At 73.3% G+C, this 56,555-nt stretch carries 57 protein-coding genes and 1 pseudogene (1 of these 58 running past the window's edge); 16 read left to right on the forward strand and 42 right to left on the reverse strand.

Annotated features, from left to right (window positions below; genetic code table 11):
- Positions 1–103: 103 nt before the first annotated feature.
- Positions 104–1,699: a phytoene desaturase family protein gene (locus tag GA0070215_RS15490; RefSeq protein WP_091046682.1), complete on the forward strand. Its 1,596-nt coding sequence runs from the start codon at positions 104–106 to the stop codon at positions 1,697–1,699.
- A 56-nt stretch (positions 1,700–1,755) separates the two neighbouring features.
- Here the strand turns inward: GA0070215_RS15490 and GA0070215_RS15495 are convergent, their stop codons facing one another.
- Both GA0070215_RS15495 and GA0070215_RS15500 read right to left on the reverse strand, forming a co-directional pair.
- Complete coding sequence (locus GA0070215_RS15495) at positions 1,756–2,394, reverse strand: TMEM175 family protein (RefSeq protein WP_167361523.1); 639 nt, start codon at positions 2,392–2,394, stop codon at positions 1,756–1,758.
- A 108-nt stretch (positions 2,395–2,502) separates the two neighbouring features.
- The gene (locus tag GA0070215_RS15500) at positions 2,503–4,083 is read right to left on the reverse strand and encodes a Rieske 2Fe-2S domain-containing protein (protein ID WP_091046689.1); all 1,581 of its coding nucleotides are present in this window, start codon (positions 4,081–4,083) and stop codon (positions 2,503–2,505) included.
- A 249-nt stretch (positions 4,084–4,332) separates the two neighbouring features.
- Here GA0070215_RS15500 and GA0070215_RS15505 point away from each other — a divergent pair, with 249 nt between their 5' ends.
- Positions 4,333–4,557 carry a hypothetical protein gene (locus tag GA0070215_RS15505; RefSeq protein ID WP_081635946.1) on the forward strand — a complete coding sequence of 75 codons (225 nt, stop codon included), beginning with the start codon at positions 4,333–4,335 and terminating at the stop codon, positions 4,555–4,557.
- A 77-nt stretch (positions 4,558–4,634) separates the two neighbouring features.
- Here GA0070215_RS15505 and GA0070215_RS15510 read toward each other — a convergent pair whose 3' ends face one another.
- The 8 genes from GA0070215_RS15510 to GA0070215_RS15545 form a co-directional block, all read right to left on the reverse strand.
- A complete protein-coding gene (locus tag GA0070215_RS15510) occupies positions 4,635–5,858 on the reverse strand; it encodes a DivIVA domain-containing protein (RefSeq protein ID WP_091046692.1) in 1,224 nt (407 codons plus the stop codon).
- Between the two features lie 22 nt (positions 5,859–5,880).
- Positions 5,881–7,026, reverse strand: a complete 1,146-nt coding sequence (gene rlmN, locus GA0070215_RS15515) for a dual-specificity RNA methyltransferase RlmN (RefSeq protein ID WP_091046695.1) — start codon at positions 7,024–7,026, stop codon at positions 5,881–5,883.
- Positions 7,027–7,130: 104 nt separating this feature from the next.
- Positions 7,131–8,468 (reverse strand): phosphatidate cytidylyltransferase, encoded by a 1,338-nt coding sequence (locus GA0070215_RS15520; protein WP_091046699.1) that lies wholly within the window; start codon positions 8,466–8,468, stop codon positions 7,131–7,133.
- A 254-nt stretch (positions 8,469–8,722) separates the two neighbouring features.
- Positions 8,723–9,280 carry a ribosome recycling factor gene (frr, locus tag GA0070215_RS15525; protein WP_013284608.1) on the reverse strand — a complete coding sequence of 186 codons (558 nt, stop codon included), beginning with the start codon at positions 9,278–9,280 and terminating at the stop codon, positions 8,723–8,725.
- Positions 9,281–9,366: 86 nt separating this feature from the next.
- Complete coding sequence (gene pyrH, locus GA0070215_RS15530; protein WP_036345766.1) at positions 9,367–10,134, reverse strand: UMP kinase; 768 nt, start codon at positions 10,132–10,134, stop codon at positions 9,367–9,369.
- A 157-nt stretch (positions 10,135–10,291) separates the two neighbouring features.
- The gene (tsf, locus tag GA0070215_RS15535) at positions 10,292–11,119 is read right to left on the reverse strand and encodes a translation elongation factor Ts (protein ID WP_018786349.1); all 828 of its coding nucleotides are present in this window, start codon (positions 11,117–11,119) and stop codon (positions 10,292–10,294) included.
- Between the two features lie 126 nt (positions 11,120–11,245).
- Positions 11,246–12,112 (reverse strand): 30S ribosomal protein S2, encoded by an 867-nt coding sequence (rpsB, locus tag GA0070215_RS15540; protein WP_018786348.1) that lies wholly within the window; start codon positions 12,110–12,112, stop codon positions 11,246–11,248.
- A 323-nt stretch (positions 12,113–12,435) separates the two neighbouring features.
- Positions 12,436–13,479 (reverse strand): hypothetical protein, encoded by a 1,044-nt coding sequence (locus tag GA0070215_RS15545; RefSeq protein WP_091046702.1) that lies wholly within the window; start codon positions 13,477–13,479, stop codon positions 12,436–12,438.
- A gap of 315 nt (positions 13,480–13,794) precedes the next feature.
- Here GA0070215_RS15545 and GA0070215_RS15550 point away from each other — a divergent pair, with 315 nt between their 5' ends.
- From GA0070215_RS15550 to GA0070215_RS15565, 4 genes are all read left to right on the forward strand, one after another.
- A complete protein-coding gene (locus GA0070215_RS15550; protein ID WP_141708203.1) occupies positions 13,795–14,250 on the forward strand; it encodes a hypothetical protein in 456 nt (151 codons plus the stop codon).
- Positions 14,251–14,369: 119 nt separating this feature from the next.
- A complete protein-coding gene (locus tag GA0070215_RS15555) occupies positions 14,370–14,729 on the forward strand; it encodes a YraN family protein (protein WP_091046985.1) in 360 nt (119 codons plus the stop codon).
- A 1-nt stretch (position 14,730) separates the two neighbouring features.
- Positions 14,731–16,251: a YifB family Mg chelatase-like AAA ATPase gene (locus tag GA0070215_RS15560; protein ID WP_091046709.1), complete on the forward strand. Its 1,521-nt coding sequence runs from the start codon at positions 14,731–14,733 to the stop codon at positions 16,249–16,251.
- On the forward strand, positions 16,248–17,426 hold the full coding sequence (locus tag GA0070215_RS15565) for a DNA-processing protein DprA (protein ID WP_091046713.1): 1,179 nt from the start codon (positions 16,248–16,250) through the stop codon (positions 17,424–17,426). The genes GA0070215_RS15560 and GA0070215_RS15565 overlap by 4 nt, the downstream gene beginning before the upstream one ends.
- Positions 17,427–17,433: 7 nt before the next feature.
- On the opposite strand, the gene GA0070215_RS15570 is transcribed toward GA0070215_RS15565, so the two are convergent.
- The gene (locus GA0070215_RS15570) at positions 17,434–17,775 is read right to left on the reverse strand and encodes a hypothetical protein (RefSeq protein WP_091046716.1); all 342 of its coding nucleotides are present in this window, start codon (positions 17,773–17,775) and stop codon (positions 17,434–17,436) included.
- 470 nt (positions 17,776–18,245) lie between these two features.
- On the opposite strand from GA0070215_RS15570, the gene GA0070215_RS15575 reads away from it, so the two are divergent.
- Both GA0070215_RS15575 and GA0070215_RS15580 read left to right on the forward strand, forming a co-directional pair.
- Positions 18,246–19,172: a tyrosine recombinase XerC gene (locus GA0070215_RS15575; protein WP_208600356.1), complete on the forward strand. Its 927-nt coding sequence runs from the start codon at positions 18,246–18,248 to the stop codon at positions 19,170–19,172.
- A gap of 88 nt (positions 19,173–19,260) precedes the next feature.
- On the forward strand, positions 19,261–20,442 hold the full coding sequence (locus GA0070215_RS15580) for an aminotransferase class V-fold PLP-dependent enzyme (protein WP_091046723.1): 1,182 nt from the start codon (positions 19,261–19,263) through the stop codon (positions 20,440–20,442).
- A gap of 35 nt (positions 20,443–20,477) precedes the next feature.
- On the opposite strand, the pseudogene GA0070215_RS15585 reads toward GA0070215_RS15580, so the two are convergent.
- Positions 20,478–21,068, reverse strand: a pseudogene (locus GA0070215_RS15585) (murein hydrolase activator EnvC family protein); the annotation flags it as partial.
- Positions 21,069–21,277: 209 nt separating this feature from the next.
- Here GA0070215_RS15585 and GA0070215_RS15590 point away from each other — a divergent pair.
- Both GA0070215_RS15590 and GA0070215_RS15595 read left to right on the forward strand, forming a co-directional pair.
- Positions 21,278–21,937: a methyltransferase domain-containing protein gene (locus GA0070215_RS15590; protein ID WP_091046730.1), complete on the forward strand. Its 660-nt coding sequence runs from the start codon at positions 21,278–21,280 to the stop codon at positions 21,935–21,937.
- Positions 21,934–23,040, forward strand: a complete 1,107-nt coding sequence (locus GA0070215_RS15595; RefSeq protein ID WP_091046733.1) for a sulfite oxidase — start codon at positions 21,934–21,936, stop codon at positions 23,038–23,040. The genes GA0070215_RS15590 and GA0070215_RS15595 overlap by 4 nt, the downstream gene beginning before the upstream one ends.
- Positions 23,041–23,052: 12 nt before the next feature.
- Here the strand turns inward: GA0070215_RS15595 and GA0070215_RS15600 are convergent, their stop codons facing one another.
- The 12 genes from GA0070215_RS15600 to proS form a co-directional block, all read right to left on the reverse strand.
- Positions 23,053–23,376 (reverse strand): DUF2469 domain-containing protein, encoded by a 324-nt coding sequence (locus GA0070215_RS15600; RefSeq protein ID WP_011905215.1) that lies wholly within the window; start codon positions 23,374–23,376, stop codon positions 23,053–23,055.
- Positions 23,373–24,254 carry a ribonuclease HII gene (locus GA0070215_RS15605; protein ID WP_091046737.1) on the reverse strand — a complete coding sequence of 294 codons (882 nt, stop codon included), beginning with the start codon at positions 24,252–24,254 and terminating at the stop codon, positions 23,373–23,375. Before GA0070215_RS15605 ends, GA0070215_RS15600 begins: the two co-directional genes overlap by 4 nt.
- Complete coding sequence (locus GA0070215_RS15610) at positions 24,248–24,715, reverse strand: NUDIX hydrolase (protein ID WP_026268110.1); 468 nt, start codon at positions 24,713–24,715, stop codon at positions 24,248–24,250. The genes GA0070215_RS15605 and GA0070215_RS15610 overlap by 7 nt, the downstream gene beginning before the upstream one ends.
- Before the next feature lie 90 nt (positions 24,716–24,805).
- The gene (lepB, locus tag GA0070215_RS15615; protein ID WP_091046739.1) at positions 24,806–25,438 is read right to left on the reverse strand and encodes a signal peptidase I; all 633 of its coding nucleotides are present in this window, start codon (positions 25,436–25,438) and stop codon (positions 24,806–24,808) included.
- Positions 25,435–26,313 (reverse strand): signal peptidase I, encoded by an 879-nt coding sequence (lepB, locus tag GA0070215_RS15620; protein WP_091046743.1) that lies wholly within the window; start codon positions 26,311–26,313, stop codon positions 25,435–25,437. The genes lepB (GA0070215_RS15615) and lepB (GA0070215_RS15620) overlap by 4 nt, the downstream gene beginning before the upstream one ends.
- 168 nt (positions 26,314–26,481) lie before the next feature.
- Positions 26,482–26,841 carry a 50S ribosomal protein L19 gene (rplS, locus tag GA0070215_RS15625; RefSeq protein WP_018786333.1) on the reverse strand — a complete coding sequence of 120 codons (360 nt, stop codon included), beginning with the start codon at positions 26,839–26,841 and terminating at the stop codon, positions 26,482–26,484.
- 143 nt (positions 26,842–26,984) lie between these two features.
- On the reverse strand, positions 26,985–27,773 hold the full coding sequence (trmD, locus tag GA0070215_RS15630) for a tRNA (guanosine(37)-N1)-methyltransferase TrmD (protein WP_091046747.1): 789 nt from the start codon (positions 27,771–27,773) through the stop codon (positions 26,985–26,987).
- Between the two features lie 14 nt (positions 27,774–27,787).
- Positions 27,788–28,327, reverse strand: a complete 540-nt coding sequence (gene rimM / locus GA0070215_RS15635) for a ribosome maturation factor RimM (protein WP_018786331.1) — start codon at positions 28,325–28,327, stop codon at positions 27,788–27,790.
- A complete protein-coding gene (locus GA0070215_RS15640) occupies positions 28,327–28,587 on the reverse strand; it encodes an RNA-binding protein (RefSeq protein ID WP_026268109.1) in 261 nt (86 codons plus the stop codon). The genes rimM and GA0070215_RS15640 overlap by 1 nt, the downstream gene beginning before the upstream one ends.
- Positions 28,562–29,020: a 30S ribosomal protein S16 gene (rpsP, locus tag GA0070215_RS15645; RefSeq protein WP_018786330.1), complete on the reverse strand. Its 459-nt coding sequence runs from the start codon at positions 29,018–29,020 to the stop codon at positions 28,562–28,564. The genes GA0070215_RS15640 and rpsP overlap by 26 nt, the downstream gene beginning before the upstream one ends.
- A 241-nt stretch (positions 29,021–29,261) precedes the next feature.
- Positions 29,262–29,909, reverse strand: coding sequence for a ribonuclease FAU-1 family protein (locus GA0070215_RS15650; RefSeq protein ID WP_091046989.1), 648 nt, complete (start codon positions 29,907–29,909; stop codon positions 29,262–29,264).
- Between the two features lie 75 nt (positions 29,910–29,984).
- Positions 29,985–31,391, reverse strand: a complete 1,407-nt coding sequence (gene proS / locus GA0070215_RS15655; RefSeq protein WP_091046750.1) for a proline--tRNA ligase — start codon at positions 31,389–31,391, stop codon at positions 29,985–29,987.
- Positions 31,392–31,460: 69 nt separating this feature from the next.
- On the opposite strand from proS, the gene GA0070215_RS15660 reads away from it, so the two are divergent.
- Both GA0070215_RS15660 and GA0070215_RS15665 read left to right on the forward strand, forming a co-directional pair.
- A complete protein-coding gene (locus tag GA0070215_RS15660; protein ID WP_018786327.1) occupies positions 31,461–31,991 on the forward strand; it encodes a hypothetical protein in 531 nt (176 codons plus the stop codon).
- 25 nt (positions 31,992–32,016) lie between these two features.
- Positions 32,017–32,610 carry a TetR/AcrR family transcriptional regulator gene (locus GA0070215_RS15665; RefSeq protein WP_091046754.1) on the forward strand — a complete coding sequence of 198 codons (594 nt, stop codon included), beginning with the start codon at positions 32,017–32,019 and terminating at the stop codon, positions 32,608–32,610.
- 40 nt (positions 32,611–32,650) lie between these two features.
- Here the strand turns inward: GA0070215_RS15665 and GA0070215_RS15670 are convergent, their stop codons facing one another.
- From GA0070215_RS15670 to ftsY, 8 genes are all read right to left on the reverse strand, one after another.
- Positions 32,651–33,730, reverse strand: coding sequence for an amidohydrolase family protein (locus tag GA0070215_RS15670; protein ID WP_018786325.1), 1,080 nt, complete (start codon positions 33,728–33,730; stop codon positions 32,651–32,653).
- Between the two features lie 18 nt (positions 33,731–33,748).
- Positions 33,749–34,138 carry a Uma2 family endonuclease gene (locus GA0070215_RS15675; RefSeq protein ID WP_244167017.1) on the reverse strand — a complete coding sequence of 130 codons (390 nt, stop codon included), beginning with the start codon at positions 34,136–34,138 and terminating at the stop codon, positions 33,749–33,751.
- 101 nt (positions 34,139–34,239) lie between these two features.
- On the reverse strand, positions 34,240–35,802 hold the full coding sequence (gene ffh / locus GA0070215_RS15680) for a signal recognition particle protein (protein ID WP_091046757.1): 1,563 nt from the start codon (positions 35,800–35,802) through the stop codon (positions 34,240–34,242).
- 198 nt (positions 35,803–36,000) lie between these two features.
- Positions 36,001–38,265, reverse strand: a complete 2,265-nt coding sequence (locus tag GA0070215_RS15685; RefSeq protein ID WP_018786323.1) for a [protein-PII] uridylyltransferase — start codon at positions 38,263–38,265, stop codon at positions 36,001–36,003.
- 17 nt (positions 38,266–38,282) lie between these two features.
- Positions 38,283–38,621, reverse strand: coding sequence for a P-II family nitrogen regulator (locus GA0070215_RS15690; protein WP_018786322.1), 339 nt, complete (start codon positions 38,619–38,621; stop codon positions 38,283–38,285).
- Positions 38,622–38,646: 25 nt separating this feature from the next.
- Complete coding sequence (locus GA0070215_RS15695) at positions 38,647–40,002, reverse strand: ammonium transporter (RefSeq protein WP_018786321.1); 1,356 nt, start codon at positions 40,000–40,002, stop codon at positions 38,647–38,649.
- A gap of 166 nt (positions 40,003–40,168) precedes the next feature.
- Positions 40,169–41,032 (reverse strand): phosphotransferase, encoded by an 864-nt coding sequence (locus GA0070215_RS15700; RefSeq protein ID WP_174361701.1) that lies wholly within the window; start codon positions 41,030–41,032, stop codon positions 40,169–40,171.
- Positions 41,033–41,040: 8 nt separating this feature from the next.
- Positions 41,041–42,231: a signal recognition particle-docking protein FtsY gene (ftsY, locus tag GA0070215_RS15705; protein ID WP_091046761.1), complete on the reverse strand. Its 1,191-nt coding sequence runs from the start codon at positions 42,229–42,231 to the stop codon at positions 41,041–41,043.
- A 147-nt stretch (positions 42,232–42,378) separates the two neighbouring features.
- Here ftsY and GA0070215_RS15710 point away from each other — a divergent pair, with 147 nt between their 5' ends.
- Together GA0070215_RS15710 and GA0070215_RS15715 are read left to right on the forward strand one after the other, a co-directional pair.
- Complete coding sequence (locus GA0070215_RS15710; protein WP_091046765.1) at positions 42,379–44,091, forward strand: alkaline phosphatase D family protein; 1,713 nt, start codon at positions 42,379–42,381, stop codon at positions 44,089–44,091.
- A 13-nt stretch (positions 44,092–44,104) separates the two neighbouring features.
- Complete coding sequence (locus tag GA0070215_RS15715; protein ID WP_018786318.1) at positions 44,105–44,530, forward strand: MarR family winged helix-turn-helix transcriptional regulator; 426 nt, start codon at positions 44,105–44,107, stop codon at positions 44,528–44,530.
- 137 nt (positions 44,531–44,667) lie between these two features.
- Here the strand turns inward: GA0070215_RS15715 and GA0070215_RS15720 are convergent, their stop codons facing one another.
- The 3 genes from GA0070215_RS15720 to GA0070215_RS15730 form a co-directional block, all read right to left on the reverse strand.
- A complete protein-coding gene (locus GA0070215_RS15720) occupies positions 44,668–45,285 on the reverse strand; it encodes an HAD family hydrolase (protein WP_091046768.1) in 618 nt (205 codons plus the stop codon).
- The gene (smc, locus tag GA0070215_RS15725) at positions 45,282–48,881 is read right to left on the reverse strand and encodes a chromosome segregation protein SMC (protein ID WP_018786316.1); all 3,600 of its coding nucleotides are present in this window, start codon (positions 48,879–48,881) and stop codon (positions 45,282–45,284) included. Before smc ends, GA0070215_RS15720 begins: the two co-directional genes overlap by 4 nt.
- 313 nt (positions 48,882–49,194) lie before the next feature.
- A complete protein-coding gene (locus GA0070215_RS15730; RefSeq protein ID WP_013284566.1) occupies positions 49,195–49,389 on the reverse strand; it encodes a hypothetical protein in 195 nt (64 codons plus the stop codon).
- A 371-nt stretch (positions 49,390–49,760) separates the two neighbouring features.
- Here GA0070215_RS15730 and GA0070215_RS15735 point away from each other — a divergent pair, with 371 nt between their 5' ends.
- Together GA0070215_RS15735 and GA0070215_RS15740 are read left to right on the forward strand one after the other, a co-directional pair.
- Positions 49,761–50,939 (forward strand): CAP domain-containing protein, encoded by a 1,179-nt coding sequence (locus tag GA0070215_RS15735; protein ID WP_091046771.1) that lies wholly within the window; start codon positions 49,761–49,763, stop codon positions 50,937–50,939.
- A gap of 77 nt (positions 50,940–51,016) precedes the next feature.
- On the forward strand, positions 51,017–51,886 hold the full coding sequence (locus GA0070215_RS15740) for an endo alpha-1,4 polygalactosaminidase (protein ID WP_091046775.1): 870 nt from the start codon (positions 51,017–51,019) through the stop codon (positions 51,884–51,886).
- Positions 51,887–51,959: 73 nt separating this feature from the next.
- Here the strand turns inward: GA0070215_RS15740 and mutM are convergent, their stop codons facing one another.
- The 7 genes from mutM to coaD form a co-directional block, all read right to left on the reverse strand.
- On the reverse strand, positions 51,960–52,817 hold the full coding sequence (gene mutM / locus GA0070215_RS15745) for a bifunctional DNA-formamidopyrimidine glycosylase/DNA-(apurinic or apyrimidinic site) lyase (protein WP_018786312.1): 858 nt from the start codon (positions 52,815–52,817) through the stop codon (positions 51,960–51,962).
- Positions 52,810–53,643 (reverse strand): ribonuclease III, encoded by an 834-nt coding sequence (rnc, locus tag GA0070215_RS15750; protein ID WP_091046780.1) that lies wholly within the window; start codon positions 53,641–53,643, stop codon positions 52,810–52,812. Before rnc ends, mutM begins: the two co-directional genes overlap by 8 nt.
- Entirely contained in the window at positions 53,640–54,599 is a 960-nt protein-coding gene (locus tag GA0070215_RS15755) for a phosphate acyltransferase PlsX (RefSeq protein WP_208600358.1), read from the reverse strand. Before GA0070215_RS15755 ends, rnc begins: the two co-directional genes overlap by 4 nt.
- Before the next feature lie 132 nt (positions 54,600–54,731).
- Positions 54,732–54,905 (reverse strand): 50S ribosomal protein L32, encoded by a 174-nt coding sequence (gene rpmF / locus GA0070215_RS15760; protein WP_018786309.1) that lies wholly within the window; start codon positions 54,903–54,905, stop codon positions 54,732–54,734.
- Positions 54,906–54,910: 5 nt separating this feature from the next.
- Complete coding sequence (locus GA0070215_RS15765; protein ID WP_026268104.1) at positions 54,911–55,474, reverse strand: YceD family protein; 564 nt, start codon at positions 55,472–55,474, stop codon at positions 54,911–54,913.
- Positions 55,475–55,598: 124 nt separating this feature from the next.
- Positions 55,599–56,096 (reverse strand): SPFH domain-containing protein, encoded by a 498-nt coding sequence (locus GA0070215_RS15770; protein ID WP_018786307.1) that lies wholly within the window; start codon positions 56,094–56,096, stop codon positions 55,599–55,601.
- Between the two features lie 168 nt (positions 56,097–56,264).
- Positions 56,265–56,555, reverse strand: partial view of a pantetheine-phosphate adenylyltransferase gene (gene coaD / locus GA0070215_RS15775; protein ID WP_091046782.1) — the 3' portion only. Its footprint extends 186 nt past the window's final position; the window shows 291 of its 477 coding nt (coding positions 187–477); its start codon lies off the right edge, out of view; it ends in the stop codon at positions 56,265–56,267.

The following is a 56,555-nucleotide window of genomic DNA, read 5'->3' on the forward strand; positions in this document are numbered from 1 at the left end:
CACCGAGCGAAGCGAGGGCCGTGAGCGCATGCCCAGCCCGCACAGCATGAGCGAACGCACCGAGCGAAGCGAGGGCCGTGAGCGCATGCCCAGCCGGCCCAGCATGAGCGGCGCGAATGAGCTGCCGTCCCGCGCCGACGTCGTGATCGTCGGCGCCGGGCACAACGGCCTGGTCTCGGCGATCCTGCTGGCCCGCGCCGGCCTGGACGTGCTGGTGCTGGAGGCATCAGGGGTGATCGGCGGGGCGACCCGCACCGAGAACCCGTTCCCGAAGGTGCCCGGGCTGCGCCACTCCACCGGGTCGTACCTGCTCGGGCTGATGCCGCCGGAACTGCTGGCCACGCTCGACGTGACCATCCCGGTGCTGCGCCGCGACCCGCACTACTTCCTGCCCACGCCGGGCGGGCCCGGCTCGCCGTACCTGCTGGCCGGCAGCGACGTCGCCGCCGGCCGGCGGCAGCTCGCGGAGATGTTCTCCCCCGCCGACGTCGCCGCCGACGACGCGCTGCACGCCGAGCTGGCCCAACTGCGGGAGGATCTCGCCCCGGCGTGGCTGGCCGAGCCGATGCCGGTCGAGGAGACCGCGGAACGCTACGTGCGGCCCGCGCTGCGGCAGGTCTTCGTCGACCTGGTACGCGGCTCGGTCGCCGATCACCTGGCCCGCTTCGACTTCCGCTCCGAGCTGCTGGTCAGCATGTACGCGGTCACCGACGGCCTGTCCGGGCTCAACGCCGGCCCGGACGATCCCGGCACGGGCCACAACTTCCTGGTGCACAACATGTGCCGGCTGCCGGGCGCGGACGGCACCTGGATGATCACCCGGGGCGGCATGGGCACCGTGTCCCGCACGTTCGCCGAGGCCGCCGAGCGCGCCGGAGCGCGGGTCGTCGCCGACGCGCCGGTCACCGGGATCCGGCTGGCCGGAGGCGCCGCCGCCGGGGTGACGCTCGCCGGCGGCCGGGAGGTGGACGCCCCGGTCGTGCTCGGCGCCTGCGACCCGTACCGGCTGATGGAGCTGCTGCCCGACGGCGCGCTCCCGGCGGAGCTGGGCGCGCGGATGGCGGCGGTCCGCCGCCCCGGCACCACGCTCAAGCTCAACCTGGCGTTGACCGGGCTGCCGCGCTTCTCCTGCCTGCCCGACGACGCGCCGAGCCCGTTCGGATCGACCATTCACCTGCTGCCCGGCTCGGCCTCGCTGGTCGGCGACGGCGGCGAGTCGCCGATGGCGGCGCTGCGCGGCATGTGGGCGGACGTGCGGGCCGGGCGGCTGCCGGACGAGCCGACCATCGAGTGGTACCTGCACACCACTGTCGACCCGTCACTGTCCGACGAGGCGGGGCACCACTCGTCGGCGCTGTTCGTGCAGTCGGTCCCCTACGAGCCGGCCGGCACCACCTGGGACGCGGTGCTGCCCGGCTACGTGGAGCGGCTGATCGCGATCTGCGAGCGGTACGCCCCGGGCGCCGCCGACCTGGTCGCGGACGCGGTGCCGCTGCCGCCGCCCGGCATCGAGGCGCACTTCGGCATCACCGGCGGCCACATCCACCACGTCGACAACACCGTGTCGTTCACCGACCGGATGCCGTACGCGACGGGGGTGGACGGCGTGTACGCGGGCAGCGCCGGCTGCCACCCGGCGGGCAGCGTGATCGGCGCGGCCGGGCACAACGCGGCCCGGCGCATCCTCGCCGACCTGTAAGGAAGGGCCCCCTCTTAACGCCTCCGGTAGAGGAAGGGCCCCTTATTAACAGTCACTCAGGGCGTCTCGGGCGACTCCCGGCCCGCGGGCGGGAGGTCGCCGGGCCCGCGCACCAGATAGACGCCGATCAGCAGCAGGTACGCCAGCAGGCTCAGCACCGGATCGACGAACACGATCGCGAACGCGATCAGGTACAGCAGCGGACCGACGCGGAACCGGCGCGCCACCGCCCGCGCCAGCCTCGGGTCCAGGCCCGGTTGCAGCAGCCCACGGCGGCGTGCCCACCACCAGCTCAGGTTGAAGAACAGCGCCTCGCCGAGCACCACGCCCGCGTACAGCGCGGCGGTCAACCGCTGGTCGCCGACGGTCCCGCGCAGGTTCTCCGCGAGCAGGTCGGCGGTGAACGGGATCGCCGCCACGAACATCAGCAGCAGCAGGTTCAGCACCAGCAGCATCTGGTCGACCCGGCGGACGTAACGCCACATGTTGTGGTGGGTCAGCCAGACCTGACCGACGATGGCGAAGGTGATCACGTACGCGAGGTAGGCGCGCCACTCGTGCAGCAGCGCGGCCGGCAGCCCGTCGTCCCGCGGGGTGTTCGGGCTGAACGACAGCAGCTCGACGGCCATCAGGGTGAGCACGATGGCGATCACCGCGTCGCTGAACGCCTCCACCCGGGAGGCGTCCCGCGCCATCTCGTTGCCGCGCCCGAACCGGTACGCCGGTTCCCTGTCCGCACCCGTCACGCCGCCCCCCTCACGACCGATGGTCGCGTGCCGGGGGCGGCGGACGCGGCGAATCCGTCAGATGGCCGCCTCCCCGGCCGGTGCCGGGGTCTCCGCGTCGGCGCGGTGCGCACGGATCTTGTGCCCGACACTGGTCAGGCAGCGCCCGCTGGCCAGGTCGAACTTCCAGCCGTGCAGCTGGCAGGTGAGCTGGTCGCCGTCCACGATGCCGAACCGGCTCAGGTCCGCCTTCAGGTGCGGGCAGCGCCGCTGCACCACCCAGCCGTCGAGCGTGATGTCCTCGGCGTCGACCGCCCGCTCGTGCTCGTCGTACCAGCCCTCGGCGTACTGGAGGCGCTCCTCGGACAGGCACTTGAAGAAGGCGTAGACGAACTCGTTGTACTGGCCGATGCGGGCCGCGGAGAAACGGCAGGAGAGGAAGAGCGAGTTGACCCAGTCCACCTCGCCGATGTGCAGCAGGTGCTCGATCAGTGCCCGCTCGGTACGGAACCGGTAGCGGACCTTCTCGTCCGCGTACGACCGGACCTCCTTACCCGGGAAGTCCACCACGATCGACTCGACCTCGGACCCGTCGTAGCCGACCAGGTCGAAGCGGACCGGCCCGCCGACGCCCTTGGCCAGGTAGATCGACTCGTCCAGCAGCGGCTCGATCCGGCGCTTCATCTCGCCGAGCACGTCGACCTCGGGGTGCCGCCAGGACGCCTTCTCGGCCTCGATCACGCCGCGCTTGCGCTCCCGCATCTCCTCCAGGTGGGCGACCTTGTTCGCGAAGAACTCCTCCACCGGCTGAGGGTGGGTGGTGGTCGCGCCCTCGGTGGTGATCTCGGCGACGCTGCCCGGCAGCAGCACGATGCCGTTCGTGCCGCCGACCTTCGCGTACTCGGCCAGGAACACCGACTGGTCGGGGAAGATGTTGCCCTCGTCGCCGAAGATGTCGTTGAACTGCCACAGCTCGTCGTCGAGGAAGCACGGCGGGCCGGCGATCGGAAAGACGTGGTCGGCCTTCAGGTCGTCGATGTAGCGCCAGGTGCGGTCGAACTGCCGGTCCCGCTTCTGCTTGCCGAACGCGGTCTTCGCCGCCTGCGGCAGCTCGTAGACCATCGGGTACCAGATCGCGCCGGAGAACTGGAGCATGTGCGCGTGCACGTGGCCCAGCTCGGCGAACACGCTCAGGTCGGTCGGGCGGGCGTCGTTCTGGTTGAGCAGCCGGACGCCGTCGTACTCGACCCAGAGCGAGGAGTCGCCGATCGGGCCGTCGGTCGGGCTGGTCAGCGCCTGGATCATGATCTTCAGACCGCCGGGCAGCTCCACCACCTGCTCGTTCGGGGCCTTGAGGAACTTGGTGAAGCCCAGCCCCCGGAACTCGTCCTCCATCTCCGAGGTGGGGAACTCGGGCAGCAGGACGGTGGCGTCCTTCGACACGAAGTCACGCAGGTGCTTCGCGTCGAAGTGGTCCCGGTGCAGGTGCGACACGTACAGGTAGTCGACCTGACCGAGGGTCGCCCAGTCGAGCAGCGAGTTGTCCGGGAAGGGGAACCACGAGGCGAAGTAGGCGGGGTTGACCCACGGGTCGCACAGGATGCTGCCCGCGGGCGTGTCGATCCGCATGCTGGCATGCCCCGTACCGGTCACTCGCACCGCAGTCCTCCTCAAAAAGGCATCAAGGTGTACGTCAAGACGCTACCGGAGGCAGTGTGCTCGCCGTCCCGCGACGCCGGTAGTGGCAATCCGCCCCCACCGGTACGGGACCAACGACCCGGGCCGGGCGGGCCCGCCTGCTGTCGCCCGCCCGGGTCGTCCCCGGCACCGGAGGCCGGACCCTGCGCCGGGCCCGGTTGGGGGCGTGCCAGACTGATCGGAGATCCGATCGCGAGGGAAGGACCGACAGTGGCAGGAGACGAGCCGGTAACCGCGCCAGATCAGCACAAGCCCGGACACCGCAAGTCCGGACGGATCGGTGCGGTGCTGTCGGCGTTGGCCTTGGTTCTGATGGCGTTCTGCGGGATCGAGGAGGGCCGGGTGGAGCACATCTGGCTGTTCGGGATCGCCGGGCTGCTGATCGCCATCGTCATCGGCGACGCCGTGCTGCGCCGCAACGGCCTGCGGTCCTGACGCGCGGCGCCCACGGCGGTGCCCGAAGGGCCCGTCCCCGGCGAGGGGGCGGGCCCTTCGTCGTCTCGTGACCGGGGTCAGCGGCCGAGCAGGATGTCCTGCACGTCCTTGAGCGCGGCGTCGACCTCGGCCTCGAAGTAGCCGCCGGGCACCAGCCCGAAGCGCAGCGTGTCGAGTTCCTTCGGGTTGACCGGCATCGCGTTGCGCCCCTGCATGCCACCGAGCAGCGTCTCGAAGAACCGGTCGACCTGGTCCGGGTCGTACCCGCTGCCGAACCGGCGGACCTGGAAGCTGCGGCGGATCTGGTCGACCCGGTGCAGGTCGCTGCCGGGCGGGCCGGCCATCGGCGGCCCGACCATCGGCGGGCCGGCGGCCGGCGGGCCCACGAGGGGCGGGCCGGTCATCGAGGGGCCCGGGCCGTAGCCCTGGTCCGGCGGGCCGTAACCCGGGTCGGGCGGGCCGTAACCGGGTTCCGGCGCACCGTAGCCCTGCTGCGGCAGCGCCGGCGGACCGCCGGGGCCACGACCACGCAGCTCACGCTCGGGCATGCGGATCTCGGCGGTCATGTCGGCACGACCGCGCCGACCGGCCTCGAACCCGTCGAACCGCTCCTCCTGGCCGTACCCACCGGGCCCGCTGTCCGGCGGACCGTAGCCACCCGGGCCGCTGTCCGGCGGGCCGTAGCCACCCGGGCCGCCGTCCTGGCCGTAGCCACCGGGGCCGCTGTCCTGGCCGTAGCCGGCCGGGCCGGGCGGCAGGCCGCGCGGCGGCGGGCCGCCGTGCCCCATCGGTGCGCCCGGGCCCATCGGGCCGGGTCCACCCGGGCCGCGGGGACCGTCGTAGCCACCGCGCGGGCCGTCGTAGCCACCGGCGAACGCGCCGGTCGGCTCGTCGTAGCGGTTGCCGTAGCGGTCGGCGGGCGGACCGGGCTGAGCGGACATCTGCCGGGGCGGCATCGGCGGCTGCGGGACCGGCGACATGCCCCGGTCGTCGCGCATCGGCGGGCCGAGCCGGTCGGCCATCCGGGGATCGCCACCGCGCCCGGCCGGTGCGCCACCGCGCTCCTCCAGCTCGGCGAGCTGCCGCTCGACCCGGTCGAGGTGCAGGTCGACCTGCCACTCGTCGTAGCCGTTGAACCGGACCCGGAAGACGACGTCGTGGACCTCCTGGGAGGCCACGGGCGCGCCGACCGGCTGGCCGTCGAGTGTCGCCTCGACCCGGTCCAGGAAGGCGTCGACCTCGTCGACCTTGTAGCCCCGGCGGAGCGCCTTACGCCGGAAACGCTGACCCTGACTCGCCACTATGTCTCCTGGTCTCGTACCGCTACGCCGTTGCCGCGCGTGAGTCGCCGTCCGTGTCCCCGGCGGCGGCGAGCTGCCCACAGGCCCCGTCGATCTCGCGTCCCCGGGTGTCGCGCACCGTTGTCGACACCCCGGCGTCGCGCAACCGCCGGACGAACTCCCGCTCGACCGGCTTCGGGCTGGCGTCCCAGCGGCTGCCCGGAGTCGGGTTGAGCGGGATCAGGTTCACGTGGGCCAGCTTGCCGGCCAGTAGCCGCCCGAGCAGATCGGCTCTCCACGGCTGGTCGTTCACGTCCTTGATCATCGCGTATTCGATGGACACGCGACGCCCCGTCGTGGCCGCGTAGTCCCACGCCGCGTCCAGCACCTCGGACACCTTCCAGCGCTGGTTGACCGGGACGAGTTCGTCGCGCAGCTCATCATCGGGGGCATGCAGCGACAACGCAAGGGTCACCGAGAGGTCTTCGCTGGCCAGTCGGCGGATCGCCGGCACCAGACCGACAGTCGAGACGGTGATGTGCCGCTGCGACAGGCCCAGCCCCTCCGGCGCCGGTGCCACCAGCCGGCGGATCGCCGCCACCACCCGCGAGTAGTTGGCGAGCGGCTCGCCCATGCCCATGAACACCACGTGCGACAGCCGCGGCGGCGAACCGGCCACCGCACCGGAGGCGGCCACCCCGGCCAGGTAGACCGCCTGGTCGACGATCTCGGCGGTGGACAGGTTGCGGGTCAGCCCGGCCTGGCCGGTGGCGCAGAACGGGCAGGCCATACCGCACCCGGCCTGGCTGGAGATGCAGACTGTCACCCGGTCCGGGTAGCCCATCAGCACGCTCTCCACCAGCGAGCCGTCGTGCAGCCGCCAGAGCGCCTTGCGGGTAGCGCCGTCGTCGCAGGCCAGCTCGCGGACCGGGGTCAGCAGCGTGGGCAGCAGCTCGCCCGCCAGCCGCTTCCGGGCCGCCGCCGGCAGGTCGGTCATCCGCTCCGGGTCGCGCACCAGCCGGCCGAAGTAGTGGTTGGAGACCTGCTTGGCGCGGAACGCCGGCTCACCCAACTCGGTGACGAGCGCCTGCCGGCCCGGCAGGTCCAGGTCGGCGAGGTGGCGGGGAGGCATCGCGGGACGGCGACCGCGGGCGTCGGGGTCTACGGAGATCAGCGGGAGACTCGTCATGGCGCGTCCAGTCTGACACGCGCCCGCCCGGACGCACCCGTCCGTACGTGTCGAATCGCCCCCGGCCACCCGGCCCGCAGCAGGTCGCCGCCGTGACGCATACCTCAGCTCACCACCGGGACGAACACTGCGAGCAACAGGTACGCCACCGGCACGGCGAACAGGATCGAGTCGAGCCGGTCCATCAGGCCGCCGTGCCCGGGCAGCAGGTTGCTCATGTCCTTGACGCCGAGATCCCGCTTGATCATCGACTCGGCGAGGTCACCGAGCACCGCCGAGACCGAGATCGCCATTCCGAACAGCGCCCCCCACCAGGGTGCCACGTCGAACAGCGCCCACAGCAGCGCCGCGCTGCCCGCCGCCGCGGCCGTCACCGAGCCGGCGAAGCCCTCCCAGGACTTCTTCGGGCTAATCGTGGGTGCCATCGAATGCTTGCCGAACGACACGCCCGCGGCGTACCCGCCGGTGTCGGAGAGCACCACCGCCGCCAGCGTCACCAGCACCCGCAGGTGCCCGTCGTCGGGCGCCGCCGCGAGCATGGCCGCGAACCCGGCGAGGAACGGCACGTACACCGCGATCAGGGTGGCCGCGGTCAGATCGCGCTGGTAGTTGCCGGGCCCGTCGCCCAGCCGCCAGATCATCGTGCCCAGCACCGTGACCAGCAGCCCGAGGCAGAGCGCGTCGGGGCCCGCGTACCAGCCCAGGCCCACAGTGAGCACACCACCGGCGACCAGCGGCGCCAGCGGCGGGTGGGCGCCGCTGCGGCGTACCGCGCGGGCCATCTCCCAGATGCCGATCCCGACGGCGGTCGCCAGCACGGCGAGGAACGCCGGCCTGAAGAAGAACAGCGGCACCACGACCGCCGCGCCGAGGGCCACCCCGACGCCGATCGCGGCCGGCAGGTTGCGCCCCGCCCGGGACGCCTTCGGCACGGTGGTCGGCGGACGCTCGGCGCTCGCCCGTCGCCGTCCCGGCCCGCGGCGGCCGGCCGACGGCTCGGGTGCGGACGCCGGCGCGGGCTCGTCGCGTACCACCGGGATCTGGTCGGTGGGCTCGTCCCGCACCGGCGCGATCTGCGCGGTCGGGTACTCGTCGTCGCGGGCCGGCTCACCCCACGGGCCACGGTGCTCCGGCCCGTCCGGCCGGCCACGGTCGCCGGCCGGCGGGCCGTCGTACCGGCCCGGCCCGTCGTGGTGCCGCGAGGTCGTCGGGTACGGCCCGGCGTACGTGTCGGGGCCGGCGTACGTGTCGGGGCCGGCGTACGTGTCCGGGCCGGCGCCGGGACGCGCGTAGGTGTCCGGCGCGGCGGGGTGGGTGTGCGCGGCCGGGCCGGGACGCCACGGGCCGGGCTCCAGGTCGGTGTCCGGCCAGGGCAGGGCCGGGGCGGCCGGGCGGTCCCAGCCACGCGACTCGGTGTTGCCGTAGGGGTCGGGGTGGGACATCACGCACCGGCAGCCGGTACGAGAGCCACCACATGACGCAAGACCAAGACCATCCCCTACCGGCGTGAGACTTCCTGTTTACCGACCGACGGCCGGGCGACTCCCGCCGTTCACCCCGTGGTGGTCGGGAATCGTGCCGAGCCTACTGCACCCGCCGCAGCGCCGAAGGTGTGCGCCGCCGGGCACGACGACGGCACCGGGCCGCCGCCCGGGCGGGCGACGGCGGCGCGGTGCCGTGCGAGGTACGTGCGTGCTCAGACCTCGAGCAGCTCGCTCTCCTTGTGCTTGACCAGCTCGTCGACGCCTGCGACGAAGCGCTGGGTCAGGTCGTCCAGCTCCTTCTCCGCGCGCCGGCCCTCGTCCTCGCCGACCTCGCCGTCCTTGACCAGGCGGTCCAGCTCCTCCTTGGCCTTGCGGCGGATGTTGCGGACGGCGACCTTGGCCTCCTCGCCCTTCTGCCGGGCGACCTTGATCATGTCGCGGCGCCGCTCCTCGGTCATCTGCGGCAGGACGATACGGAGCTGGTTGCCCTCGTTGTTCGGGTTGGCCCCGAGGTCCGAGTCACGGATCGCCTTCTCCATGGCGCCCAGCTGCGAGTTGTCGTACGGCTTGATGATCACCATGCGCGGCTCGGGCACCGCGATGGACGCCATCTGCGGCAGCGGGGTCGGGCTGCCGTAGTAGTCAATGACGATCCGGGAGAACATGGCGGCGTTGGCGCGTCCGGTACGGATGCCGCCGAACTCCTCCTTGGCGTGCTCGATGGCACGCTCCATCTTCTCCTCCGCCTCGAGGAGGGTGTCGTCGATCACCGGTCTCCTCGCCTCCTTCTGTCGCTCGTCGTGTGTGGTGCGGGTGCTGCCGTGGCAGAGGGACCGCTGCCGGGCCGGCGGGCCGGTCAGGCGGTGATCAGGGTGCCGATCTTCTCGCCCCCGACGGCCCGGACGATGGTGTCGTCGCCCTGGGCGCCGAAGACCAGCATCGGCAGGCCGTTCTCCATGCAGAGGCTGAACGCGGCGGCGTCGGCCACCCGCAGGTTACGGCGCAGCACCTCGGAGAAGGTGATCGAGTCGAGCTTGCTCGCGGTCGGGTCGATCCGGGGGTCGGCGGTGTAGACCGCGTCCACGCCGTTCTTGCTCATCAGCACCACGTCCGCGCGGATCTCCAGCGCCCGCTGGGCGGCCACCGTGTCGGTGGAGAAGTACGGCATGCCGGCGCCCGCGCCGAAGATGACCACGCGGCCCTTCTCCAGGTGGCGGATCGCGCGCAGCGGGATGTACGGCTCGGCGACCTGGGCCATCGTGATCGCGCTCTGCACCCGGGTCTCGATGCCCTCCTTCTCCAGGAAGTCCTGGAGGGCCAGGCAGTTCATGACCGTGCCGAGCATGCCCATGTAGTCGGCGCGGGCGCGGTCCATGCCGCGCTTCTGCAGCTCGGCGCCGCGGAAGAAGTTGCCGCCGCCGACCACCACGGACACCTGAACGCCACGGCGTACCACTGTGGCGATCTGGCGGGCGATGCCCTGCACGACGTCGGGGTCCACGCCGATCGCGCCGCCGCCGAAGACCTCACCGGAGAGCTTCAGCACCACCCGGCGGGACCGACCGGGCGGAGGGGCGGTCGGATCGTCCGCCGCCAGGCTCCGGTCACTCACAACCTGCGTCATCCGCCCCGCCCCTTCTCCCCGCGCATCGCGCGAGCGTCGCGTACGTGCCCCTGCCGACCCTATGCGACGAGGAGGCCGCGGTGCCTGTCGCGTACACCGGCGGCCTCCTCGTCGACGTTCTCCCCTGTGCCCGGGCCGGACGGCCCGGTGCGGCGGCTCAGGCCTGGCCGACCTCGAACCGCAGGAAGCGGGTCACCTCGATGCCGGCGTCGGCCAGCACCTGCTTGACGGTCTTCTTGTTGTCGGCGACCGACGCCTGCTCCAGCAGGACGAAGTCCTTGAAGAAGGCGTTGACCCGGCCCTCGACGATCTTCGGCAGCGCCGCCTCGGGCTTGTTCTCCTCGCGGGCGGTCTGCTCGGCGATGCGCCGCTCGGACTCGACGGTCTCGGCCGGCACCTCGTCACGGGTGAGGTACTTCGGCCGCATCGCGGCGATCTGCATGGCCACGGCGCGAGCGTCGGCGTCAGCGGCCTCGTCCGTCTTGCCGGCGAACTCGACCAGCACGCCGACCGCCGGGGGCAGGTCCTGGCTCTTGCGGTGCATGTAGACGGCGGTGGTGCCGTCCAGCTTGGCGAAGCGGTTGAGCACCAGCTTCTCGCCGATCTTGGCGGACTGCTCCTGGATCAGGTCGGCCACGCTCTTGCCGTCGATGCTGCTGGCGAGCAGCTCCTCGGCGTTGGTGGCGCCGCTGGCCACGCCGTGCTCGACGAGCTGCTGGGCCAGCGCGATGAAGGCGTCGTTCTTGGCGACGAAGTCGGTCTCGCAGTTGAGCTCGAGCAGCGCCTGGCCGGAGTGGGCGATCAGGCCGTTGGCGGCGGTGCGCCCGGCCCGCTTGCCGACATCCTTGGCACCCTTGACGCGCAGGATCTCGACGGCCTTGTCGAAGTCGCCCTCGGCCTCGGTCAGCGCCTTCTTGGAGTCCATCATGCCGGCGCCGGTGAGGTCGCGGAGCTTCTTGACGTCCGCGGCGGTGAAGTTGGACATGACTCTCTCTTCGGTGTCAGTGAGGTGGTCTGGGGTGCTGGTTACCCGGTTCCGGGCAGGTTCTGCCCGGCGTACCCGTCGCGCCCCACCGCCGGGAACCCGGGCGGTGGGGACGCGACGGCGAGATCACTCCGCGGAGGCGGTCGCCGGCTGCTCGGCGGCCGGCGCGGCCTGCTCGGCGGCGGCGGGCTGCTCGTCGGCCTTCTTCGGCTCCTCGAGCAGCTCGCGCTCCCACTCGGCCAGCGGCTCGTCGGCGGCGACCTGACCGGCCTCGGGCTTCTCGTCCGCGCCCCGGTTACGGCCGGAGCGGGCGATCAGACCGTCGGCGACGGCGGCGGCGACGACCTTGGTCAGCAGCTCGGCCGAGCGGATGGCGTCGTCGTTGCCCGGGATCGGGAAGTCGACCTCGTCCGGGTCGCAGTTGGTGTCGAGCACCGCGATCACCGGGATGCCCAGCTTGCGGGCCTCGTCGACGGCGATGTGCTCCTTCTTGGTGTCGACGATCCACACCGCGGCCGGGAGCTTCTGCATGTCCCGCAGACCACCGAGGGTCTTGGTGAGCTTGATCTTCTCGCGGGAGAGCTGGAGCGTCTCCTTCTTGGTGTAACCGGCGGCGGTGCCGCTCAGGTCACCCAGGGCCTCCAGCTCCTTCATCCGCTGCAGCCGCTTGTACACGGTCTGGAAGTTGGTCAGCATGCCACCGAGCCAGCGGTGGTTCACGTACGGCTGGCCGACCCGGGTCGCCTGCTCGGCGATGGCCTCCTGGGCCTGCTTCTTGGTGCCGACGAACAGGATGCTGCCGCCACCGGCGACGGTGGTGCGGACGAACTCGTACGCCTTCTCGATGTAGTCGAGCGTCTGGCGCAGGTCGATGATGTAGATACCGTTGCGCTCGGTGAAGATGAAGCGCTTCATCTTCGGGTTCCAGCGCCGGGTCTGGTGCCCGAAGTGCACACCGCTTTCCAGCAGCTGACGCATGGTCACGACGGCCATGGTGGGTTACTCCTACGTTGTCCCTGGTTGTCCGTCCGGCCGGCGGCCAGACGCCTGGCGCCCGGTCGCCGGCCAGGGTGGGCCCGGTGATCAGACCGGGACCAGGGAGGCCGTCGCCCCACGGACAAAACCGTGGAGAGGGCACGCGAGGTCGACCGCACGAGGCGGTCGCCAGTCGACCAGTGTACGCGCCCTCTCCGCCGCCCGGCCCCCGGGTGCGGGAGTCCGGCTTGATCGATCCTTGATCGACACCGGTACGGCGAAGTGGCGGTGTCAACCTGACGGTGACACCGCCACTTCGGGATAGATGGGCGTTTCCCCGCTCAGCCCGCCGCGAGGGCGGCGGCGAGGAAGAGGACCAGCCCGACGGTCAGGTACGCCGTCGGCGGGCGCAGCCAGCCCCGGCTGCCGTCGGCGAGCGCCAGCCCGCCGGTACGCAGCCCGTACAGGCCGGTGCCGAAGATCGGCAGCCCGACCACCAGGAAGACGCCCACCACCACGTGCGACGTCGACACCGGATCACCGAACAGGCCGTGCAGCAACACCCGTACCGCCGGCACCTCCAGCACCAACACCATCACCGCCAGCAGCACCGCCAGCGCGGGGCGCCGGGTCCGGTAGACGCCGTCACCGGGCGGCGGCCCGTCCGGTCGGGGCATGAGTGCCGGCATCGGGCCGGTCGGCATCTCCAGCGGGTTCGGAGCCGCCGCCGGCTGGGCCGGACCGCCCGGACGCTCGCCGATCCGCAGCGCGGTGGCCTCGCCGGGGTTCAGCCGCGCCGCGGCGACTGGGTCCACCCCGCCGTCGGCGCCAGGCGCCGGGTACCCACCGATCGGGCTGAGCCGGGGCTTGTCGACGCCGCCGGCAGCGCTGCGGGCGTCCACGCCGGGGCCGCCGGCCGGGTCGCTGCCGTGGGCGATGAGGCCGTACGGGTCCGTACCGGCCGAGGCGGCGCCGGTCAGGGGGGCGGCCCCGGGCGTACCGAGTGAACTCGACAGCGGGTTCCCGTGCGCGGCGGTGCCGAGCGCGTCGACGCCGGTGCGGGACACCGCGCCGAGCGGATCGGCCGACGACTCCCGCGCCGCGCGACGGCCGGCGCGCGACCCCGGCAGCTCACCGGAGACCTCCGGGTCGTCCGGTCGCTGCGAACGCCAGCTGCTTGTGTCGTCCACCAGCGGATCGGCGGCGGAGTACCGGCCCGGCTCGGCGTACCGGTTCTCACCGGCGCGCTGCTCGGGCGTGCGGTAGTCGTCGTCGCGGTAGCGGGCCTCGCCCGCCGCGCGCCAGTCCGACTCGTATCCGCGGTCGCCCCACCGCGAACCCTGCTCATCCTCGGAGTAGCTCCGTCGTCCGTCCACGACCGGCACGGTATGCGACCGGCTCCAGCCGCGCCATTCGGGTCACCCGAGGGTCGGCCCAGGTCAGCGCCGACATCACCGGGTCGCCGACAGGACACGTTCAGTAGCCGCGCCAGGTCGCTGCCGCCCGGCGCCCCAGCGACGCGGATCCGGGATACCTTACTCCCGCTCACCGCACGAGAACGGGGAACGACGATGATGGCACGAACCGCTGCGAGCCTGCTGCTAGCGGCCACGGCACTGATCCTGACCTCCGGGTGCGCGCCGGAACCCGCGACGCCGCCGAGGTCCGCCACCACACCGGTGGGCGCGCCGTTGCCGGTCGTGCGCACACTCCGGACGCCGGACACGCTGCTCGGCCTCACCAAGAACATGGATCGCGTGGCCATCGAATCGGCCAAGCGGCACCTCGACACGCTGAAGCGTGAGGTCGCCCCGGCCACGAGTGCCGCCGGCTGGGCGTACGGCGGGCACGGGCCGGACGCCGACATGGTGTTCGTCACGGGCGTGTCCGGCACGGTCATCGACCAGCAAGGGCTGGTCGAGCGCGCACTGAACCCGTACCGCGTCGGCGCCCGGGAACAGGTCGATGCAGGCCCGCTGGGCGGTACGGCCCGCTGCGGCCAGGGGCGGACCGAAATGGAGAGCTACCTCGTCGTCTGCGCCTGGGCCGACACCCAGACCCTGGGCATCGTCGCCTTCCTCTCGTCCCGCCCGATCGGCGACCGGACGGCGCAGTTCCTCGAAGTACGCGAGGCGATGACCGAGACCGCCGGATGAACGGCATGCCGTAGCACAGTGGACGGGTGATCGTGAGCCCGTCCACAGGCGGCACCTTGTCTACAGGACGGCCCCTCGCAGCGCCCCCGCTCGTGGCCGCCGGTCGCATCCTGGCCGGCATGACGAACCGGAACCGAGCCGTCGGCGCGTACGGCGAGCGGTGCGCGCTGCGGCACCTGATCGAGACGGGCCTGCGCCCGGTCGCCCGCAACTGGCGCTGCCCAGACGGCGAGATCGACATCATCGCCTGGGAGGGCCCGGTCCTCGCCGTCTGCGAGGTCAAGACCCGCCGTGGCGAGCAGTTCGGCTCCCCCGCCGAGGCGGTCGTACCGGCCAAGGCCCGCCGGTTGCGCGGCCTGGCCGCGCGCTGGCTCGCCGAGACCGGCACCACCGCGGACGAGGTCCGCTTCGACGTGCTCTCCGTCCGGCTCCCGGTCGCCGGCCCCGCCCGCGTCGAGCACCTCCGCGGCGCGTTCTGACATGGGGTACGCGAAGGTGCTGAGCGTCGGCCTGGCCGGTGTCGCCGGGCATCTCGTCGAGGTCGAGGCCGACCTGGCTCCCGGGCTGCCCGCCGTGATCATCTCCGGCCTGCCGGACACCGCGCTGCACGAGGCGCGCGACCGGGTCCGCGCCGCGATCGTCAACTCCGGCCAGAAATGGCCCAACCGGCGTATCACGCTCAACCTGCTCCCCGCCACCCTGCCCAAGTACGGCTCGGCGTTCGACCTCGCGATCGCGCTCGCCGTCCTGGCCGGCTCGGGTGAGCTGCCACCGGTCGCCCTGGACGCCACTGTCGTGCTCGGCGAACTCGGCCTCGACGGCACCGTACGCCCCGTCCGCGGCACGCTGCCCATGGTCGCCGCCGCCGCCCGCGCCGGGCACACCCGCGTCGTCGTGCCCGCCGGCAACGCCGCCGAGGCGGCGGTCATCCCGGGCGTACGCGTGCACGCGGTCGACACCCTGCACCGGCTCGTCGCCCACGTCCGCGACGGGAGCCCGCTGCTCGCCCCGCCCGCCCACGTCCCCGTCGGCGGCCCGGCCGGGCCCGACCTGGTCGACGTGGCCGGGCAGCCGCTCGGGCGGCGCGCCCTGGAGATCGCCGCCGCCGGGGGCCATCACCTCGCGCTGCTCGGCCCGCCCGGCGCCGGCAAGACCATGCTCGCCGAGCGACTGCCGTCGATCCTGCCCGAGCTGGACGACGAGGCAGCACTGGAGGTCACCGGGCTGCACTCGATCGCCGGCCTGCTGCCACCCGGCGGCGGGCTGCTGCGCCGGCCCCCGTTCCAGGCGCCGCACCACTCGGCCACGGTGCCCGCGCTCGTCGGAGGCGGCTCCGGGCTGGCCCGGCCCGGCGCGGTGTCGCTCGCTCATCGCGGGGTGCTGTTCCTGGACGAGGCCCCCGAGTTCGGCAAGGGCGCGCTGGAGGCGTTGCGGCAGCCGCTGGAGAGCGGCCGGGTGCGGGTGGCGCGTACCCGAGGCGCCACCGAGTACCCGGCCCGTACCCAACTGGTGCTGGCTGCCAATCCCTGCCCGTGTGCGAAACCCTCCGGTGACGTCGACTGCGAGTGCCCGCCGCTGGCCCGGCGGCGCTACCTGGGGCGGTTGTCGGGCCCGCTGCTCGACCGGGTCGACGTGCAGGTTCAGCTGACGGCGGTCCGCGCGGCGGAGCTGCTGAACACCGGCGCCGCGCCGGAGTCCTCGGCCACCGTCGCCGCCCGGGTCGTCGCCGCGCGGCACGCCGCCGCCGAGCGCTGGGCGGCCACCGGGCACCGGGTGAACGCCGACGTCCCCGGTCCGTACCTGCGCCGGCCGCCGTGGCACCTGCCCGCCCGGGTCACCACGGATCTGCGCCGCCGGCTCGACACCGGTTCGCTGTCCGCGCGCGGCTACGACCGCGTACTCCGTCTCGCCTGGACCATCGCGGACCTGGACGGGCAGGACCGGCCGGGCCGCGACGACGTCGCGGAGGCCGTCCAGCTCCGGACCGGGGAGGTCGCGTGAGCGCCGACGACCGCCGGCTGGCGCGGGTCGCGCTCACCTGGCTCGCCGAGCCCGGCACCCGGTCGGTGTTCGCGCTGGTCGAGCGGATCGGCCCGGTCGCCGCACTCGACCTGCTGCTGTCCGGCGAGGCGCCGGAACGGGCACTGCGGGCGGCAGTCGCGGCGCGCGGCGTCTCCGGTGACGCCCGGGCGGTCGCCGCGGCGGCGCTGGCCCGCGGCGAACGGCTCGGCGCCCGGCTGGTCACCCCGGAGGACGACGAGTGGCCGGCCCAGGTCCGCGACCTGCGCCGGCTGGCGCTGTCCGGCGCCACCCGGCGGGTCGACGTGGAGACCGACCCTCCGCTCTGCTTCTGGGTACGCGGGGCGTGGCCGCTCGGTGAGGCGCTGGCGCGCTCGGTGGCGGTGGTCGGCGCCCGCGCGGCCACCCCCTACGGCGCGCACGTCGCCACCGAACTGGGCTACGGCCTCGCCGACCGGGAGTGGACGGTGGTGTCCGGTGGGGCGTTCGGCATCGACGCCGCCGCGCATCGCGGGGCGCTGACAGCGGGCGGACGGACCGTCGCCGTGCTCGCCTGCGGGGTGGACCGCCCGTACCCGATGGGCAACGCCGCCCTGTTCGACCGGATCGCCGAGACCGGCCTGCTGGTGAGCGAGTGGATTCCGGGCGCGGAGCCGCTGCGGCCGCGGTTCCTCATCCGCAACCGGGTGATCGCGGCGGCGACGAGCGGCACGGTCCTCGTCGAGGCCGCCGCACGCAGCGGCGCCACCCAGACGCTCAACCGGGCACTCGGCCTGCACCGCCCGGCGATGGTGGTGCCCGGGCCGGTGACCTCCGCGATGTCCGTCGGCGGGCACGAGGTGCTGCGGGACCGGCCGGAGGCCCGGCTGGTCGCCAGCGTCGCGCACGTGCTGGAGGAGGTGGGCCGGATCGGGTACGACCTGGCCCCGCCCGCCCGGGCACCCGAACGCCCCCGGGACCGGCTCGACGAGGAGGCCACCCAGGTGCTGGAGGCGCTGCCGCGCCGCCGGACGCTCGACCTGGAGAGCGTCGCGGCGCGGGCGGGAGTGGACCTGCGTACCGCCATGCGCAAGCTGTCCATGCTGGAGGAACTGGCGATGGTGGTACGCCGCGACGGCGGTTACGCGCTCGCGCCGCCACCGGCCGACCGGACGTGAGCCCGTGTCAGTCGCCCTCGAACCGGATCTCGGCGTCGCGGCGGTCCGCGCATCGGCGGACGAGCCGGGCCAACCGGAGGACGTGGTCGACCTCGGCCGGCGTCCGGGCCACCTCGGCCAGGCACCGCAGCTCGGCGAGCAGTTGCGGCATCCGCCCGGCCTCCACGGTCAGCTCGCCGAGCGGGTCGACGCGGTCCAGCAGCGGGGTCCGGCCACCGCCGCGGACCCGCTTGAGCAGGTCGGGCAGCACGTCCTGCGGGTCCGCCACGACCTCGATCGAGGCGTACGCGGGGCGGCGACGACCGGTGCCCGTCGATATCTGCCGGTAGAGGACGGCGTCCACTCCCACTCTCGGTCCTCCTCGAACCGGCGTCACCGTCACGGGAACGCGTTCGCCTGATCGCGGCCGGATCGACCTCCGTCGGGGCCGGCTCGGCCGCGCTGCCTGCCGGTCGCCGCACCGCACCGCACCGCAAGCGTGCCGCAGCACGAGTTTCCCCTGTCCAGACGCGCTTCTGCCACCCCGCTCAGCGCGTCGCCGCGTATCCGACGCCGGAAGGAGGCGGGCGACGTGGCGGACGGCACATCCCACGGACGACGGCCGACCCGCCGCGAAGGCGGGCGCGACAGCCGGGCGGCACGGCGTAGCGGCGGGCGGCGGGCGGCGGCGGCACGGCGGCGGGCGGCGCTCCGGCCTTACGCTGGAGCGGTGATCGCTGTCTGCCTCCTCCGCCGCGACCGCGTGCGCCCGGACCGGGTGCCGCGGTGAGTCAGCGGCGGCGCGGCACGCGGGACGCGCACGCGGAACTGCCCGCCTCGATGCGCGAGGCGGTGGACGACTTCGCCGACCACCTGTCGCGGGCCCGCAACCGGTCCGTCCACACCGTCCGGGCGTACGTCACGGATCTGGTGTCGCTGCTGGACCACGCCGTCCGGATGGGCTGCGCCGAACTGCCGGAGCTGGACCTCGCCGTGGTGCGCAGCTGGCTGGCGAAGCAGCGGACCATGGGGGCGGCCCGGACGACGATGGCGCGGCGCGCCGCCGCGGCCCGGACGTTCAGCGCCTGGGCGCACCGGACCGGCCTGCTCGCCGACGACGTGGCGGCGCCGCTGGCCAGCCCCCGAGCGCGGCGGGAACTGCCCACCGTGCTGCGCGCGGACCAGGCCGCCGCCCTGATGGAGGCGACCCGTCCCGCCGACGTCCCGCAGGCCGGGGAACCGGCGGGCACGGAGGCGCCGGAGGCGGTGCTGCTGCGCGACCGGCTGCTGCTGGAGCTGCTCTACGGCACCGGGGTACGCATCAGCGAGGCGTGCGGCCTGGACGTCACCGACGTCGACCAGGACCGCCGGGTGGTACGCGTGCTGGGCAAGGGTGGGCGGGAGCGGTCGGTGCCCTACGGAGTGCCGGCTCAGCGGGCGCTCGACGCCTGGCTGCGCGAGGGCCGGTCCGCGCTGCTGAACGCGGGCTCGGGCCGGGCGCTGCTGCTCGGGGCTCGGGGTGGACGGCTCAACCCGACCACCGCGCGGCGGATCGTGTCGGGCTGGGCCGGTGCCGCCGGGGTGCCGCGCGTGACGCCGCACGGGCTGCGCCACTCGGCCGCGACGCACCTGCTCGAAGGCGGCGCGGACCTACGCGCCGTGCAGGAGCTGCTGGGGCACTCGTCGCTCGCCAGCACGCAGATCTACACGCACGTCTCGGTGGAGCGGCTCCGCGCCGTGTACCGGCAGGCGCATCCCCGCGCCTGACCGCCGAAGGCGCGCGGGCGGCGTCGGTGAGACGGTCAGCGGGCCGAATCCGGCCGGTGCATGATCCATCCCGGGCTAGGATCGACGGATGACGGTGCCACAGCCACCCGAGCCGATTCCCGGGGCTCGGCTGCTCTTCTCCCTCGATCCCGCCGTCAGCCACCTCAACCACGGTGCGTTCGGCGCCGTACCGATCGCCGTACAGCGCGCCCAGCAGCGCCTGCGCGACGAGATGGAGGCCAACCCGCTGCGGTTCTTCACGCAGGGCCTGGTCGACCGGATCGCCCACACCCGGCGGCACCTGGCCGCGTTCCTCGGCGCCGATCCGGACGGCACCACGCTCGTCGGCAACGTCACCGCCGGTGCGGCAGTGGTGTTGCAGTCGCTGGCGCTGCGTCCCGGCGACGAGATCGTGACCACCGACCACGGGTACGGGGCGGTGGCGCTGTCGGTCGCCCGGGAGTGCGCCCGCACCGGGGCGGTGTCCCGCACCCTGCCGGTGCCGCTGACCGCCACCGACGAGGAGGTGGTCGAGATCGTCCGCGACGGGCTGCGCCCCGGGCGTACCAAGCTGCTGGTCATCGACCAGCTCACCTCGCCGACCGCCCGGCTGTTCCCCGCCGCGGCCCTCGTCGCGGTGGCCCGGGAGCAGGGCGTGCCGGTGCTGGTGGACGCCGCCCACGCACCGGGCATGCTGCCGGCCACAGTCGCGTCCGCCGGCGCCGACTTCTGGGTCGGCAACCTGCACAAGTGGGCGTACGCGCCGCGCGGCACCGCAGTGCTCGTGGTCGCGCCGCAGTGGCGGGAAAGGATCCAGCCGCTCGTCGTCTCCTGGGAGCAGGACAGCGGCTTCCCGATCCGGGTGGAGTGGCAGGCGACGCTCGACTACACCGGCTGGCTGGCCGCCCCGGTGGGCCTGTTCACGTTACGTAGCCTCGGCGTGGACCGGGTACGCGCGCACAACGCGGCGCTGGCCGCGTACGGGCAACGGGTCGTCGGGGACGCGCTCGGTGTGGCGCCGGAGCGGCTGCCGGAGCCCGGCGGACCGGCGGTCGCCATGCGGCTGGTGCCGCTGCCGCCCGGTGTCGCGTCGACGCTGGACGCGGCCCGGGAGTTCCGGAGCCGGATCGCCGACCGGCTCTCCGCCGAGGTCTCGATCGCCGGCTGGAACGGACGCGGCTATCTGCGGCTGTGCGGCCAGGTCTACAACACCCCCGACGAGTACGACCGGCTGGCCGTCCGGCTGCCCACGCTGCTCGCCCAGGGCTGAGCGACACCCGATCGCCCGTCGGCGGGGGCGGGGTGCAGCGGCAGCAACCGGACGCGACCGAGCCCGAGCAGGGCCAGCGGATCGAGGTACTCCGCGTCGCGTCGCAGTCCCCAGTGCAGGCAGGCCGCCTCGGTGCAGCCCGGATGCCCGGCGAGCAGGTCGCCGACCGGCGTGCCGGCTTCGACCGGGGTGCCGGCGGTGAGGCGGGCACGGACCGGCTCGTAGGTGGTGCGCAGCCCGTCGGCATGGCCGACGGTGAGCACCGGCCGGCCGGCGACGGTGCCGGCGAACAGGACGACTCCGGCGCCGGCCGCCAGCACCGGGGCGCCGGGTGCGGCGGCGAGGTCGACGCCCCGGTGCCCGGACAGCCAGGGCTGCGGCGGCGGGTCGAACCGCCGCACCACCCGGGGCTCACCCGGCAGCGGCCACCGGAATCGCCCACCGGGTGCAACCCGAAGTCCCGCAGCCGAGCCGCCCGCCGCCGAAGCACCAGGAGCCGGGGCACCCGCTGATGCGGAAGCATCCCGCCCGCGCGCAGGTACGGCCGCAGGCGGCCCGGCCGCGAGCGAGTGGACCCCGACCCGGGACGACGACGGCGAGAGCCCGGCCGAGGACGACGGCACCACGGCCCGGGACGGCGTGAGGACGCCCGGCAGGCAGCCGACGAGGAACCACACCACCGCGTGAGAGATCGAGGAACGCACGCGAGCACCCTGCCGACCCCGGGCACCGTCCCGCGTGCCGCACGCGGCCGTCCTGTGGACGACGCACCGGCTGTGGACGAGCGCCGGAATCGGGGCCGATCTGCTACGGCCGGGACGCCTATGCTGGCCGGGTGACGAAGGACTGGTACGCCTGGCACAGCGACTACGACCAGCCCGAGTCCGCGCTGGCCCGGCGGCTCGCCGAGGTGCGGCAGCGTGTCGCCGACGCGCTCGACGCCGCGCCGCCCGGCCCGCTGCGCGCGCTGAGCCTGTGCGCGGGTCAGGGCCGCGACCTGATTCCGGTGCTGGCCACCCACCCCCGTGGCGGCGACGTGACCGCCCGCCTGGTCGAGCTGGACGCGCGTAACGTCGACCTGGCCCGCCGTGCCGCCGCCGACGCGGGGCTCACCGGCGTGGAGGTGGTGACCGGTGACGCCTCGCTGACCGACCGCTACGCCGATCTGGCCCCGGCGGATCTCGTGCTGGTCTGCGGCATCTTCGGCAACATCACCGACGACGACATCCGGGCCACGGTGCGGCACTGCGCCTCGCTCTGCGCCACCGGCGGCACGGTGCTGTGGACGCGGCACCGGCGCGAACCGGACCTGGTGCCGGCCATCTGCGAGTGGTTCGCCGAGGAGGGCTTCGACCCGGTCGCGGTGAACAGCCCGGCCGACGGTGTGTGCGTCGGCGCGCACCGATTCACCGGCACGCCCCGCCCGTTGGCGGCCGGGGAGCGGATGTTCGCGTTCGTGGGTTACGACGTGCTGGAGCGGACGGAGCAGCAATGACCACTGTGGACGATGCCAGCCGGCCCTCCCGGGTGGCCGGGCCGGACGAGGCGATCAGTGCCGAGGAGCTTCAGCTCGCCGCGCGCAACCACGGCATCCCGCTGGAGGCGCTGCGGTACGACGTGACCCCGGCGGGCCTGCACTACCTGCTCATCCACTACGACATCCCGGACGTCGACCCGGCCGCGTACGCGCTGAGCGTGTCCGGCGCCCTCGATCGTCCACTGCGGCTGGACCTGGCGGCGCTGCGCGACCGGCCCCGGGTGACCCACCGCGTGACGCTGGAGTGCGCGGGCAACGGCCGGGCGCTGCTGCGTCCCCGGCCGGTCAGCCAGCCCTGGCTGGTGGAGGCGGTGGGCAACGCCGAGTGGACCGGTACGCCGCTGGCCCCGCTGCTGCGCGAGGCCGGCCTGTCCGGCGACGCGGTGGACGTGGTGTTCACCGGCGCGGACCACGGGGTGGAGCGCGGCGTCGAGCAGGACTACCAGCGGGCGCTGCCGGTGGCCGACGCGCTGCGTGAGGAGGTGCTCCTGGCGTACGAGATGAACGGCGCTCCCCTGCTGCCGCAGCACGGCGCGCCGCTGCGCCTGATCGTGCCCGGCTGGTACGGCATGGCGCACGTGAAGTGGCTGCGGGACATCACCGTGACGACCGAGCCGTTCGACGGCTACCAGAACGCGGTGGCCTACCGGCTGCGGCGCGACGCCGACGACCCGGGCGTGCCGGTGACCCGGATCGAGCCGCGTGCGCTGGTGCGTCCGCCCGGGTTCCCGGATTTCATGTCCCGCACCCGGGTGCTGCGGCCCGGGCCGTGCACTCTGGACGGCCGGGCCTGGTCCGGCCACGCGCCGGTGACCTCGGTCGAGGTGACGACGGACGGCGGCGGGACGTGGGCACCGGCGGTCCTGGACGAGCCGTCCGGGGGCGAGTGGGCGTGGCGCCGATGGTCGGTGACCTGGACGGCGACGCCGGGGCGGTACGTGCTGGGGGCCCGGGCGACCGACGCATCGGGGCGCACCCAGCCGGTCGAGCAGCCGTGGAACCGGGGCGGGTTCGCGAACAACCTGGTGCAGCGGGTCGAGGTGGTCGTGCCGGCGCAGTGATCCGGCGCCGGGTCAGCTCCCGAACCCGGAATCTGCGGGAAGCGAGATGTCGGGCTTTTCGAGCTCTTCCACATTGACGTCCTTGAACGTCATAACTCGAACATTCTTGACGAACCGGGCAGGACGGTACATGTCCCACACCCAGGCGTCGTGCATCTCGACCTCGAAGTAGACCTCGCCGTCGGAGTTCCGCACGTGCAGGTCGACCTGGTTGGCCAGGTAGAAACGGCGCTCGGTCTCCACCACGTAGGAGAACTGACGGACGATGTCGCGGTACTCCCGGTAGAGCTGAAGCTCCATCTCGGTCTCGTACTTCTCGAGATCTTCCGCGCTCATCGCACTCCGCCTTCCATGACCACATCTTCCCCCACCGACGCCGGAGGTCGCGGCTGCTCGCCCAACGCCACGCCGACGGTACCCCCTGACGCGCCGCAGCGCCCCATCGGCTCGTCCGGGCGGCCGGCGAACGCGCCGGGCCCGAGACCCGGCAGCCCGGCCGCGGGCTCGGGCGGCACCGCGTCGGTGCCGTCGCCCGCCGGGCGGCGGGCGCGAGGAGGCCGGCCGTCCCGTCCGGAGACGGCGGCCACGTTCACGTACGAGAAGCGGTGTTCCCGGCAGGGCCCGAGCGCGCGCAGCGCTGCGCTGTGCTCGGCGGTGATGTAGCCCTTGTGCTCGGCGAAGCCGTAGCCGGGGAACCGCCCGTCCAGGTCCACCATGATCCGGTCCCGGGTGACCTTGGCCAGCACGCTCGCCGCCGCCACACACGCGGCCACCCGATCACCCTTCCAGACCGCCAGGCCCGGCACGTCCAGCCCGTCGACGCCGAAACCGTCGGTCAGCACGTACTCCGGGCGGGTGGTGAGCGAGGCGAGCGCCCGGCGCATCGCGGCGAGGTTGCACACATGCAGCCCCCGGGAGTCGACCTCCTCGGCGGGGACGACCACCACGGCGTACGCCAGGGCCCGTGCCACCACCTCGTCATGGACGCGCTCGCGGGCGGCGGGGGTGAGCAGCTTGGAGTCGGCCAGCTCGTCGATCTCGCCGCGCCGCCCCTCGGGCAGGATCGCGGCGGCGGCCACGAGCGGCCCGGCGCAGGCGCCCCGACCGGCCTCGTCGGCGCCCGCCACGTGCCGGAAGCCACGCCGTTGCAGGGCGCGTTCCAGCGCGTAGAGGCCGCCGTCGCGGCGGACCACTGTGCGCGGCGGGGTCAACATGCGCCGCCTCCCGCCAGCACGGCGCCGAGCCGGCCGGGCAGGTCCGGCGGGTAGTAGCGCTCGGCGGAGGCGGCCAGCTCGGCGACCGGCCACCAGCGGTGCCCGTGCACGCTCGCCCGCTCGACGTCGTCGAAGCCGGCCGTGTCGACCTCCCAGCCCGTCACCCGGACCAGGTAGAACTGCTGGTCCTGGCGGTACCAGACGCCGTCGAACGGGAACTCGACCGTGTCCGAGAAGACCGGCGCGCCCAGCTGCGCCGGGGCCAGCCGCAGGCCGGTCTCCTCGGCCAGCTCCCGGGCGGCGCCGTCGGCCGGGGACTCCCCCGGGTGCAGCCCGCCGCCGGGGGTGAACCAGTAGCGGTGCCCCGGCCGGGCGGGATCACTGCCCTCGAAGAGCAGCACCCGGTCGGACGCGTCGACCAGCAGCACCCGGGCCGCGCGACGAGGGGTGTAGACGGTCACCGCACCAGCCTGCCAGACGCCTGCGACGAACGGCCACGCCCTCCCGCCCTCGACGGCGGGACGGCGTGGCGGGGCGTGGCGCGGGCGGGCTCAGGGATTGGGGATCCCGTCGAACTGCTCGGGGACGCTGAGCAAGGTCGCGCGGCCGACCGGCCAGAAGATGGTGAAGGCCCGGCCGACGACCTCGCCCTCGGGGATGGTGGCGACGTTGATGTCCTCGCCCGACTGCTGCCAGTGCTCCAGCGAGTCGCCGGACGCCTCCCGGTGGTCACCCATGACCCACAGGCGCCCCTCCGGCACGGTGATGTCGAAGTCCTGGTCGGCGGGCTTGTTGCCGGGGAAGAGGAACGGCTCGTCGATCGGCTTGCCGTTGATGACCAGCCGGTCCTGCCCGCCGGTGCGGTCGCAGCAGACCACGTGATCGCCGCCGACGCCGATGATCCGCTTGATGAAGTCCTCACCGTCGGGGTCGCCGCTCCACTCGGTGGGCGCCTTGAACACGATCACCTCGCCCCGGTGCGGCGAGCGGAAGTCGTAGACCAGCTTGTTGACAAGCACCCGATCGTCGATCTTGAGGGTGTTCTCCATGGACTGCGACGGGATGAAGAAGGTCTGCAGCACGAAGGCACGCACCAGCACCGCGACCAGGATCGCCACGCCCAGGAGGATGGGCAGCTCCTTCCAGAAGGAGCTGCGGGGCTTCTCGGTCTGCTCGTCGATCACGGGAGGAGCCTACGTCCAAGGGTGCGGCGCGGTCGCCCCGAACCCGCCAGAACGGTGAGCGTCGCCGCGAGCGGAAGGATCACAACGACGCCGCCGACCGGGTCGGGATCCACCGGCCCCGCCGCGGGCGCGGCGTCCGACCGGGGCACGCTCGTGAACGTCTCGGGGACGGGCAGACTGGTCCACCGCTGCGACGGCCAGACGATCATGAAGGCGCGGCCGACCACGTTCTCGATCGGCACCGGCCCCTGACATCGGGCGTCCTGCGAGACCAGCCGGTGGTCACCCATCACGAAGATCTGCCCCGGTGGCACCACCACCTCGGTGAACTGCCGGGACCGGCACTCCTTCGGATTGGGCGGCAGCTCGACCGGGGAGTCCTCGAAGATGTACGCCTGCTCGTCCAGCGGCATCCCGTTGACGACCACCCGGCCGTCGTCGCAGCACCAGACCTTGTCGCCCGGCACCCCGATGACGCGCTTGATGAAGTCCTTCTCGCCGGGGCGGCTGACGCCCACCAGATCGCCGAGCGTCCGGCCGGCCCGCCCGGCGAAGTCGGCCGGCGGCGCGGGCGCCTCCTGGGCGACCCAGCGGTCGGTGCCCCGGAACACCACCACCTCACCGCGCACCGGGTCGCGGACGTCGTAGACGACCTTGTTGACGAGCACCCGGTCGCCGACGAGCAGCGTGTTCTCCATCGACCCGGAGGGGATGAAGAACGCCTGGAGCAGGAACGTGCGGATCAGCACGGCGAGGCAGAACGCCACGATCAGCAGCAGCGGCAACTCCTGCCAGAGCGGCATCTGGCGGCGACTGCGACGGGCCCGCCGGCGCCAGGGATCGACGGTGCCGTCCTCGTCAACCATGTGCACCATGCCACTCTCCGGTCCGCGGAAACGACACTACCGCCCGGGAGTCCCCTCGGAGACCCCACGGGCGGCAGTGGACCGTTTCGCACCGTCCGGCTACGCCCGTACCGACCAGGGTAATGCGGTCTGGTGGATACGACATCCGCGCAGCTCGGGCGGCGTGGCGTACGGAATTCAGCTCGCCGGCTGCTTCTCCCGCAGCTCCTTGATCTTGGCCTTCTTGCCGCGCAGCTCACGCAGGTAGTAGAGCTTGGCGCGACGCACGTCACCGCGGGTCACGACCTCGATCCGGTCGATGCCCGGGCCGTTGAGCGGGTAGGTCCGCTCCACGCCGACACCGAAGCTGACCTTGCGGACCGAGAAGGTCTCGCGCAGACCGTCACCCTGGCGGCGGATGACGACGCCCTGGAAGATCTGGACCCGGGACCGGTTGCCCTCGACGACCCGCGCGTGCACCTTGACGGTGTCACCGGCACGGAAGTCGGGCAGGTCGGTACGCTTCGACTGGGCGTCAAGGGCGTCCAGGATGTTCATCGCTGCGTCCTCGTGAGGCTCACGGCGCATCGTCAGTCGATGCGCGAACGGGTGATTCTGACCCCCGGGTGGCGACCGGCGAGGCCGGCCCCGGTCGAGGGTCCTCGCAACCGCCCACGGCGTGGACGGATGCGGCAACCCCTCTACTTTGCCACATGCCCCGGTGGCGAGGAAAATCCGCCCCGGTCCAGCGCCGCCCGGTCCCGCTCGCCGAGCGCCTCCGGGGCCAGCCCGGCGACCATGTCGGGACGCCGGGCCGCGGTCCGCAGCAGCGACTCGTCCCGCCGCCAGCGGTCGATCCGGGCGTGGTCGCCGGAACGGAGCACCTCGGGTACGTCCAGCCCGCGCCAGCTCGCCGGCTTCGTGTAGAGCGGGGCCTCCAGCAGCCCGTGCGCGTGCGACTCCTCGTCCAGCGACCCCGCGTTGCCGAGCACACCGGGCAGCAACCGGGTGACCGCCTCCAGGATCACCAGCACGGCCACCTCGCCGCCGAACAGCACGTAGTCACCGAGGGACACCTCGGTCACCGGCATCCGGGTCGCGGCGTGGTCCAGCACCCGCTGGTCGATGCCCTCGTACCGGCCGCAGGCGAACAGCAGATGCGACTCGGCGGCCAGCTCGTGCGCCAGGGCCTGGGTGAACGGAACGCCCGCGGGCGACGGCACGAGCAGTCGGGGCAACGTATGCCCGTCCGGGCTCAGCTCGCCCGGCGCCAGCGCGTCCAGCGCCTCACCCCACGGCTCCGGGCGCATGACCATGCCCGGACCGCCGCCGTAGGGCGTGTCGTCGACGGTGCGGTGCACGTCGTGGGTCCAGGTCCGCAGATCGTGTACGGCCAGCCGCAGCGTGCCGTTCGCCCGGGCCTTGCCGATGAGCGACAGATCCAGCGGGGCGAAGTACTCGGGGAAGATCGACACGATGTCGACGCGCATGCGGTGGGCTCCAGCTAGAGGTCGAGCAGTCCGCCGGGCAGGTCGACGACGACGCGACCGCCGGCCAGATCCACCTCGGGCACGATCGCCTTGACGAACGGGACCAGCGCGGTACGCCCCTCGGGGCGCCGCAGCACCAGCATGTCCGACGCGGGCGCGTGGTCGATACGGGCGACCTCGCCCACGTGCTCGCCGTCGCGGGTGACCACGGCGAGCCCGACCAGCTGGTGGTCGTGGAACTCCTCCGGGTCCTCCGGCGGGGCGACGTCGGCGCTGTCCACGCCGAGCAGCGTGTTGCGCAACGCCTCGGCGACGTCACGGCCCAGCACGCCCTCGAAGGCGACCAGCAGGCGGCCCTGGTGCCAGCGGGCCGACTCGACGGTGAGTGCCGGCGGCACCCGCCAGGCGCCGGGCTCCGACGGGGTGACCCCCGGCTCGGTGGTCAACACCGAACCGGGGGCGAACCGTGCTTCGGGCTCGTCGGTACGCACCTCCACGGTGACCTCACCGCGGATGCCGTGCGGCTTACCGATCCGGCCGACGACGAGAAGCATCAGTACGAGTCGACGATGTCGACGCGTACCCCACGCCCGCCGATGGAGCCGATCACCTGGCGCAGCGCCTTGGCGGTCCGGCCGGACCGCCCGATCACCGTGCCGAGGTCCTCGGGGTGCACGCGGACTTCGAGGCGCTTGCCCCGACGGGAGTCGACCATGCGCACCCGGACGTCGTCCGGGTGGTCGACGATGCCCTTGACCAGGTGCTCCAGAGCGGGACGCAGCGGCATGTCAGGCCTGCTCGCCGGACTCGGCACCGGTCTGCTCCTCGGCCTTGGGGGCCTCGGCCTTCGGCTCCTCCGCCTTGGCGGCGGCCTTCTTGGCCGGCTTCGCCGGGGTGTCCGCCACGCCGGCGGCGGCCTTCGCCTCGGCCTCGTACGCCGCCTTGCGGTCGGCCCGCTCGGGGGCGACCTTCAGCGGCGGCGGGGCCGGCAGGCCCTTGAACTTCTGCCAGTCACCGGTCAGCTCCAGCAGGCGCTGCACGGCCTCGCTCGGCTGGGCGCCGACCGAGAGCCAGTACTGGACCCGCTCCGACTTGACCTCGATCACCGAAGGGTCTTCCTTCGGCTGGTACACACCGACGAACTCGATCGCGCGACCGTCACGCTTGGTGCGCGAGTCGGCGATGACGATGCGGTACTGCGGGTTGCGGATCTTGCCCATCCGCAGGAGCCGGATCTTTACGGCCACAGTTGTTTCGCTCCTGTTGCGATCTCACCGGCCCGTACGGGCGGTGTGGCGGGTGAGCGCCGACCGGCACAGTGGGGTTGGGCCGGAGACTGCTCGGTGAACTGGCGACGCGCCCGGGTTAGAGGGCGCCGGACGCGCGCCGGATACCAGCGACCCATTCTGCCAGATCCAGCCCGGAACTCTCACACCGGTCCCGGGCACCACGCCCGGGGCGGGGCGGGCCGTGACGCAGGACACCGGTTCAGCGCACCGGCGGACGGTCCCATCCCGGCGGAAGTTCGTCCGGCGCGTCCCATTCGGCGGGCGGGGTGAAGTCGCACCAGGTGCCGTCGAACGGGAACTCCCCGGCCTCGGCGATCCGGATCACCCGCTCGCCCTCGGCGCGTACCGCCTTCTCGTCGGTCACCCAGTAGTGCTCCGGGAACGCCAGCCGCTCGGCGAACTCGTCCTCGTCCTTCCACTCCCAGCTCAGGTCCGGGTGGACCACGACGTCGAGGTCCTGGTCGACCATGTCGACCCCGGCCACCGCGCCGTCGTCCCAGCGGACGCCGGGCTCCTCCAGGTTCACGTACCAGTTCTGGAAGCGGCCCGCCGCGTCGCGGAACCACCAGACCGAGTGGGCCGCGCCGACGGGCAGGAACTTCAGCACCGGCGGGCCGTTCCACCGCCCCCGCGCGAGCCGGTAGGACGACGTCACCCACTCCGCGAACGGCACGGCCCGCATGCCCAGGCCGGCGTCGTTCACCTCGTGCGCGACCGCCGCCTCCCGCGCCACCCAGAGCACCAGGCCGCGCTCGTCGTCGGAGACCACCCGGGCCGACCGGACCCAGCCGATCCGGCCGTTGCGCACGTTCCGGTGCATGATCAGCCGCCCCGGCTCGAACCGCACGCTCACCCCCGCCGTCGTGTTAACAAGGGCCCCCGCCTATGCAGAATGCGTTAAGAAGGGGCCCTTCCTTGCACCTCAGTACGCGCGGGCGAGGATCGCCACCAGGTCGGGCTCGTCCTCCGAGTCCGGCACCGAGCCGTCGGCGCGGACCAGGCAGCGGACCGTCACGCCCTGACCGTTCGCCTCGGCCTCGCCCTCGACGCCGACCGCCGACCACGGCACCCGCGCCCAGCCGTCGGCGGACGCCTCGATCGCCTCGGCCAGCGTCGACACCTCGACGGTGCGTGACCGGCGGAACTCCAGCGCCTGGTCGTGCAGCGCCCGCTGGTCGGCATCCAGCGCGGCCAGGACCGCGCCGACCACGTCGGCGACGGGCGTCGGGGCCTTCGAGCCGTCCGTACGCCGGACCACCACGGCGTTGCCGGCGGCCAGGTCACGCGGGCCGACCTCGACGCGGACCGGGTAGCCGCGCAGCTCGGCGTCGACGGCGCGGCGGCCGAACGCGGTGTCGGTCCGGTCGTCCAGCGCCACCCGGACCCCGGCGTCGCGCAGCGCGTCGCACAGCTTGCCCGCCGCCTCGCTGACGCCCTCGCCGTCCTTGACGATCATCACGTACGCCTGGACCGGCGCCAGCTTCGGCGGCACCCGCAGCCCGTTGTCGTCGCCGTGACACATGATCAGGCCGCCGAGCATCCGGGTGGAGGTGCCCCAGGAGGTCGTCCAGGCGTTCTCCCGGCCGCCCTCGGCCGAGGAGTAGCTGATGTCGAACGCCTTGGCGAAGTTCTGGCCCAGCTCGTGGCTGGTGCCCAGCTGGAGCGCCTTGCCGTCGCCCATCATGCCCTCGCACGTGTACGTGGCGGTGGCACCGGCGAAGCGCTCCCGGGCGGTCTTCAGGCCGACCACCACCGGGATGCCGAGCACGTTGACCATCAGGTCCTCGTACGCCTCGTGCAGGATCCGCCGCGCGTAGGCGCGGGCGTCGTCACGGGTGGCGTGCGCGGTGTGCCCCTCCTGCCAGAGGAACTCGCTGGTGCGCAGGAAGATCCGGGGGCGCAGCTCCCAGCGGACCACGTTGGCCCACTGGTTGAGCAGCAGCGGCAGGTCCCGGTACGAGTCGATCCACTTGGCCATGAACTCGCCGATGACCGTCTCGCTCGTGGGTCGCACCACCACCGGCTCGGCGAGCTGCTTGCCGCCACCGTGCGTGACCACCGCCAGCTCCGGCGAGAAGCCCTCGACGTGCTCGGCCTCCCGCTTGAGGTAGCTCTCCGGAATGAACAGCGGGAAGTACGCGTTCTCCGCGCCGGCCGCCTTGATCCGGGCGTCCATCTCGGCCTGCATCCGCTCCCAGATGGCGTAGCCGGCCGGTCGGATCACCATGGTCCCCCGGACCGGGCCGTTGTCGGCCAGCTTCGCCTTGGCAATCAGATCCTGGTACCAGCGGGGAAAGTCCTCCGCACGGGGAGTGAGCACGCGTGCCATGACCGCACATCCTATGCGTCCCGTGACGGGTCGGCGCAGCCGGGCGCGCCCGCACTACCATCTGCCGTCATGCTCACTCCCGGACCCGACCCGGCACCGGCGCCGGCCGCACTCGCCGCCCGCTGGGTGGCCTGGGTGGCCGCCCACCGGCAGCCGGTCAACCCGCTCAAGGACACCACCGGCCGGCACGGCGGGCGTCACCAGCCCGCCGACGTGTGGTTCCTCGCGGGCACGCTGGGCGGCCAGGTCAGCAGGCGTTGTGTGGTGCCGGCCGGCCGGCCGCTGTTCTTCCCGGCCTTCTGCTGGTGGCAGCCCGGCCGCCGGGACGACCCGGCCGAGCCGATGCCCCACGCCAGCGGGCACGCGGAACTGGACGGGGTCGCGGTGCCGGTGCGGGCGGCGGGCTCCCCCGCCTCGTTCCCGGTGCGGGGGTTCTTCAACAACGTCGTCACCGCGTGGCCGTGGCCGGTGCACGTATCCTGCTGGGGCCTGTGGGGCCTGGTGCCGCCACCCGCGCCGGGGACGCACCACCTGGCCTTCGCCGGCCACGACGGCGGGCGGTTCTGGGTCGAGGCGGAGTACGAACTCGAGGTGCGCTGACCAGCGCCCGTAGACTCCGATCACCATGCCGAAGCCGAGGAACGTCACTCCGGTGCGCGAGTCGATCGTCGACGCCGCCCGTACGCTGACCGTCACGACCGGCTGGGCCGGGGTCCGGATGGGCGCCGTCGCGAACGCGGCCGGGGTGAGCCGGCAGACGGTCTACAACGAGTTCGGCACCAAGGCGGGCCTGGGCGAGGCGCTGGCCCGGCACGAGGTGGACCGGTTCGTCGGCGAGGTCCGGTCCGCGCTCGGCGAGCACGACTCCGACGTCCGCGCGGCCGCGTACGCGGCGATCCACCGCGCGCTCGCCTCGGCCGCCGAGAACCCACTGGTCCGGGCGGTGCTGACCAGCACCAGGGGCGGCTCGGAGGAACTGCTGCCGTACCTGACCACCCGGTCCGAGCTGGTGCTCGCGGAGGCCGCGGCGGCGCTGCTGGAGTGGACCGGAGAGCGCCTGCCCGACGCCGATCCGGCGGCGCTGGCGTTCGCTGCGGACAGCGTCGTCCGCCTGGTGGTGAGCCACATCGTGCGGCCCGGAGGCCCGGTGGACGAGACCGCCGACCGGCTGGCCGACCTGGCGGTGCGCCTGTTCCTGATGGCGGCGACGACGCGCTAGGCCGACGGCCCGCCAGGCCGGCCGCGACGACGACGGCCGGTCAGCGGACGACCCGGCCGCGCAGCACGATCCGGCTGGGCGTCCGGACCACGCGCAGGTCGCGGCGCGGATCCTCGGGGTAGATCACCAGGTCGGCGAGGCCGCCCTCGACCAGCCCGGGGAAGCCGAGCCACTCCCGGGCCCGCCAGGAGGCGGCGGCGAGCACGTCCGTCGCGGACATGCCGGCCTGCTCGTGCAGCAGCAGCATCTCCTCGGCCGCCAGGCCGTGGTCGATGCCGCCGCCCGCGTCGGTGCCGACGTAGATCGGCACGCCCGCCTCGTGCGCGGCGCGCACCACCTCGGGGAAGCGGTCACGCAGGGCGAGCATGTGGTCGGCGTACCCGGGGAACTTGGACCGGGCCTGCTCGGCGATGTGCCCGAACGTCCGAATGTTGATCATCGTGGGGACCAGCGCGGTGCCCTGCCGGGCCATCAGGTCGATCAGGTCGAGGCTGAGCCCGGTGCCGTGCTCCACCGAGTCCACCCCGGCCCGCACCATGATCTCCACGGCCGACTCGGAGAACGTGTGCACCGCGGCGCGTACCCCGGCGGCGTGCGCGGCGGCGACCGCCGCGGCCATCGTGTCGGCGTCCCAGGCCGGCGCGAGGTCGCCCACTCCCCGGTCGATCCAGTCGCCGACCAGCTTGACCCAGCCGTTGCCGGCCGCGGCCTGCGCGGCCACCGTCGCGGCGACCTCCGCCGCGCCGACCTCCACGCCGATGTCGCGCAGGTAGCGCTTCGGCGGGGCGACGTGCCGGCCCGCGCGGGCCAGTCGCGGCAGGTCCGGCTCGTCCTCCAGTTCGGGGTACGGGTACGGCGAACCGGCGTCCCGGATCGCCAGCACGCCCGCGTCCCGGTCGATCCGGGCCAGCTCCCGGGCCTGGTCGAGCGAGGTGATCGGGCTGCCACCGCGGGCGATGCCGATGTGGCAGTGCGCATCGGTCAGGCCGGGCAGGACGAAGCCGCCGTCGGCCACCGTCTCGGCACCGGGCACCGGTTCGAAGGTGACCCGGTCACCGACCAGCCAGACGTCTCGGACCTCGTCGTCGGGAAGGAACACACCGCGCACGTGCAGAGCCATGTGCACAGTCCTACCCGATCAGTCCTCCTCGCCGGCGAGCAGGTCGTTGCGGCGCGCGGTCAGCGCCGGCAGATCGACCGAGACCTTCCAGGGCCGCTCGGTGACGAACACACCCTCGGTGTGCGCCAGTTCCTGGTACTCGCGCGCGGCGCCGTCGAGCGTGTACTCGGTGAGTGTGACCCGCTCGCGCTGCGGGTTCACCAGCCAGTAGGAGCGGATCCCGGAGCGGGCGTAGACCTTCGTCTTGTCGTACCGGTCGCTGAAGTGCCACCCGGCGGGAACGACCTCCCCCGCGAGCAGAGCGTCCTCGACCGGGACGGGCGACCGCCCGGCGTGCTTGCGCCGGATCACCACGTCCGGACGCGGCTCGTTGCGGCGGCCGACCCGCATGGCAGGTCGACCGTCCACTCGTGCCGCTCGGGCAGGATCAGGGCCGCGGTCACTGACATCTCCTCCCAGGGGAGAACTGACCCTGGGTGATGCTCACCCCGCATGCCGTCACCGTCACGCTAGCGGGGGCCCTTGTCGCCGCCCTTGCCGAGCTTGTTGAAGTCGATCTTCGGGAGCTTGAACCCCGGCGGCAGGCCCTGCCCACCGGCCAGGTCACCCGGGTCCAGGCCCGGCGGGAGCTGCGGCATCCCGCCGGGGAAGCCGCCCGGCATACCGGCCCCGGTACGCGGCCGCCCGCCGCCCTTGGTGCCCTTGGTGCCCTTGCGCTTGTTCTTCGGCGACTTGGTCGCCTTGCGCCGACCACCGCCGGGCAGGCCCATCATGCCGCCCATCTGCTTCATCATCTTCTGCGCGTCGGCGAAGCGGTTGAGCAGCTGGTTGACGTCCATGACGGTGACGCCGGAGCCGCCGGCGATCCGGGCCCGGCGGGAACCGTTGATGATCTTCGGGTTGGTGCGCTCGGCCGGGGTCATCGACCGGATGATCGCGGTGACCCGGTCGAAGTGCTTGTCGTCCAGCTCGGCGAGCTGGTCCTTCATCTGCCCCATGCCCGGCATCATGGCCAGCACGTTGGCGATCGGGCCCATCCGCCGGACCGCGATGAGCTGATCGAGGAAGTCCTCCAGCGTGAAGGTCTCCCCGCCCATCAGCTTGGCGGTCATCTTCTCCTTCTGATCGGTGTCGAAGGCCGCCTCGGCCTGCTCGATCAGAGTGAGGACGTCGCCCATGCCGAGGATCCGGCTGGCCATCCGGTCCGGGTGGAAGACGTCGAAGTCCTCCAGCTTCTCGCCGGTGGAGGCGAACAGGATCGGCTGGCCGGTCACCTCGCGGACGGAGAGCGCGGCACCGCCGCGGGCGTCGCCGTCGAGCTTGGACAGCACCACGCCGGTGATGCCCACGCCGTCGCGGAACGCCTCGGCGGTGCGCACCGCGTCCTGGCCGACCATCGCGTCGATGACGAAGATGACCTCGTCGGGCTGGACCGCGTCGCGGATGTTCGCGGCCTGCTGCATCATCTCGGTGTCGATACCGAGCCGGCCCGCGGTGTCGACGATGACGATGTCCCGGGCGGCGCGACGGGCGTGCTCGATCGAGTCGCGGGCCACCTGCACCGGGTCGCCGACGCCGTTGCCGGGCGCCGGGGCGTACACCTCGACGCCGGCCCGGCCACCGAGCACCTGGAGCTGCCCGACGGCGTTGGGACGCTGGAGGTCGGCGGCGACGAGCAGCGGCTGGTGGCCCTGGCTCTTGAGCCAGCGGGCCAGCTTGCCGGCGAGCGTCGTCTTGCCGGAACCCTGGAGACCGGCCAGCATGATCACGGTCGGCGGGTGCTTGGCGAACTGGAGCCGCCGCCCCTCGCCGCCGAGGACGTTGATCAGCTCCTCGTTGACGATCTTGACGATCTGCTGCGCCGGGTTGAGCGCCTGGGAGACCTCGGCTCCGCGCGCCCGCTCCTTGACGTTCGCGATGAAGCCCTTGACCACCGGCAGGGCGACGTCGGCCTCCAGCAACGCCATCCGGATCTCGCGCGCGGTGGCGTCGATGTCGGCGTCGGTGAGCCGGCCCTTGCCGCGGAGCTTGGTGAAGATCCCGGACAGGCGGTCACTCAAGGTGTCAAACACGCGAACATCCCGTTTGTCGTTTTCGGCGGGCACATGCTGTCGGGCCGGTGGTCCAGCCCACCGTTAGGGTAGCCCGCCGCCCGCGCCCCCGCTCCGGCCCGCCGCCCACGCGCCCGCTCCGGGCAGGCGTAGCTGGTGGACGGGGCGCGTTAACAAGGTGCCCTTCCTCTACCGGAGGCGTTAACAGGGGGCCCTTCCTTACACGGCGGCGAGTGCGGCGGCCTCGATCCGGGCCCGCTCCTCATCCGACGGCCAGCCGCCGACCAGGTAGAACGCGTCCACCACATCGCCGCCCAGCGTCGAGATCCGGGCCGCCCGCACCTGGGCGCCCGCCTCGTCCAGCGCGCAGGTGACCCGGTACAGCAGTCCCGCCGCGTCGGCCGCCCGCAGCTCCAGCAGCACCGCGTCGGTGGCCGCCTCCCGGTGCCAGACCACCCGCGGCGCGGCACCCCGGCTGCGGGCGGCCAGGGCCCGGCCGCGCAGCCGCTGGGTGACCGAGACGTCGCCGCCGACGGCGCGGCGCAGGTCGGCGCTGAGCGCGATCGGGTCCGGGGCCAGCCCGTAACGCGGCTGCACCCGGCACTCGACCAGGGCCCGGCCGTCGACGGTGGCGGCGTCCGCGGAGATCACCTCCAGGCGGTGCAGGGCCAGGCAACCGGCGACGGTGGCCAGCAGCCCGCGCCGGTCGGCGGCGGCCACCGACACCCGGTCCTCCCCCAGGTGTACGACAGGCAGCGGCCCGGCCACGAGCGCCGGGTCCGGGGCCGGCGGGGCGGGTACCACGCCGGTGTCCAGCGTGGTGCGCACCCGGCTCACCAGCTCGGCGATCAGCCGGCCCTTCCAGCCGGACCAGGCGGCCGGGCCGGTGGCGGCGGCGTCGGCGCGCACCAGGGCGTGCAGCAGGTCCAGCGTGGTGGTGTCGCCGACCCGCTCGGCGACGCCCGCGACGGTTTTCGGGTCGGACAGGTCACGCCGGGTGGCCACGTCGGGCAGCAGCAGGTGCAGCCGGACCAGCGTCCCGATCAGCGCCGCCTCGGCCGGCGGCAGCCCGATCCGGGTGGCGACCGCCTCGGCCAGCGGCGCGCCCACCGTCGAGTGGTCCCCGGAAAGCCCCTTGCCGATGTCGTGCAGGAACGCGCCGAGCAGCAGCAGGTCCGGCCGTTCCACGTCGCGGGTGTGCCGGCTCGCCTCGTACGCGGTCTGCACCAGGTGCCGGTCGAGCGTGAACCGGTGCACCGGGTTGTGCTGGGGCAGGCTGCGCATCCGGGTCCACTCGGGCAGCCAGCGGTCGATCAGCCCGTACCTGTCGCAGGTCTCCCAGGCGGGCACCAGGCCGGAACCGGCGCCGAGCAGGGTGATCAGCGCGTCGCGGGCGGCCGCCGGCCAGGGCGCGGGCAGCGGCGGGCAGTACGCGGCCAGCCACTCGCAGGTGGCCCGCGCGATCGGCAGCCGGGTGGTGGCGGCAGCGGCGGCCACCCGCAGCGACAGGCTCGGGTCGGGGCGGGCCCCGATGGCGGTCCGGGCGAGCACCAGTTCGCCGTCCTGCTCCACCACGTCCCGGGCGACCGGGCGGCGCAGCGGACGGCCGGGCGCGGCGCGGTGCCGGCCGGAGCGGAGCCGGTCGGCGGCCCGCCAGGCGTCGTCCAGGGCGTGGCTGACGGTGCGGGCGTCGCCTGCCACCAGCCGCAGCAGCGCGTCCCCGTCCTCGGCGCCGAGCAGGCGTGCCACGCCGTCGCGTTCCTGGGCGACCAGGCGGTCGACCCGGCGGCCCACCTGCTGGTGCAGCGCGTCGCGGGTGTCCAGCAGCCGCCGGTGGGCCGCGTGCACGGCCGGGCGGAGCGCGTCGGTGACCCCGGCGGTGGCGATGGCGCGCAGGATGCCCACGTCACGCAGCCCGCCGGCCGCCTCCTTGAGGTCGCCTTCGAGCAGGAAGGCCAGTTCGCCGTGCGCCTCCCAGCGGGCGGCGGTGATCTCGCGCAGGCCGGGGAGCTGGCGGATCGCGGTCCGCCGCCAGTGGTCGGTGGCGGTACGCGAGAGCTGGTCGGTGAGCGCCGGGTCACCCGCCACGTGCCGGGCGTCGAGCAGGCCGAGGGCGACCTTGACGTCGTCCTGGGCCACCGACAGCGCCTCGGCGACCGTGCGCACGGAGTGGTCCAGCCGTAGCCCGGCGTCCCAGATCGGATACCACAGCGACGCGGCCAGCTCGTCGATGCCGGGCACCCCGGCGTGCAGCAGCACCAGGTCGAGGTCGCCGTAGGGGGCGCACTGGCGGCGGCCCAGCCCGCCCACCGCGACGAGCGCGACCCCGTCCCGGTCCGGGAAGGCCCGGCGCAGCCAGGCGTCGAGCGCGCCGGCCCGCGCGGACCGGGCCGCCGCGCCGATCCCCGCGGGTACGCCGGCGACCTCGTTGACCACGGGCGCGCCGTCCCCGGTGGGGGCGGCAGCCGTGGTCAACGAGGTCACGTCGGCGGATCCGGCGATCAGAGGGCGTCGAGCCCGCGCTCGCCGGTACGCACCCGGACGACCTCCTCGACGCCGGTCACCCAGACCTTGCCGTCGCCGATCTTGCCGGTCCGGGCGGCGCCGACGATCGCGTCCACGACCTTGTCGACGTCCATCTCGTCGGTGAGCACCTCGACCCGGATCTTGGGCAGGAACTCGACCGTGTACTCGGCACCCCGGTAGACCTCGGTGTGCCCCTTCTGCCGGCCGTAGCCCTGGACCTCGCTGACGGTCAGCCCGGCCACGCCGAGGGCGTGCAGGGCCTCCTTCACCGCGTCCAGCTGGTACGGCTTGATGACCGCGGTCACCAGCTTCATGTCCAACCCCTCCATCCCAGGAACGTTAACCGGCGACCTTCTCGCTGACCGGCACGGACTCGTCGGACTCGGCGGCGGGCTCCGCGGCCGGCTTGCCGGCGCCGATCCCGGCCATCGCGAACGCGCCACCGCTGCTGCCCGTGGCGGGCGACAGGTCGTAGCCGCTCTCCGCGTGCTCGGCGATGTCGATGCCGTCGACCTCGGCCTCGGCGGAGACCCGGAAGCCGATCGTCTTGTCGATCACGAAGCCGAGGGCGTAGGCGACCACGAAGGAGTAGACGGTCACGATCAGCGCGCTCAGCGCCTGCTTGCCGAGCAGCGTCGCGTCGCCGCCGACGAGCAGGCCGTCGGTCTCCACGAGCGAGCTGACCGAGGCGGTGCCGAACAGGCCGATCCAGAGGCAGCCGATCCAGCCGCCGACGAAGTGCACGCCCACCACGTCGAGGGAGTCGTCGTAGCCGAGCCGGTACTTCAGGCCCACGGCGATAGCGCAGACCGCACCGGCGACCACACCCAGCAGCACCGCTGCGGCCGGGGTGACGAAGGCACAGGCCGGGGTGATCGCGACCAGGCCGGCGACGGCGCCGGACGAGGCGCCGACCAGGGTCGGCTTGCCGTCGCGCAGCCACTCCACCACGATCCAGCCGAGCAGCGCCGCGGCGGTCGCGACCTGGGTGTTGATGAACGCCAGCGCGGTGACCCCGTCGGCGGTCAGCTCGGAGCCGGCGTTGAAGCCGAACCAGCCGAACCACAGCAGCCCGGCACCGAGGGCGACCATCGGCACGTTGTGCGGCTTCATGCTCTCGCGCGGCCAGCCGACCCGCTTGCCGAGCACCAGCACCAGCGCGAGCGCCGCCGCACCGGCGTTGATGTGCACAGCGGTACCACCGGCGAAGTCCAGCGCGCCGATGTCGCCGCCGATCAGCCCGCCGCCCCAGACCATGTGGGCGACCGGGAAGTAGACCAGGGTGGCCCAGCCGAACGCGAACAGCAGCCAGCCGGCGAACTTCACCCGGTCGGACAGCGCGCCGCTGATCAGCGCCACGGTGATGATCGCGAACATCATCTGGAAGGCGATGAAGACGTAGATCGGGATGCCGGTCTCGCCCCACAGGTCGTTCTCGCCGACGAAGGTCTTGGTGCCCAGATACTGACCCAGGTCACCCCAGAACCTACCGCCCTCGCCGAAGGCGACGGTGAAACCGTAGAAAAGCCACAGGATGCTGACGAGCCCGATGGACGAGAAGCTCATCATCATCATGTTCAGAACGCCCTTGGACCGGTTCAGCCCGCCGTAGAAAAGCGCGAGACCCGGGGTCATGAGCAGCACGAGGGCAGTCGAGACAAGCAACCAGGCAGTGTTCCCGGTGTCGATCTCCACGCTGCCTCCTCTCGTTGTCGTGTTCCTCCCTCCGACTGAGACCTGGCAGCATCGCCCGTCAGCCGGTTGCGCGGAAGCTTTGCCGCCGGCTGTTTCCTTCAGCGACACCGCGCGATTTCCGACGCGTGACGGGTTGTTTCCGACGTGTGAAGAACGCCGATCTTGGTCAGCGCAGCGCGTACTCCAGCTGGTGCCGCTCGTAGTCGAGCAGCCGCAGGTCACGCATAGGGCGACGCAGGTGACCCTTGTGGACGATTCGGACGAACGCCGGCTCACCGGCGGCGGCCATCCGCCGGATGCCCTCGACGTGGTCGACGATGCGCTTGCGGATGGTCCGGATGAGCCGGTGCCGGTCGCGCGGGATCAGCCCGTACGCGTCGGCGAACAGCCGCAGCCGGCGCGGCCGGTCGGGGTGCTTCCAGCCGAGCGTGATCGAGTCCCGGTCGGAGAAGATCGGCACCCAGGTCCAGGCGGCGTACGCCACGTCGTAGATGCGGGCGCCGGGCGAGGCGAGGTCGAAGTCGATCAGCCCGAGCGTGCCGTCCGGCCGCCAGATCACGTTGTGCGGCGCGGCGTCGTGGTGGCAGATGACCTCGGTGTCCGGCGGGGGCGGGCCGAACGAGCGCCAGACCGCGCCGGGCGGCGGGGTGAAGCCGTACTGGGCGTCGTGGAACATCCGCAGCATGGTGGCCACCGTCACCAGGGCCTCGTCGGTGACCCAGTGCGGGGCCAGCGGGTACTCCCCGCACTCCCCCTCCAGGTACGACAGGACCTCCCGGTTGCGCTCGTCCATGCCGAGCGCCCGGGGCGCGCCGGTGAATCCGACGTACTCCAGGTGGCGCAGCAGCGCGTGCACGGAGGGCGTCCACGGGCCGGCGTTGCGCCGGACCGTGTCTCCCACACGGACCACGGTGCTCACGTTCCCGCCGTGCAGCGGGATCTCCTGCGAAGTCACGTACGGTCTCCCGAGGCGTGGCGACGGGTGGCTGGGGTCGCGCCACCCCGCGTAGGCGCGATCGTCAGTCGTCACGGGAGAGGCTACGCGTCCCGGGCGAGCGGCTCGGTGCCGAGCAACGCGTCGACGAACTGTGCCGGGTCGAACGGGGCCAGGTCGTCCTTGCCCTCGCCGAGGCCGACGAGCTTGACCGGGATGCCGAGCTTGCGCTGCACGGCGATCACGATGCCGCCCTTGGCCGTCCCGTCGAGCTTGGTCAGCACCACGCCCGTCACGTTCACCGCCTCGGTGAAGACCCGCGCCTGCTCCAGCCCGTTCTGGCCGGTGGTGGCGTCGAGGATCAGCAGCGTCTCGTCGATCGGGCCGTGCTTCTCCACCACCCGCTTGACCTTGCCCAGCTCGTCCATCAGGCCGATCTTGTTCTGCAGCCGGCCGGCGGTGTCGATGAGCACGGTGTCCACGCCGGTGTCGATGCCGCGCTTGACCGCGTCGAACGCGACGCTCGCCGGGTCGGCGGCCTCCGGCCCGCGGACCGTCTCGGCGCCCACCCGGCCGCCCCAGGTCTCCAGCTGGTCGGCGGCTGCGGCCCGGAACGTGTCGGCGGCGCCGAGCAGAACGCTGCGGCCGTCCGCGACGAGTACCCGGGCGACCTTGCCGCAGGTGGTGGTCTTGCCGGCGCCGTTGACGCCGACCACGAGCACCACCGCCGGGACGCCCTCCTTCGGGGTGGTGCGCAGCGAGCGGTCCAGGCCCGGGTCGAGCGCGTTGACCAGCTCGGCGGCGAGCAGCGCACGCAGCTCGTCCCCGGTCCGGGTGCCGAGCACCCGGGTCCGCTCGCGCAGCCGGTCGACGATCTCCCGGGTGGCGTCGATGCCGACGTCGGCGGTGATCAGGCTGTCCTCGATCTCCTCCCAGGTGTCCTCGTCCAGCCGGTCGCGGCTGAGCAGGCCGAGCAGGCCCTTGCCGAAGACGTTCTGCGAGCGGGACAGCCGCGAGCGCAGCCGGACCAGCCGGCCGGCGGTGGGCTCCGGCACCTCGACCTGCGGCACCTCGACCGGAGGGGCCGGCGGCGCCTCGACCACCACACCTGTGGTGAGTTCCGCCTCCGGGGCCTCGACCGGCGGGCCGGCCAGGTCCTCCTCCGTCCGGGTGTCGACCTCCGTTCGCGGCAGCGGCGGCTGCGGACGCCGGCGCAGCCGGGGCACCACGAGACTCAGGCCGCCGATGATCAGCACGCCGAGCAGGGCGAGAGCGACGAGGAGGTATTCCGTCATGCCCGAAATCCTGTCAGATGCCGACGACCACGTCCCACTCACCGCCTCGGCACGCGAACAACCTGCGGGTACGCTCGCACCGGAAGGCGTACCGCAACCGCCGGCCGGGTAGGAAAGAGCCGTAAACGATCTTGTCGGAGGTGCGTCGTGCCCGGTTCCCGCCTGCTCATCGGCCCGCTGTTGCGCCGGGTCGTCGACACGCGGGCGACCGTCTGGGTGGAGACCAGCTCGCCCGCCGTGGTCACCGTCCGCACCGCCGACGGCGCCACCGGCAGCGCGCCCACCTTCTCCGCGTACGACCACCACTACGCGATCGTCGTGGTGACCGGACTCACCCCGGACAGCCGTACGACGTACGAGGTGCTGATCGACGACGAGGTGGCGTGGCCGCTGCCCGACTCGTCGTTCCCGCCCAGCGTGATCCGGACCCGCGCGCTCGACGACACCGACCAGCCGGTGCGGCTGCTGTTCGGCTCGTGCCGGGAGACCACCCAGCACTCCACCGCCCGGAAACTGCCGCCGGACGCGCTGGACGCGTACGCCCGGCGGGTGATGGCCGCGCCCGGCGAGACCACCCTGCCCGACCTGCTGGTGCTGCTCGGCGACCAGGTGTACGCGGACGAGACCTCGCCGACCGTGCGGCGGCTGCTCAAGCGGCGCCGGAAGCGGCCCAAGGACGCACCGGCGACGCAGGTGGTGAGCTTCGACGAGTACACCAAGCTCTACCTGGAGTCGTGGCGCGACCCGGAGATCCGCTGGCTGCTCTCCACCGTGCCGAGCGTGATGATCTTCGACGACCACGAGGTGATCGACGACTGGAACACCTCGCAGTCGTGGCGCGCGGACATGCGCGAGCAGCCGTGGTGGGCCGAGCGGATCCGCAGCGGCCTCGCCTCCTACTGGGTCTACCAGCACCTGGGCAACCTCAGCCCGGACGAGATCGCCGCCGACCCGGTGTACGCCAAGGTGGTCGCCGCCGAGGACGCCACGAGCGTGCTGCACGAGTTCGGCGAGCGGGTCGACTCCGAGGCCGATCTGGCGCACGACACCGAGCGCTGGCGGGCCGTGCAGTACCAGTGGAGCTACGCGCTCGATCTCGGCCGCACCCGCCTGGTCATGCTGGACAACCGGTCGAGCCGGGTGCTCCAGCCGGGCAACCGGGCGATGCTGCCGCCGGGCGAGTGGTCGTGGTTCCTCGACCAGGCGCACGGCACGTACGACCACCTGGTGGTGGGCAGCTCGCTGCCGTGGCTGCTGCCGCCGGGCATCCACCACGTGGAGGCGTGGAACGAGCGCCTCGCCGACTCCGGCCGGCCCTGGGTGGCCCGGCTCTCCGAGCAGATCCGCCGGGCTCTGGACCTGGAGCACTGGGGGGCGTTCCGGCGCTCGTTCGAGGCGCTGGGCGAGCTGTTCGCGCGGCTTGGCAGCGGCACCGCGGCGCGTACCGGGGCGCGGGTGGGTGCCGGGCCGGCGTACGCGCGACCCGCGTCGATCAGCGTGCTCTCCGGTGACGTGCACCACTCGTACGTGGCCCGGGCCCGGTTCGCCGACCGCGACGTCCGCACACCCGTGCACCAGCTCACGTGTTCGCCGATCCACAACCAGGTGCCGGCCGCCATGCGCCCACTGATGACGCTGGGCTGGAATCCCGGCCCGGCCGGGGCGACCCGGGCGCTGGCGCGCTCGGCCGGCGTACGCCGCCCGCCGGTGCGGTGGCGGAAACTGGCCGGACCCTACTTCGGCAACGCGGTGGCCACGCTCACCCATCAGGGCCGCGGGGCCGCGGTGGTGATCGAGGGGACGACCCGAGAGGGTGAGCTGCGACCGGTGGCACGACAGAAACTCAGCGACGACGACTGAGTACCCTCTGAGCGTGGACGAGACGCTGCGCGCCGTGGAGCACGAGTTGACCGCGTTGCTGCGCCGCGGCCGGGCACTGTCCTGGGAGATCGCCCGCGAGGTCCACCCGAACCTGGAGCCCAACGCGTACGGCCTGCTGCTCTGGCTGCGTCGCTCGGGCTCGATCCGGCTCACCGACCTGGCCGCGAAGCTGGGCATCGGCAAGGGCACGCTCAGCCGCCAGATCGGCGGGCTGGAGGCGCTCGGCCTGGTCCGCCGCGACCCGGACCCGACTGATCGGCGGGCGGCCCAGCTCAGCCTCACCGAGGAGGGCACCCGGCGGTTCGACGCGGCGCGGGCGGCCCGGCTCGGACAGATCCGGCGTTCGCTCGAAAGCTGGCCGCCAGAGGACGTCGCGGACCTCGCCCGGCTGATGCACCGCTTCAACGAGTCGTTCTGAGCTGCAAGGAAGGGCCCCTTGTTAACGCCTCGCGAGGTGAAGGGGCCCCCGCTTAACATCTGCGCCCATGACCTGGACCGTGCACCGGTGGTCCGCCACCGCGCCGCATGCATCGACGGCGTCACGGCGCCGGAGCGTCAGTACGCCAGCGCGGCGCGCAGGTAACGGAGGTCGGCCGGGCCGCTCCAGCGGTGCGCGGACAGGCCCGCCACCCGGGCGCCGGCCACCGCCCGGTCCTCGTCGTCGACGAACAGCACCCGCCCCGGCGGCGTACCCAGCGCCGCACAGGCGGTCTGGAAGTACTCCTTCGCCGGCTTGTGCACCCCGATGGCCGAGGAGTTGACGATCACGTCCAGCTCCTCGGTCAGGCCCAGCGCGGCCAGGTCGGCGTCGAGCAGGTCGGTGGCGTTGGTGCCCAGCCCCACCCGGATGCCCGCCGCCCGCACCTCGCGGACGAACGCCAGCACGTCCGGGTCGACCTCGCCGCGGTAGCTCTGCCACTCCTGGACGGCCGCCCGCGCCCGATCCGCGCCGACCGCGGGGGTCAGCGCGTCGGCCACGCTCACCATCCACTGGGCGTGGCTGACCTGACCGGTCAGCACCGGCTGGAGCAGGCCCCAGGACATCGCGATCTCACCGAGGACACCCTCGGTCAGCCCGTACTCCCGCTCGACACCGGCGGCCACCGCCGGATCCCATCGGCGCAGCACGCCGTCGAAATCCACCAGGAGCGCCGTGGCGCGTTCCCGACTCACTCGCTCGTCACCTGTTCCTCGTCGTCGGCCCGATTGAGCCGCTGGCTGATCACCTGGGTCACACCGGCGCGCATGGTCACCCCGTAGAGCGCGTCGGCGATCTCCATGGTCCGCTTCTGGTGCGTAATCACGATGAGCTGGCTCTTCTCCCGCAACTGCGCCAGCAGCGTGATCAGGCGGCCCAGGTTCACGTCGTCGAGCGCCGCCTCCACCTCGTCCATGATGTAGAACGGGCTGGGCCGGGCGCGGAAGATCGCCACGAGCATCGCCACCGCGGTCAGCGACCGTTCGCCGCCGGAGAGCAGCGAGAGCCGCTTGATCTTCTTACCCGGCGGGCGGGCCTCGACCTCCACCCCGGTGGTGAGCAGGTCCTCCGGGTCGGTGAGCACCAGCCGGCCCTCGCCGCCGGGGAACAGCACCGTGAAGACCTGCTCGAACTCCCGGGCGGTGTCTTCGAACGCGCTGGCGAAGACCTCCAGGATCCGGTCGTCCACGTCCTTGACCACGGTGAGCAGGTCGCGCCGGGTGGCCTTGAGGTCCTCCAGCTGCTCGGAGAGGAACTTGTACCGCTCCTCCAGCGCCGCGAACTCCTCCAGCGCGAGCGGGTTCACCTTGCCCAGCAGGGCCAGTTCCCGCTCCGCCTTGGCCGCCCGCTTCTCCTGCACCGGGCGCTCGTAGCGGACCGGCTCCGGCACCGGCCGGCCGTCCTTCTCGGCGAGCGCCACGTCCGCGTCGGTGGGCGGGACCAGCCGGTCCGGGCCGTACTCGGCGACGAGCGTGGCCACGTCCAGCCCGAAGTCCTCGGCGGCCTTGGCCTCCAGCTGCTCGATGCGCATCCGCTGCTCGGCGCGGGCCACCTCGTCGCGGTGCACCTGGCTGGTGAGCCGTTCCAGCTCGGCGGCGAGGCGCTTGGCCGCGCCGCGTACCTCGGACAACTCGGCCTCGCGCGCGGCGCGTTCGCGGGCGACGGCGTCCCGGTGCTCCTCGGCCCGGGCGATGGAGACGGTGAGCCGGGTGAGCGCCTCGCGGGCGCCGCCGACCACGGCCCGGGCGATCTGCGCGCCGCGGGTGCGGGCCGCGCGCCGGGCCGCGGCGCGCTCCCGCGCCGCCCGTTCGGCGGTGGCCTGCCGGGCCAGCGAGTCGGCCCGCCCGGCGATCGAGGCCACCCGTTCCTCGGCGGTACGCACCGCGAGCCGGACCTCCATCTCGTTCTGCCGTGCCTGCGGCACCATGGCGGCGAGCTGGTCCCGCTCCTCGGTGGACGGTTCGGCGTCGATCGGGGTGGCCTCGGCCAGCCGCAGCCGTTCCTCCAGCTCGGCCAGCGCCGCGAGGTCCCGTTCCCGGGCCGCCTCGGCGCGTGCCCGGGACTCGCCGAGCCGGTCGGTCTCCGCCTTCGCCGAGCGGGCGGCGGCGCCCAGTTCGGCGAGGCGGCGCGCGGCGGCGTTGCGGTGGCTCTCCGCCTCCCGCTTGGCGGCGGCGGCGTGCTGCACGGCCTCCTTGGCGGCGGCCACCTCGGCGCGCGCCTCGGCAAGCTGTGCCCGCAGCTCGGCTGCGGTGCGTTCGGCGGTGGCCCGGTTGGCCCGCGCCTCCTCGACGGCGGCCTGCACCTCGATGAAGCTCGGTGCCTTGGCCGACCCGCCCGCCGCCGCGTACGCCCCGACCACGTCGCCGTCGGGGGTGACCGCGCGCAGCTCCGGATTCGCGGCGACGAGGGCGGACGCGGCGGCCAGGTCGTCGACGAGCGCCACGTCGCGCAGCGCCCGGTGCACGGCCGGGCGGATCGCGGGCGAGCACTCCACCAGGTCGGGGGCCCAGCGGGCGCCCTCGGGCAGCTTCGGGCGCAGCGCGTCGGCGGAGCCGTCCATGCCCGGTCCGGCGGGGCTGCCGACCAGCAACCCGGCCCGTCCGGCGTCGGAGATCTTGAGCAGCCGCATCGCCTCGACCGCCTCGTCCACACCGCTGACCGCCACCGCGTCGGCCAGGCCGCCGAGAGCGGCGGCGAGCGCCGCCTCGTCACCGGGGGCGACTGTCAGCAGCCCGGCGAGGCTGCCGAGCAGGCCGGGCACCTGGTCGGCGCGGGCCAGCAGCTCACCGGCGCCGTCCTTGCGGCGCAGGCCCATGGCGAGCGCCTCCTCGCGGGCCTTCCAGGTGGCGGCGTCCTTCTCCGCGGCGCGCTCACCGTCGGCCAGGCTGCGCACCGCCGCCTGGGCCCGCTCGTGCCCGGCCACCGCCTCGTCGTGCCGGGCGTCCAGGTCGGCGTTGTCCCGGTCCGCCTCGGTCGACTGCTCGGCGACCGCGTCCAGGTCGGCCTGTGCCTTCTCGGCCCGGCCCAGCGCGTCGGTGTGCGCGGCGGCGAGCCGTTCGATCTCCTCGCCCGCGCTGGTGGTCCGCGCCCGGGCGGAGTTGACCTGGCCGGTGAGGCGGGCCAGCCCCTCCCGCCGGTCGGCGATCGCCTTGGCGGCGGCGACCAGTTCCCGCTCGGCGGCGGCGAGCTGCCGTTCCAGCTCCTGCCGGTGCTCGACCGCCTCGGCCAGCCGGATCTGGTCCTCGGTGAGCGCCGCGCGCAGCTCCTCCTCCTGCTCGCGGACGCGCCGCGACTCCGCCTCCAACTGCTCGGGGTCGCGCCCGGGGCGTTCGTCGTCGCCGACGGCACTGAGGTGACGCAGCCGCTCCCGGGCCAGTTGCTCGATCGAGCGGAACCGCTCCTGGAGCGCGGATAGGCGGTACCAGGTGTCCTGCGCCGCCGCGAGCAGCGGGGCGTCCTCGGCCAGCGCCGCCTCCAGCTCGCCGAGGCGACCCTGCACCTCGCCGTGCTCGGCCTCGATCAGCTCGCGCCGCTCACGCAGCGCGGTCTCGTCGGCGATCTCCTTGTCCAGCGTGGTCCGCAGCGTGTGCAGGTCGTCGGCGAGCAGCCGGAGCCGGGCGTCGCGCAGGTTGGCCTGGATCCCGGCGGCACGGCGGGCCACCTCGGCCTGCCGGCCCAGCGGCTTGAGCTGGCGGCGCAGCTCGGCGGTCAGGTCGGTCAGGCGGTTGAGGTTCACCTGCATCGCGTCGAGCTTCCGCAGCGCCTTCTCCTTGCGCTTGCGGTGCTTGAGGACGCCCGCCGCCTCCTCGATGAAGGACCGCCGGTCCTCCGGCTTGGCGTGCAGCATGCCGTCGAGCCGGCCCTGGCCGACGATGATGTGCATCTCGCGGCCGATGCCCGAGTCGGACAGCAGCTCCTGGATGTCGAGCAGGCGGCAGGAGTCGCCGTTGATCTCGTACTCGCTCTCGCCGGAGCGGAACATCCGGCGGGTGATGGAGACCTCGGTGTACTCGATCGGCAGAGCCCCGTCGGTGTTGTCGATGGTGAGGGTGACCTCGGCCCGGCCCAGCGGCGCGCGTCCGGCGGTGCCGGCGAAGATGACGTCCTCCATCTTGCCGCCGCGCAGCGCCTTGGCGCCCTGCTCGCCGAGTACCCAGGCGATGGCGTCGACGACGTTGGACTTGCCGGAGCCGTTCGGGCCCACCACGCAGGTGATCCCGGGCTCCAGCTTCAGCGTCGTGGCGGAGGCGAAGGACTTGAAGCCCCTCACCGTCAGGCTCTTGAGATGCACCTTCTCGATCCTCGTCCGGTGGCCGCCGTACCGTCGCCGGCTGCGCGGACCTGGTGAACCCGCAGACTAACCCGGGACCGGGGCGCCGCCGCCATGCGACCCACCCGCCGCACCGGCTGTCCGCTTTCCACCCGGCCGTAGCGGGCGGAGCGGAAATACATGATCACAATTACCGGGCGCAATTCCGGCCGGTTCCGCAAGATCGAGAATTGCGGCGGCGGCACCGAAAAGGTCCGCACATGGCTGCGCGCCGGCACTTGAGTGTCGGCGCGCTTTTCGGTGTGGTGCGATTCAGTTTTCGGACAACTGGAGATCAGGTCAGCGCGGGCTCGGCCAGACGGAGGAGGTCATCAGCCTCCGCCGCTGCCGCCGCAAGCCGATCGTTGTCGGCGCGCAGACGCGTGATCTCGAACTCCAGTGCCTGAACCCTGGCACGCAGTCGGGTGACCTCGTCGAGCAGACGCCGGTCGGGCGCTGCACTTACGTGGCCGTAGAGGGCCTTCGCCATGCTGACTCCTTGATGTGCGCTGCCGGAAAGGCCGGCCAACGCGCGCCCATGATGTTCGCGGCTGCCATTCCCCCTGCATAGGGCATGACTGGGCGCGACTGGCGACACCTACATATTGAGCCGAAACCCCCTCCGTCGTCAAGTTGACCAAGGCCGTAGATCATCTCCACGTCGGCCGGTCCACTCGCCGGGGGGCTGCCACGAGGCGCGGACACGCTCTGTCCGGACACCTTTACTGTACGCCGGAAATGTGTGAACGACTCATCCTTGCCGCCGGCTTCGCCTTAACTCTTCCTTAGCCACGTTGCCGCAGCTCGGAGCGCGCCCGTAGCGTCACTCCGGCCCGCAACCGACCCGTGGAGGGGACAGGCGTGTACCGCTGGAACGACCCGATCGAACCGGAGGACGCCCGCCGACGTCCCGAGCCGCCGACCGACGGGGGTGGGGCGTGGCCCACCGACCGGCCCGGACCGCGGTCGTCGTACCCGTTCGGGGATTCCGCGCAGCAGTCACCCGCCGACCAGGCCGGCTACCACGACGCCGGCCACGGCCCGGCCGGATACGACGCCCAGCCGGGCTACCGCCCGGAGAGCGCGCCGCCCGCCTACGGACCGGCCGGCTCCCACCCGCCGCCCCACGACCGGTGGAACGCTCAGGAGCAGCCCACCGCCGCGTGGCACGGCCAGGAGCCCGCGTGGCAGGGCCAGGAGCAGCCGGCCGGCGGCTGGGAGCAGCCCGCCGCGACCTGGCAGCCGGCGACCGACACCCCGGCCGACGACCAGCGGCGCCCGAAGCGGCGCCTGTCCCGGCCGCTCGTGATCGGCGGGGCCGCCGCCGCGGCGACGCTCGTGGTGAGCCTCGGCGTGGGCGCCGTCCTGCTGCCCGGCGACGACCAGGGCACGAAGCGCACCTCCGCCGACGCGCTGGTGGCCGCCGCGCCGCAGGCTTCCGGCGGGACCGACGAGGCGCCCGCCGACGCGCTCGCGCCCGAGTCGGCGAGCCCGTCCGCCGTACCCACCACCGCCGCGCCGAGCCCGACGACGAAGGCCACCCCGAAACCGAACCGCAGCACCGCCCCGTCGCGGCAGCAGGAGCGCAGCAGCGCCCCGGGCGGCGGCACGGCGAGCGGCGGCTCCACCAGCACCAAGGCCACCGCCACGACCGGGCTCAGCGCCGAACTCCAGAAGGTCGTGACGATCGTCAACCAGGAGCGGGCGAAGGCCGGCTGCAAGGCGCTCACCGTCAACGCCAAGCTGAACCTGGCCGCCCAGCGGCACAGCCAGGACCAGGCCGACCACCGGAAGATGGACCACAAGGGCAGCGACGGCAGCCAGCCCCGGGACCGGGTCAAGGCCGCCGGCTACAGCTACCGCATGGTGGGCGAGAACGTGGCTTGGAACTACCAGACCCCGGCGGCGGTCATGGAGGGCTGGATGGACTCCGAAGGCCACCGGAAGAACATCCTCAACTGCTCGTACACCCAGATCGGGGTGGGCGTGGCGCGCAGCAACGGGCCGTACTGGACGCAGGTCTTCGCCACCCCGAGCTGACCGCGCGTCGCGATCGGCCCGGCGCTCGTTGACCGGTCGGGGGCGGCGTCGGGCCGCCCGCGTCCGGGGAGCTGTCGATGCGGATCCGGCCGGTGTGGGCCGTGCCGCGTGCCCGGCCGGCCCGCGTCGGCGGACGTGGCCCGCGCCGGGGCGTGGCGCTCGCGCTGACCGCACTGCTGCTCGCCCCGGTGCCGGCCTGCCGCCGGCCGGTCACGCCGCCCGGCGCGCCCACGCCCTGGCCGGCGGCGCAGGCCGACCGCTGGCGGTGGCAGTGGCAGCTCACCACCCCGGTGGACGTGACTGTCGACGCCGACGTCTTCCTCCTCGACCCGGTGGCCACCACCTCGGCCGAGACCGCCGCGCTGCGCGCGCAGGGCCGCCGCCTGGTCTGCCACGTCCGGGCCGGCACGTACGCCGCCGGCGACCCGGACGCCACCCGCTTCCCCGCCGCCGTGCGCGGCGCGGCGGTGCCGGGGCGGCCGGGGAGCCGCTTCCTGGACGTACGGAGCTGGGACACGCTCGCGCCGGTGCTGGCCGACCGGTTCCGGCTGTGCCGGGGCAAGGGCTTCGGCGCGGTGGCGCTCGCCGACGCGGACGGCTACCGGCACCGCTCCGGCTTCCCCCTCCACTTCGACGATCAGCTGCTGTTCAACCGCCGGCTGGCGGGGCTGGCCCGCAAGCTGGACCTCTCCCCCGGGCTGGTCGACGACGTGGCGCAGCTGGCCGCGCTGGCCCCCGACTTCGACTTCACGGTCAATCAGGAGTGCGTACGCCGCCGCGAGTGCGCGAAGCTGCTGCCGTTCGTCGACGCCGGCAAGCCGGTCTTCCACGTCGAGTACACAGGTGATCCGGCGGACTTCTGCGTCACCTCGGTCGGCTACGGCTTCGCCTCGATCCGCAAGGACCGGCAGCTGGACGCGTGGCGGGAGCCGTGCGCGCTGCCGTGACGCCGATGCCGAGCTGCCCTCTCCGGGGACCGTCCGGCGATGCACACCGGCGCAACCCCGAACCGGCTCGGGGTCATCCCCGGAGGGTGCCCCGGGGCCGCGGCTGGCACCGCGGGCAGCTGTAGGAGGACCGGTTCATGAACGCCTCGCGCCGGATCGGCGCACCGCAGCGCGGGCAGGGCTCCCCCTCCCGGCCGTACGCGTTCAGCGACCGGTCGAAGTAGCCGCTCTCGCCGTTGACGTTGACGTACAGCTCGTCGAAGCTGGTGCCGCCCTGCTTGATCGCCTCGCCGAGCACGTCCCGAACGTGCCCGAGCAGCCGCAGCGCGGCCGGACGGGTCAGCGCGTCGGCGGGGCGGGCGCCGTGCAGCTTCGCCCGCCACAACGCCTCGTCGGCGTAGATGTTGCCCACCCCGGAGATCAGCGTCTGGTCGAGCAGCGCGCGTTTGATCTCCGTGCGCTTGCGGCGCAGCGCCGCCACGAACACCTCGTCGGAGAACTCCGGGTCCATCGGGTCGCGGGCGATGTGGGCGATCTCGGCGGGCAGTTCCGCCCCGCCTTCGGAGACGGACAGCCCGCCGAACGTGCGCTGGTCGACGAAGCGCAGCTCCGGTCCGTCGTCGGCGAACCGGAACCGGACCCGCAGGTGCAGTTCGTCGGCCGCGCCGACCGGCTGCAACAGCAGCTGACCGGACATGCCGAGGTGGCCGATCACCGCGTCGCCGCTGTCCAGCGGCAGCCAGAGGTACTTGCCCCGGCGCTGCACGCCGGTGATCGTCCGGTCGGCGAGCACGTCGGCGAAGTGCGCGCCACCGGGCGCGTGCCGGCGTACCGCCCTGGGGTGGCGTACCTCGACGGCGGCGATGCGCCGGCCGATCACCCACTGCGCGAGTCCCACCCGGACGGTCTCGACCTCGGGCAGCTCAGGCACGGCCGGCGCCCGCCTCGACGTCCGTCGCGTCGTCCCGGGCCTGCGACTCGTCCCGGGCCTGCGACTCGTCCCGGGCCTGCGACTCGTCCCGGGCCTGCGCCGCCGCCTGCGCCTCGGCCTGCTCGGTGAGCGTCCGCCAGGCCGACTCGGCCGCGCGCTGCTCGGCCTCCTTCTTGCTGCGCCCCTCCGCGCCGCCGTAGCGGTTGCCGGCCACCACCACCCAGGCGGTGAACGTCTTGAGGTGATCCGGCCCGGTGCCCTCGATCCGGTACTCGGGCACGCCGAGCCCGAGCGCGGCGGTCAGCTCCTGGAGACTGGTCTTCCAGTCCAGCGCCGCGCCCCGGCCCGCCGACTCGGCCATCAGCGGGTCGAACAGCCGGTGGATGACGATGGCGGCGGTGTCCAGGCCGTACTGGAGGTAGATCGCGCCCAGCAGTGCCTCCAGCGTGTCGGCCAGGATGCTCGCCTTGTCCCGCCCGCCGGTGGCCTCCTCACCCTTGCCGAGCAGCAGGTACGCGCCCAGCCCGTCCGGGCCGAGGCCACGCGCCACGTCGGCGAGCGCCCGCATGTTCACCACACTGGCGCGCAGCTTCGCCAGCTGCCCCTCGGGCAGGTCGGGGTGGTTGTGGAACAGCGCTGTGGTGATCACCACGCCGAGGACCGAGTCGCCCAGGAACTCCAGCCGCTCGTTCGTGGGCAGGCCGCCGTTCTCGTACGCGTACGAGCGGTGGGTCAGCGCGCGCTCCAGCAGTTCCGGATCGAGCGACACCCCGAAGGCCGCCTCCAGGTGGCCGACGGAAGCACGCCGCCGCTTGTCGTTGGTCATGGTGCTACCTCGGTGTCGTGTCGGTCAGGTGCGGGATCGGGCGGGATGTCGGCGAGCAGGGCGCGGACCGTCCCGGCGGCGTCGCGGCGCCACAGGTGAGCCGCGAGCGCGATACCGGAGGCCACATCCTCGGAACCGGCCGCGCCGTGGCACACCACCACGGTGCCGCCCACCCCGAGCAGGGCGGCGGCACGCGGGGCGCCGCCGCGTGACGGTGGGCCGCCGGCCATGGCGTACGCGCCCTCGATGGCCTTCAGCAGGACGTTTCCGGTGAAGCCGTCGGTCACCACGACGTCGGCGCGGGCGCCGAGCGAGATGTCGTACCCCTCGACCAGGCCGACGTAGCGGCCGTCGCAGGGCAGCGGCGCGGCGGTGAGCGCGGGCGCGGCGGCGCGGCGCAGCCGGTCGCCCTTGCCCGTCTCGTGGCCGACGGAGAGCAACCCGACGCGGGGTGCGGTGACGGCGTGGGCCACCGACGCGTAGGCGGCACCGAGGAGGGCGTGCCGGGCCAGCGTGGCCGGGCCGGGTTCGAGCGTGCCGCCGACGTCGAGCAGCACCACCGGCCCCTCGACGGCGGGCAGCGTGGCGGCGAGCGCCGGGCGGCGTATCCCGGTCCAGCGGCCGAGGCCGAGCGCGGCGGCGGTGACCGTGGCGCCGGTCGAGCCGGCGGAGACGACCGCGTCGGCCAGTCCGTCATGGACGGCCTGCACGGCGGTGCGTACCGTGCTCTCGCCGCGGGCGGCGGTGGGATGGTCGGCCATGCCGACGGCGGTCCGCACCGGGCGGACCGTGACCCGTGCGCGCTGGGCCGGGTCGAGCGCACCGATCAGCTCGTCGGCCACCTCGATCGGGCCGACGAGCATCAGGTGCAGGGCGGGATCCGTGCGTACCGCTCGCAGAGCGCCGTCAACCACGACGGCGGGAGCATCGTCCCCGCCGAGGAGGTCGACGGCGATCCGCGCGGTGCCCGGCTCCGACGGTCCGCCGGCCGTGAGCCGGGCGGCGGTGGCGGGAGCCGGGGCACCGGGCGAGAGCCTTGGTGCGCGCGTCACCCGACCGGTGGTCGGGGACGTCACTCGGCGGCCGGGTCAGACCTCGAGGACCTGACGGCCGTTGTAGGTGCCGCAGACGGAGCAGGCGGCGTGCGGCAGCTTGGCCGACTTGCACTGCGGGCAGGCCACGGTCGCCACCACCGTGGCCTTCCAGTTCGCCCGGCGGGCGCGGGTGTTGCTGCGCGACATCTTGCGCTTGGGGACGGCCACGGTTCTTACTCCTCTGTACGGGTCAGTTGCGTCAGGCTCGCCCAACGCGGGTCGACCTGCTGATGGCTGTGGTCGGCCGGCAGATCGTCCCAGTGCACCCCGCAGTCGGGGCACAGGCCTGGGCAGTCCTCCCGGCAGAGCGGGTTGGTCGGCAGCGCCAGCACCACCGCGTCCCGCAACGCCGGCTCCAGGTCGATCAGATCGCCCTGCATCCGGCCCACCTCGTCGGTGTCGGTCGTGTCGTCCGTGGTGCTGTTCTCGTACGCGTACAGCTCCTGGATCGTCACGGCCAACGAGTCGTCGATCTCGCGCAGGCAGCGCCCGCACTCGCCCTTGACGGGGCCAGTGACGGTCCCGGAGACGAGCACGCCCTCGGACACCGACTCCAACCTCAGGTCGAGGTCGAGGTCCGCGCCCTCCGGCACGCCGATCAACTCCACGCCGAGGTCCGCCGGTGCCGGCACGACCCGCTTGTGCGTACGCAACACGCCAGGTCGGCGCGGCAGTTCCCTCGTGTCGAGGACCAGCGGCGACCTGGGGTCGAGTGTGCTTGGCGAGTGTTTGGGCATAGTCAGACTCCGGCCGTTGAGAGGCCGACAAAGAAGGTTACCTGCCAGACGGGCGGACCGTCGAACCGGGGGTTCGCCTCCGGCTCGACGGCAGCCGGCTGTCGGCGACCGGCCCGTGCGCCGCTCAGAAGGGTAGCGGGCGGTCCGCCTCGTCCCCGGCGAAGGTGCCGATCTCACGCAGCGCGTGCATCTTGTCCCGGCCGCGCTCTATCGAGGCCAGCGCCCGGGTGAGGAACTGCTCGAAGTTCGCCAGCGCGGTGTCGACGTAGTCGTCCACCTCCTCGCGGAGGCGCTGCGCCTCGGCCCGCGCCTCGGCGATGATCCGCGCGCCCTCGTGCTCGGCCGAGACGGTGATCTCGTTGACCGAGACCAGGCGGGCGTGTTCCGCCTCACCCTCGCTGATGATCCGGTCGGCCTCCCGCTTGCCGGCCTCCATGATCTTGTCCCGCTCCTCCAGCAGCGCGGCGGCCCGGCGCAGGTCCGCGGGGAGCTCCGCGCGCAGCTCGTCGAGCGCGGCGATCATCTCGCCCCGGTCGACCATGCAGTTGTTGCGCGACATCGGGACGGAGCGGGCCTGCTCCACCATGGCGATCAGTTCGTCGATGCGATCGAGCGGGTCCACCGGTACCTCACTCCTGTCTTCGTCGGCCGCCCTCCATCATGCGGCCTGCACCGGTTCTCGGCGCTGCAGACATCATGTCGCGCCCGAGCCACATGCACCCCATCCGCCCCACTCGGCGCGTCGCTACCGCCCTCGCCGTTCTCCCGCCCCTCCCTCCGGGAAGGGAGGTTAGGGGCGGAGGCGGGTGGAGAGCTGGGCTCGGACCAGGTCGGGGACGTGGGCGGAGATGTCGCCGCCCCACTTCGCCACGTCCTTGATCAGGCTGGAGGAGATGAACGAGTACAGCGGGTTGGTCGGCATGAACAACGTCTCCACGCCGGCCAGGCCGATGTTCATCTGGGCCATCTGCAGCTCGTAGTCGAAGTCGCTCACCGCACGCAGGCCCTTGATCAGCACACTCGCCCGCTGCGCGCGGCAGAAGTCGACAAGCAGGCCCTGGAACGACTCCACCCGGACGTT

The sequence above is a fragment of the Micromonospora marina genome (genome assembly GCF_900091565.1).
In the GTDB taxonomy this organism is placed as follows: Bacteria; Actinomycetota; Actinomycetes; order Mycobacteriales; family Micromonosporaceae; genus Micromonospora; species Micromonospora marina.

Coding starts and splice junctions, on each gene's coding strand:
- GA0070215_RS15490 (WP_091046682.1), top strand. CDS start 104: ATGAGCGGCGCGAATGAGCTGCCGTCCCGCGCCGACGTCGTGATCGTC.
- GA0070215_RS15495 (WP_167361523.1), bottom strand. CDS start 2,394: ATGGCGCGGGACGCCTCCCGGGTGGAGGCGTTCAGCGACGCGGTGATC.
- rlmN (WP_091046695.1), bottom strand. CDS start 7,026: ATGACGAGTCTCCCGCTGATCTCCGTAGACCCCGACGCCCGCGGTCGC.
- GA0070215_RS15520 (WP_091046699.1), bottom strand. CDS start 8,468: ATGTCCCACCCCGACCCCTACGGCAACACCGAGTCGCGTGGCTGGGAC.
- pyrH (WP_036345766.1), bottom strand. CDS start 10,134: ATGACGCAGGTTGTGAGTGACCGGAGCCTGGCGGCGGACGATCCGACC.
- tsf (WP_018786349.1), bottom strand. CDS start 11,119: ATGTCCAACTTCACCGCCGCGGACGTCAAGAAGCTCCGCGACCTCACC.
- rpsB (WP_018786348.1), bottom strand. CDS start 12,112: ATGGCCGTCGTGACCATGCGTCAGCTGCTGGAAAGCGGTGTGCACTTC.
- GA0070215_RS15555 (WP_091046985.1), top strand. CDS start 14,370: ATGACGAACCGGAACCGAGCCGTCGGCGCGTACGGCGAGCGGTGCGCG.
- GA0070215_RS15560 (WP_091046709.1), top strand. CDS start 14,731: ATGGGGTACGCGAAGGTGCTGAGCGTCGGCCTGGCCGGTGTCGCCGGG.
- GA0070215_RS15575 (WP_208600356.1), top strand. CDS start 18,246: ATGCGCGAGGCGGTGGACGACTTCGCCGACCACCTGTCGCGGGCCCGC.
- GA0070215_RS15580 (WP_091046723.1), top strand. CDS start 19,261: ATGACGGTGCCACAGCCACCCGAGCCGATTCCCGGGGCTCGGCTGCTC.
- GA0070215_RS15595 (WP_091046733.1), top strand. CDS start 21,934: ATGACCACTGTGGACGATGCCAGCCGGCCCTCCCGGGTGGCCGGGCCG.
- GA0070215_RS15600 (WP_011905215.1), bottom strand. CDS start 23,376: ATGAGCGCGGAAGATCTCGAGAAGTACGAGACCGAGATGGAGCTTCAG.
- GA0070215_RS15605 (WP_091046737.1), bottom strand. CDS start 24,254: ATGTTGACCCCGCCGCGCACAGTGGTCCGCCGCGACGGCGGCCTCTAC.
- lepB (WP_091046743.1), bottom strand. CDS start 26,313: ATGGTGCACATGGTTGACGAGGACGGCACCGTCGATCCCTGGCGCCGG.
- rplS (WP_018786333.1), bottom strand. CDS start 26,841: ATGAACATCCTGGACGCCCTTGACGCCCAGTCGAAGCGTACCGACCTG.
- trmD (WP_091046747.1), bottom strand. CDS start 27,773: ATGCGCGTCGACATCGTGTCGATCTTCCCCGAGTACTTCGCCCCGCTG.
- rimM (WP_018786331.1), bottom strand. CDS start 28,327: ATGCTTCTCGTCGTCGGCCGGATCGGTAAGCCGCACGGCATCCGCGGT.
- proS (WP_091046750.1), bottom strand. CDS start 31,391: ATGGCACGCGTGCTCACTCCCCGTGCGGAGGACTTTCCCCGCTGGTAC.
- GA0070215_RS15660 (WP_018786327.1), top strand. CDS start 31,461: ATGCTCACTCCCGGACCCGACCCGGCACCGGCGCCGGCCGCACTCGCC.
- GA0070215_RS15665 (WP_091046754.1), top strand. CDS start 32,017: ATGCCGAAGCCGAGGAACGTCACTCCGGTGCGCGAGTCGATCGTCGAC.
- GA0070215_RS15670 (WP_018786325.1), bottom strand. CDS start 33,730: ATGGCTCTGCACGTGCGCGGTGTGTTCCTTCCCGACGACGAGGTCCGA.
- GA0070215_RS15690 (WP_018786322.1), bottom strand. CDS start 38,621: ATGAAGCTGGTGACCGCGGTCATCAAGCCGTACCAGCTGGACGCGGTG.
- ftsY (WP_091046761.1), bottom strand. CDS start 42,231: ATGACGGAATACCTCCTCGTCGCTCTCGCCCTGCTCGGCGTGCTGATC.
- GA0070215_RS15730 (WP_013284566.1), bottom strand. CDS start 49,389: ATGGCGAAGGCCCTCTACGGCCACGTAAGTGCAGCGCCCGACCGGCGT.
- GA0070215_RS15740 (WP_091046775.1), top strand. CDS start 51,017: ATGCGGATCCGGCCGGTGTGGGCCGTGCCGCGTGCCCGGCCGGCCCGC.
- rnc (WP_091046780.1), bottom strand. CDS start 53,643: ATGACCAACGACAAGCGGCGGCGTGCTTCCGTCGGCCACCTGGAGGCG.
- GA0070215_RS15765 (WP_026268104.1), bottom strand. CDS start 55,474: ATGCCCAAACACTCGCCAAGCACACTCGACCCCAGGTCGCCGCTGGTC.